The following is a 46,302-nucleotide window of genomic DNA, read 5'->3' as shown; positions in this document are numbered from 1 at the left end:
ATACCGATATGATGAAGCTTATGCAGGCTTGCTTTCATGCCGCTGATTACTTCTCTGCTGCTGGTGCATCTGTTAAAAACGCAGTAAAGCATCGTTACAAGATGTGTATAGGTATCAAAGTAACGGTAGTAGAGATCGTGATCCCCACGTCTTGCTAATGATCGAACATTATTACGATCTATTAAACCTAATAACTGATTCAGGACCGGCTGTCCGGTAAAAAAAGTACTTTTGCTCATGTTGTGTATTTAAGTGTGGTAACTCAAATATCAACACAAAGGGGTAGTCTTTCGGCTATCCCTTCCTTTTTCCCTAAAAAATCTTTACCGGACAACAGTGATAGATCATTAGCATGTCAATACAAACAAAAAGGCCGTCTCAAAAGAGGCGACCTTGTGTAATAGTAATTAATAAAAATATTATTCTTTAATAAAAGCTAAAAGATCTTTATTGATGGTTGCAGCCTCGGTAGTAGGCATACCATGCGGGAAACCTGGATAGGAGATCAATTTACCATTTTTCAGATGCTTTATAGATTTTAGTGCCGAGTTTGCAAACGGAACTATCTGGTCATCTTCCCCGTGTAAAACAAGTACAGGAATATCTACACTTTTAAGGTCTTCTGTAAAATCTGTTTCCGAAAAAGCTTTAACACAGTCGTAATGTGCTTTTATACCGCCCATCATACCCTGGCGCCACCAGTTGTCCCTGATGCCTTGTGAAATTTTAGCACCTTCACGATTATAGCCATAAAACGGAATAGTCAGGTCCTGGTAAAATTGGTTTCTTTGGGTTGCAGTGCTTTCGCGGATCTCGTCAAATACTGCAATCGGAACACCATCAGGATTGCTTTCGCTTTGAACCATAACCGGAGGAACCGCGCTAATCAGCACAGCTTTGGCGATACGTCCTTTTCCATATTTTGCAGCGTAACGAATAACCTCTCCACCACCTGTAGAGTGACCGATGTGGATTGCACCCTTCAGGTCAAGCGCCTCAACAAGCTCGGCAACGTCAGCTGCATAGGTATCCATTTCATTACCTGTTGCGGTTTGGCTTGAACGTCCATGACCGCGGCGATCATGGGCTATCACCCTATAACCTTGTTCAAGGAAAAAGAACATCTGAGCATCCCAGTCATCGGCAGATAAAGGCCAGCCGTGATGGAAAACTAATGGTTGCCCGGTTCCCCAGTCCTTGTAATAAATTTCGGTTCCGTCTTTTACTGTAATTTTACTCATTTTGTTTTTCAATTATGGTGATTAATAAAGCGCTGAAGATTCAGGGCATTTTTCGCAAATGATTATCAAAGTAATGCCTTTAGGTTTTTCTTTAGATATATATTATATCCGCAAATAAAGCTGGCCGGCATTCAAAAATAGTGAATTAAGGAAGAGCCTTTCAAAATCGTATCGAAATTTACCTTGATGCGATAAATCGGCTATTTTTTTGACGGAAAGCTTAACAACGTTTATTATCGCTAAAAATCATTTATAAAAACCACGTTATAGTATGTAGACAGTTGGATTATCTATATAGATATGCAGCGAAGCTTATAGTTACAAAAGTAATTATCCGTTGATTTCCAGCTTATATCCCTTGCCGTGTATATTCACCAGTTTAATGGCCGGATCATGCTCCAGTTTTTTTCGCAGTTTTGATATGAACATGTCAAGGCTCCGGCCAACAATTACGCCCTCGTCTTCCCAAATCTCTTTTTGAAGCCTGCTCCTTTCAATGATCTCATTTGGCGACCGGGCAAAGATGAGCAGCAGTTTATTTTCTTTTAAGGTGAGCTCGGTAATCATTCCGGCGCTGTGCAGCTGCCGCCTGGCCGGGTTAAATATAATATTACCTATTTTAAAACTATTATCCGGGGCAGAGCTGTTTACAACTGTATTTTTCCGGCTTTTACCCGACATTGAAATTACAAACCCGATAAATGCCAATAAAGGTATCCCGCCAATTAGATAGCCTTTTGAGGGCATACTCAATCCCTGGCTTTTAAATTTGAGGTTGATCACATAGCAGCTTTTAGGTTGTTTCCGCCCCGAGCAGGGCATTATGTTGTCCTTTTTATTTTTGAATATAGCATAGCCAAATATCACACTGTTCCCTCCACAATTTAAAACATTCACAATATAGTCGTTAGCCAGGTTGTCCTTTGCCAGGGCACTGCTAATTGCTTTCACAAGCGAATCGGGCTGAAAAGAAAATTCATTCTCAAACCGTAACTGGTACTCATTTTCGGCAATCTTTTGTACCGGCATCACACGCGATGTACTATCACCCGAATATAACAACACCTCATGCCCAATTTTCCGGAGCAGAATTTCCTGCCGGGCCATATCAAAGTCATCCTTACCGGTAAAACTGAAAGCAACACATAAAAGGGTCATGAGCAGCAGGGAACCAAGCCCCAGCAAGCGTTTGGTTGTCTTATTCATTGGTAGTTTGGAACCGGCCATATTCCCGGAGATTTAATTTACAAAGTTTACAATTTTATTTACAATATCGGCAATAACAAACGCACTGAAGCTGAGTAGGTTTACCAAATAAATCACTTATACTATGTTAAGAAAATACGCAATTATCCTGTGGCTGTCCATGGCCTTGATCCCAGCCTCTGCACAGCAAACCTACCATTTAGATATTAAAAAAAGTAAAGTTTTATGGGATGCCCGCAAAACTATGGGTGGCCATTACGGCTATCTGCTTTTTAAATCGGGCAGCCTGGGGTATACGGCTGCCGGCGAACCAACAAACGGCGCCTTTAGCCTGAATATGAATACCATGCACAGTACCGATCATGCCGATGCGGCCGGGAATAAAAAGGTAGATGAAGAGTTGAAAAAAGAGGGCTTTTTTGCAGTAGGCCGGTACCCGGAAGCAACTATGGTTGTTAAAGAAATTACACGCGCTGGCCAGTCAACCAACTTTAACGTGACCGGCATCCTTACCATAAAAGGGATCAGCAATCCCATTGAATTTATGGCAACTATCATTAAAAAGAACGAGATCATCAGCGCTAAGGCAAATACCACAATTGACCGTATCAAGTGGAAAATCGATATGCAGCCTAAGCGGGAAGCATGGGATTTCTTTTCGGCCGTAAAAAACACAGTTGTTACCGACGAGATAGCGGTTTCGCTGAATCTTATATTTACGGCCGATTAACGCCCTTTGCAGCCGGGTACAGTTGCAGAATCCTATTTCAGGGCCTGGTTATAATATTACCGGTTAGCACAGCATCTTCAGATAGTGAATCACATGGTAGGCGATTGTTCGTAAATATCCCAATACTGGTCTTTTGTATTTGTCTTTTTAGCTAAAACTATCTGTGAGTTAACTGCCCCCTTTTTATCAGATGGCGTAATGTATAAGTCTGTCCCTTTCAGTTTAATCATGAAAGTATCATGATCTATCGCCTCAAACTCATATTGCTGATTGGCGCTGTTCGTGTTAAGCGGTTGTTCCTCTAAAGCTACGTTTACATCAGCATCGCCCTTAGGCTGGAATGTTTTATTGGTAAGCAAATTCTGAAGCTGATAGGTATTCCCTGCAACATGTTTAAAATTCCAGGTCATGCATTTCCAGTTTTCGGGATAGTAAGCAACCAGTGGGGTACCATTTTCTGAATGTGCGTCTTTAACCCGTAACAGCATCCCGGTTTGCTCATTTTTAATAGCATAGCTCCCTTTAATTTGTTGGGCCGAAACCACGAGGCCAGGTAACAGGAAGCATAACAGCCAGGCAAATTTTTTCATAGGTATATCGATTTAAACAAATTTAGATACAAACTGCAAACAGCTGTTATCAAAATTGATTCAGTTTTTAGTCGATATGTATCAAAGCGGTAGATGTGTTGCATGCGAATTGATTGTAACAAATGTGGTGTCCCCAAATTTTAATTCCCCATAAAAAATTGGAAAAACACCCAGGCCTTTTTTTCTGAAACAACATCATGTTCCAAATTTTAAGAGTGAAACACGAAACACATTAAAACGTCATCTGTTCTGATAATAAACGCTTTAACGATTTTAGTGAAACATATCCAAATAATTGATAATCAATTATTAAAATTTTAGAGAATATAAAGTTAATGTTTCAACAGTGCTTTTTCGAAGGCTTTTATGCTACTGATTTTTTGATATTTTTTGAGCAAAAATAAACCTGGAAGGTTTTGGAAAAAAAGTACTGACAAAACAGCGCCACCATTTTTAATGACTAAAAATTGTTGCTTTCGCAGGCAAAGTGCTTGCCCGGTTTTAGGCCGATTTACGTTATCGCCCAACTTCAGCCAGTGAATGAGCTGAAGTTAGAAACTTCAGGGATATTCAATCACGGGTTATGCTATCGCAAAAACCGCGGCAGTATGCTTTTATCCCTTCATTACATTCACCCTATCCCCTTTCCAGTCGGGAAACAGTATATGATCATTATTTATCGCAAGATGCTTATCAGCTACTGAGCTGAACACACTTCTAAAGTCGGTAGTTACGGTAAGGTCGCGGCCATCTTCAAGGTTTTCAACGGCGAGCGGCTTTACATCGCCATACACTAAACCGCCGCTTACATCATTACCTAAAATAAAGTTACATGAAGCGCGACCATGATCGGTACCACCAGTCCCGTTTTGATGTACGGTACGGCCAAACTCGGTCATGGTCATTATGGTAACATCGTCCTGGTAGGTGCCCAGGTCGGTCCACAGGGCCATTATGCTGTTGCTTAGGTCGGCCACATTCCGGGCGAAGATGCCGTTTTCGGTTCCCTGGTTAAAGTGGGTATCCCAACCGTTCGATTCGGCAAAGGCAACTTCCAGCCCCACATCCATTTTAATGAGTTGGGCTATTTGTTTCAGCGAATTGCCCAATGCCGAGCTGGGGTAAACAGCGCCATTGGCAGGCGTATAATTTTTAATATCAGTTTTCTGCAGCATCTTCATAGCTTCAAAACTTTCCTTTCCGGTTTGCTTCAGTAAGCCGGATGCGGTTTGATCATACAGATCTTCAAAACTTTTGGCCGCGATATTGGCTCCGGCAGGATTGCCCCGCATTTGAATCGCAAAATCCTGCAAATTGCTGATGGCCACCGAGGGATTGTCGCCATAAAAAGAACGTGGCATGGCCGATGTCATGCTCACGGCCGTAAATGGTGTAAGCGCATCATGCCCAAGCAAACCTACAGCCCGGTTAAGCCAGCCGCTTGAGGTCCCTTTATTGAATGGAGTGCCCGATTCCATATAATCCTGCGCATCAAAATGCGAGCGGGTATTATTAGGCGAGCCTATGCCGTGAACAATGCCCAAACGTTTTTCGCGAAACATGGGTTCAAAGGCCTTCATGGCAGGGTGCAAACCAAAACGCCCGTCCAGGTCTATCAGCGGATTATTTGTACCACTTTTGGCAGCCGACATGAACAGGTTTGGCCTGGCAGCTTTCAAATAATCATCAGTAAACGGAGTAACGGCCATCAGGCCATCCATAGCTCCCCGCTGAAAGATACATACCAGCGTTTTTTTCTTTTTATAGGGCGATAAGATTTTTTCGCTCGCGGCTGCCTCGGCTAAAAAACCGGGTATACCGCCCAGTAACCCTACACCTAAAAGGGCCAGTCCGCCCGATTTTAAAAAGCCTCTTCTTGATACCATTTTTAAATCCTCCTGCAATTAACGCCTCTGATATTCGGGTGAACCAATGATAACGCCAACCACCTGCGCCAGCATAGAATTATTGCCGGAGGCACTTTGCATCGCTATAAAATTATTTTTTCGTTTACCTTTTAAACCCGCCTGCTGATCCATCATCTCATCACTAGCAGCCACTGGTACCGCGGTTGTTGCAGGAGTTTTGGCGCTGGCTTCGCCAACCTTTTCCATAAGTTTGGGATCGTTAAGCATAGGTGTAAGCCGTTTGATGGTTTCATCAAGCTTACGGCCCGGCATAATGATTTTACTATAGGTGATAAGTGCGGCCTGTGCGCTTTCGGGTTCGTGATGGTTATTGAGTGCTGCAAGATCAACCTTTACGCCGGGGATCCGGCCCGATGCCAGTGCCAAACCAAAATTCATACGGTTAAGCAGCGCGCCGGTATTGATCCAGTATTGGCCTTTATCGGGGAAGCCGGTCGGGGCCTGGTAATAGTACATCTTTTCGCCCATTTTATTGATCCAGTTAAACAACTGGTAAGGCTGGGTAATATCGGCATGCAATGAACGTACCGAGCCTATGGCCAGCTCAAAAGGTGATTTAGTTTTTTCCCTTACGGCTGCCGCGCTCCAAAATTCAGGCGCATTAACCATGGTGATCAGTACCTGTTTAATATCACCATCCTTATTCATAAAGGTACGGGCCATTTTATCAATAAGGCTTTGCGGCGGGTTATCGCTCACAAAGCGCACAGCTATTTTCTTTGATATAAACCTTGCCGTAGCTTGTTGATGTGCCAGCATATTAAGCAGTTGCACACCCTCCTCGTACCCGCCTCCGGCAGCAAAATGATGGCCTAATACCGTCTTTTCGCCGCTATCATGTTTGTTCGGGTTAAACAGAAAATCGCCCTCATGTACAAAACCACGGCTTTGCAGTTTTTCATCCCCAATACGGTTCATGAGTTTTTGGCCTGCTTGTCCGTAAGTGCCCATTGGATAAACCGACCAGCCGGTAAGTACTTTAGCCGCCTGGGTAACATCCTGCTGGGTATAGCCGCCGTCAACGCCAAGGGTATGCAGTTCCATTACCTCGCGGGCGTAATTTTCATTAAGCCCCTGTGCTTTTTTTGTTTTGTTTATTTTGGGCATATTGGCAAAACGACCTGTATCCGTACCCTGCATTTGCTGCATCAGCCGGCGGCGGATCGGCCTGTTACTTTGCTCCATATTGTCCTTATTCCCCGAGCTGCTAAAATTATCCAGGTAATATAGCATGGCCGGCGATTTGGCAGAGGCCAATAACAAATCATTAAATTTGCCAAGGGCATTAGCGCGGATCACATCGCGCTCATAAGCGGGGATATATTGCGAACAGTCGTTTTTTACTATAGATACATTGAAATGATTGAACCAGAAACTGGTCATTACTTCCTGTAATTGATTATTGCTGTAAGCCGCTCTTAATATTTTCTGGTTGATGAACTGGCGTAACAGCTCCTGCTCGGGCTTTAATCCGTTTTGCTGCATGTAGTTTTGCAACTGATCGCGATAAGCTTTGCGATCTGTTTTTACCGAATCTTTGTTAACTACCCCATCCCTTATAGCCATTCGCAAAACCTGCGCGCCTTTGGGGTATTGGGCAACAACTTCTGTATTGCTCAGTTTTAAGGCATCGTATTTATTTAAGAGTTGATTAAGGGAATCATCCGGGAGTTGGGCATCCAACTGTTGGGCGAACCACTTTTCGGGGCCGATTTTGGATACTTCTTCTACTTCGCCCGGGGTTGCCCCATAAGTAAAACGGCTCAGTAAATGAGCCGCGGCCTGTTCGGGTGTTAAACCCGCCTGCTTATATGGAAATTTTAAACTTGCATTAGGATAGCCCGGCAAAAAGGCAGTAAATACGGTAAACAAACACAACAACATAACAAAGCCACACCAGTACTTAACAGCCTTTTTCATAGTATCCGGGTTATTAAATTAAAAATTTAACTTTTGCATTAGTACGACCATAAAAGAACCCTTTGGTTTAATTTAATTGTCAAAGAAACTTATACACATATCCATTTAAACCAAAACTCATCTATATTGTCAATAAATTAATTATCTGCAAAAAATAAAAAATATGAAAAAACTATTGATGCTACTGGCCCTTGCCTGCGGACTAAACTACGCAGCCAACGCACAAAAAAAGATTGAAAAAACGCCTGCTCAAAAAGCGGCCAACAAAACCGAGCACCTGCAAAAAAACTTAAAACTTACTGCCGACCAGGCAAAAAAAGTCAATGTTATCCTGCTTGCCCAGGCAACAAGTATCGATAGCCTGAAAAAACTGAAACAGGATAAAAAAACCAGTCACCTGGCCGATCAAAAGATTAAACAACGCACTGCCACCGGCTTAAACAAGATTTTCACCCCCGAACAACAAAAAGCCTATGCAAAATTAAAAGCCGATAAAAAAGCCAGGAAAGACGCGGCTAAAGCTGATGAATAAACGAAGCCAGGGCTTTCAGGGTTAAGGTATTAACTTGACAAATTATAAATTTAAGAGCGGGATGTTTTCCGCTTTTTTTGTTTTGTGTGCCTTTCTGCTTTATCTTAAATAATCCTAATTTTAAGATCAATCGGTGATCATAACATGGCTTCAAATTTATTGGCAAAAAACAAACATACCATACTGTACGCGGTAGCACTTGCACTGCTGTTGTTTTTGCTGAAATGGCTTGAGCTTAAACTGATCATTGTTGATAATGCCTATGAAATTTACATGGGTGCCATAGCAGTATTTTTTACCGTATTAGGAATTTGGCTGGCACTTAAACTTACCAAACCCAAAACGGTTGTTGTAGAAAAACAGGTTTATGTAAATAACGGACCTAAATTTATCATTAACCAGACAGAGGTGGAAAAGCTTGGCCTCAGCAAACGCGAGCTTGATGTTTTGCAATTAATGGCCGAAGGATTAAGTAACCAGGAAATTTCAGAGCGTTTATTTGTATCGTTGAATACCATCAAAACACATTCGGCAAAGGTGTTTGAAAAAATGGAGGTTAAACGCCGCACCCAGGCCGTGGAAATGGGGAAGCGGCTCAGCATTATTCCTTAACCCGCTTCATACTTTAGTACTAATGGCAGCATATTTTCCAAAATCACCCTAAAGTATGAGCCCGAAAAGTTTCTGACAAGCCAAATTTGCTCTATCAAAATATAAACGATATGAAAAAGAATGTATTTGTTTTTGGATCAATCTCCGGCCTGATCATTGCTGCTACCGGGGGAATTTCGGGAGCCCTTTGCTATAACAACCCCAACTTTCAGGGCAACATGTGGGTGGGCTATGGCTCCATGTTGCTGGCGTTTTCGCTGATATTTGTAGCCATCAAAAATTACCGTGACAAATACAACGAAGGCATAATTAGTTTCGGCAAAGCTTTTATGATCGGTCTTTACATTGTATTGATCACCTCAACAGTTTATGTGATTGTGTGGTTAATAGAGTTCTATAACTTTTACCCCGATTTTATGACCAAATACGTCGCCCATATTTTAAGGGAAGCCAAAGCCAATGGTGCTACGGCTACCGAACTTAAGCAACAGGAAGCAAGCATGGCCGGTTATGTTAATATGTACAAAAGCCCCTTCGGCGTAATTGTGCTTACTTATATGGAGATACTGCCCGTTGGCCTGGTGATTGCGCTGATAGCAGCTTTGATCCTGAAACGCAAGGATGCCAGCCCACAATTGGCTACGAATTAAATAGATACATTGACATAAATTTATCGCATTGTTGTAAGCGAAGCATGGCAATCTCGCAGCCAATGCATATTTGCACTGTATGGTATGCGGTTGCCACGCTTCGCTCGTAGTGACATGCTGAATAAAAAGTATTTATTCCTAAATTGGCTCAATGATATTTGATTTCAGGCTGAAGGTTTTTTATACGGTTGCACAACGGTTAAGCTTTACCAAAGCTGCATCCGAGTTATTTATCACCCAGCCGGCGGTCACCAAACATATCAAAGAACTGGAGCAACAACTCAGCGTACAGTTGTTTAAACGAAACGGCAATAATATTTCCCTTACCACTGCCGGCAAGATCCTTGAAAAATACGCCGAGAAGATTTTCCAAACCTATACCGACCTGGAAACTGAACTGGCACAGCTTAACAACCTGGAAGCCGGTACACTGCACATAGGGGCCAGTACCACCGTGGCGCAAACCATTTTGCCCAAGCTGCTGGCTATGTTTAAAAAAACATATCCCAAGGTTACTTTCAATTTTATCCAGGCCAATACCGATCAGATCTCGCAGCTGGTACTGGCCGAAAAAATAGATATTGCCATTGTAGAAGGTGCTGCCCATTCGCCGCAATTATCCTATACCGATTTTATTAAAGATGAAATTGTACTGGTAACCAGTGCTAACAATAAGTTATCCAAAAAGACCGAGATCACTCCCAAACAATTACCCGCTATCCCGTTGGTTTTAAGGGAAGCCGGATCGGGCACCCTGGATGTTATCTTCAATGCCCTGGCCGCCGTGCAAATCAACCCTAAAGACCTGAACATCGAGATTCAACTGGAGAGCAGTATCGCCATAAAACAATATCTTTTATACTCAGAAACAGCAACATTTCTCTCCATCCAATCGGTAGTAAGCGAGTTAAAATACAACGAGCTCACCATTATTGATGTTAAAGGATTAGAGATTTTCCGCACTTTTCAGTTCATACAATTGCATGGCAAACACAGCAAGCTGATAGAGTTATTTAAACGTTTTTGCCTTGCCAATTATAACTTAAAGTAATCTCATATTACTTTATATCATTTGATTGCCAGTTAGTTTAGCGGCAAATTTGATTGCTGAATCAAAGGCGATCATACATGGAAAAAATTACTACCGATATCTGCATTATAGGCGCGGGACCTGTTGGTTTATTTGCTGTTTTTGAAGCCGGGCTGCTAAAAATGCGCTGCCACCTTATTGATGTGCTGCCACAGGTTGGCGGCCAGCTTTCCGAAATCTATCCGCATAAACCTATTTATGATATTCCCGGTTATCCTGATGTTACCGCACAGCAACTGGTGGATAATTTGATGCTGCAGATAGCCCCGTTTCACCCCACCTTTAGTTTGGGCGAGCGGGTAGAAAACCTGCAACGCAATGATGACGGATCTTATAATATCATAACCAACGACGGTACAACCGTTCATTGCCAGGTAGTAGTAATTGCCGGCGGCCTTGGCTGTTTTGAACCCCGCAAACCAGAAATTGACCGACTTACGGATTTTGAGGGAAAAGGTGTAGCCTATATGGTGAAGAATCCCGAACATTTCCGTGATAAAAAAGTAGTGCTTGCAGGTGGCGGCGATTCTGCCCTGGACTGGGCTGTTTTTCTGAGCAACGTAGCCGAACGGGTTACCCTGGTCCATCGGGGGGATACTTTTCGCGGAGCACCTGATAGCGCCGAAAAGGTATTTGAACTGGCCAGGGAAGGCAAGATCGACCTGGTCCTTAAGTCAAACGTAGTTGCCTTAACCGGCGATGACCGCCTGCAGGAGATTACCCTGCTTGACCGGGACCAGCAGGTAAGCCATGTTGAAGCCGATCACCTCATTCCTTTATTTGGCCTTAGCCCTAAGCTTGGCCCTATTGCCGACTGGGGTTTGAATATCGACAGATCAGCCATCGCGGTAAATACAGTTGATTATAGCACCAATATTGAGCGCATTTATGCCATTGGCGATATCAATACCTACCCGGGTAAGCTTAAGCTGATACTCTGCGGTTTTCATGAAAGTGCGTTAATGGCCCAAAGTGCTTTCAAATATGTTTACCCCGAGCAAAAACTGAGTTTTAAATACACCACCGTTTACGGTGTAAGCGCTTTTTAGCCATGATAAATTTAACCATAATTGACCGCGACGGAGGCAGCAGGGCCGTTGAAATTCCGGAAGGCATAAACCTGAGCCTGATGGAAGTACTGAAGGCATCTGAGTACGATATACTGGCCACCTGCGGTGGTATGGCGCTTTGTGCCACCTGTCACGTACAGGTGATAGAAGGGCCCGAGGAATATTTTACTGCTACGGATACCGAGCTCGATGTATTGGATACGCTACCCTACGCTCCACCTGCAAGCAGACTGGCCTGCCAGATCAGGATCTCTGAAGATATGGATGGGATGGTATTTAAGCTGGTGGGAGAAGAATAAGCCGAAAGTCTTGAGTTCTAAGAAGCTGTTTAAGAATGAAGAATATTAATTGCCGTTGGTTTTAACCAACGGATTAAGAGCCGAAAGCCCCTGGCTTTAGCCTAATTATGCAAGCGGATTTGGGCTGAAGCCCTCTTATTGTGAATGCTTTATTCCGTTGGTTAAAACCAACGGCAATGAAGTTTTATTTACCTGTAAACGATATGCGTCGATATTTAAACAGTTTCTTAGTTTTAAGCCGGATAAAAAAATTTGCGTGCTTATTCTCAAAAAACGCAAAAGCGTTTTTATTGCCTACTTTATTTTAACCCGTTTTAACAGCTACTGAATAAAACATAAAACGGCCCGGACAAGCCGGGCCGTTTACTATATCCTATCAGAAAGATCAATTAATGACCTTGCTCATGTACTTCTTCTTCCCTGAACAGTTTCGCGCTAAAATAGTCGTTGTTCATACGGGCAATGTTAGTCAATTTAATTTCCTTAGGGCACTCGGCTTCGCAGGCACCGGTGTTGGTACAACTGCCAAAACCTTCTTCGTCCATCTGGGCAACCATTGATTGTACACGGCGATAGCGCTCAGGCTGACCTTGAGGTAACAAGCCCAACTGAGTGATCTTAGCCGATACGAACAACATAGCCGAGGCATTTTTACAGGCAGCAACGCAGGCTCCGCAACCAATACAGGTAGCCGAGTTAAAAGCTTCATCAGCAATAACTTTAGGGATTGGGATAGCATTACCATCAGGTACACCACCGGTGTTCACTGAAACATAACCACCAGCTTGCTGGATCCTGTCAAATGCAGAGCGGTCAACCGCTAAATCTTTTACGATAGGGAATGCTTCAGCGCGCCATGGCTCAATGGTGATAGTTTCACCATCGTGGAAGGTACGCATGTGCAGCTGGCAGGTAGTGATACCGCGTTTTGGCCCGTGCGGGTGACCATTGATATATAATGAACACATACCGCAAATACCTTCGCGGCAGTCGTGGTCAAAGTTAATTGGCTCATCGCCTTTGTGGGTCAGGCTTTCGTTAACCACGTCGAGCATTTCAAGGAACGACATGTCGGGCGAAATATTTTCGGCTTTGTAGCTTACGAATTTACCCGCGGTTTGAGCATTTTTTTGACGCCATACTTTAAGCGTCAGGTTCATATTTCCGTTACTCATCTTTGTTTTAGATTTGAGTTATCGTTGTTTTTGTTGATTGAGTGAGTAGTTGATTGGGTGAGTGGTTTTAACTTAAATAACCTATCACTAATCAACCATTCACTATGCGTAATTACGTTGTGATAAATGAACTGCTTCAAATGTCAGCTGTTCTTTATGTAACTCTTCCGGCTGATTTTCCCCTTTAAACTCCCAGGCTGCAACAAATGCAAAGTTTTCGTCATCACGAAGCGCTTCACCATCTGGTGTTTGTGATTCAACCCTGAAGTGGCCACCGCATGATTCTTTACGCATTAAAGCGTCATCGATCATCAGCTCGCCCAGTTCAATGAAATCGGCCACGCGACCAGCTCTCTCTAACGAAGCGTTTACTTCTTCGTTTTCGCCGGTTACGATAGCGTTTTTCCAGAAATCGGCTTTCAATGCCTGGATCAAACCTTTGGCTTTTTTCAGGCCTTCTTCGGTACGGGCCATACCGCAATATTCCCACATAATGTGGCCAAGCTCGCGGTGGTATTCGTTAGTGGTTTTAGTTCCTTTTAATGACAGCAATTTGTTTACGTGGGCAATTACGTCCTGCTTGGTTTTTTCAAACGCCGGGTGGTTGGTATCAACCTTCTTAGGGCCGATCTTAGCCAGGTAATCGCCAAGTGTATAAGGGATCACAAAGTAACCATCAGATAAACCCTGCATCAGTGCAGATGCACCAAGACGGTTAGCACCGTGATCGGAGAAGTTGCACTCGCCCAAAGCATACAAACCAGGCACGGTTGTGCTCAGGTTATAGTCAACCCAAAGGCCGCCCATTGTATAGTGAACCGCAGGGTAAATACGCATTGGTTGCTTATACGGGTTTTCGTTGGTGATCTGGTAGTACATATCAAACAGGTTACCGTATTTGGCTTTAACGGTTTCTTCGCCCAGGCGTTTAATCGCGTCAGCAAAGTCAAGAAATACCGCGAAGCCAGAGCCGCCTACACCTTTGCCCTCTTCAACCATTTCCTTAGCGTTACGTGAGGCCACGTCGCGCGGAACAAGGTTACCGAAAGCCGGATATTTACGCTCAAGGAAGTAATCGCGGTCATCTTCTTTAACCTGGTCTGCTTTTAATGTGCCTTTGCGTAGCTGCTCAGCAATTTCAGCGGTTTTAGGAGCCCATACCCTACCGTCGTTACGCAGTGATTCAGACATCAACGTAAGCTTAGACTGGTGATCACCGGTTACCGGGATACAGGTTGGGTGAATTTGAGTATAACAAGGGTTACCGAAGAAAGCACCACGTTTGTGTGCCCTCCAGGCTGCCGTTACATTTGAGCCGATTGCGTTTGTTGACAGATAGAATACGTTGCTGTAACCACCGGTACATAATAATACCGCATGACCGGCATGTGTATCGATAGCGCCGGTAAGCATGTTACGGGTAACAATGCCTTTGGCATGGCCATCTATAGTTACCACGTCAAGCATTTCGTGACGGGTATACATTTTTACTTTACCGGCATGGATCTGGCGGTTAAGGGCAGAGTAAGCACCCAATAAAAGCTGCTGTCCTGTCTGGCCCCTCGCGTAAAATGTACGCGACACTTGCGAACCTCCGAATGAACGGTTATCCAGCAAGCCGCCGTATTCGCGGGCGAAAGGTACACCTTGAGCAACGCACTGATCAATAATGTTTACCGAAACTTCGGCCAAACGATGAACGTTGGCTTCGCGGGCGCGGTAGTCGCCACCTTTAATAGTATCGTAAAATAAACGGAAAACGCTGTCACCGTCATTCTGATAATTTTTAGCGGCATTGATACCACCCTGTGCAGCAATAGAGTGTGCACGGCGTGGGCTGTCCTGGAAACAAAATGCCTTAACGTTGTAACCCAGCTCGCCTAAAGTGGCAGCTGCCGAAGCGCCTGCCAAACCGGTACCTACAATGATGATATCGTATTTACGCTTGTTGGCGGGGTTAACCAGCTTCAGATCAAATTTATGCTTGCTCCATTTTTCGGCTAATGGGCCTTGAGGAATTTTAGCATCTAATGTCATCTCTTCTTTGTATTTATGTTTGTGGCTTTTGGCCAGCTAACTTAGTGAGCTCCCTGGGTTGATAAATAGTAATAATAAACCGGCATGGCGGCAAAAAGCAGCGGAATAATAACTGCAAACAGCCATGTACCAATAAAGTAAACTACCGGTGTATATTTACGGTGTACCCAGCCCAGCGTACGGAACGCGCTCTGGAAACCATGTAACAGGTGAAATGCTACAGCGCCCATGGCTATTACGTAAAATATAACGTAGATAATGTTGCTGAAACTGTAAGCAACACGCGCGTGCAGGTCTTTTACCCTTACAACTTCCACATTGTTTTCGGTTGATACCGAGTGGCTGAATTCGGCATTGGCCGGGGTGTAATCGCTAACTTTGGTTTCGCCGGTTGCCAGATCGGTACGGTACTCTTTAAAGCCCATGGTTTTGTCATTGTGGTAACGGAACCAGAAATCGCCCATGTGGATAACGATGAAAAGGAACATGATTGAACCTAAAAGGCCCATGTTTTTTGATGACCATGAGGCATCAGATTTTGCCGCTACTGCATAACGTACAGGACGGGCTTTACGGTTTTTGACAGTTAGGATCAAGCCGTATAGTGCATGCACTAAAATGGAAAGGTACAACAGGTATGCTATAACTTCAATAGGCGGAAAATGCGTAAGGAAGTTGGCATACACGTTAAAACTGAAACCGTTATCGTTGTTAAACAACAGCAGGTTGCCGCCTACGTGCACAATTAAAAAGGTACACAGAAACAAGCCTGTTAAAGCCATGATCAGCTTTTTGCCCAGCGACGAGTTTAAGGTTTGTTTGAATTCGCTCATTATGAATTGGATTTGTTAGGCAAAAGTATTTATTAAATAACAAAACATAGAAGAGGTTTTGGCTTATTGAAGATCAAAAATCTATTTAGAATCAATCTAAAGCAATGGGCTGGCTATTAAGGTATAAATACACAGCTATGACAGTTAATATGTTGTAATAAAGGTTGGTGCAGCCACGATAATTAAGCGATAGCTACTACTTTATCCTTTAATACAGCAAAGATCCTGTCGTTTTGAAGACTACGGATAGCCACCCGCCCGGTAAATTTTCCGAAGGATGGTAAAATTCCCTGTTTATTGCCAAAGGCAAAGCAAGGCAATGTAATGCTTTGACGTGCCCGGCCGCTTAAGTTTACCCCCGGATGGATATGCCCGCAAAAAACATAACCTGCTTTTTCGTCCTGGTCGTTGGCAAGCGGATGATGCATCATGAGGAAGGGGCTGATCAACAGTTCGTCGTGCAGCTCGATATTCAGGTTATGATAATGCTTATCTGCAATGATATCATGATTGCCGCGGACCAGGATGATCTGTAACGCGGGGAACTGGCTGCGCCAAAGGATAAACCAATCCCAATCGTTATTCATATCGCTGTGGAACAGATCGCCCAAAAAAATTAACTTTTCCGGCTTGTGTTCATAAATAAGATCGGAAAGTACAGCCAGGTCGCTTTGCTCCATATCCCTTGGTATTGCTATGCCGGCTTTACGGAAATGGCCCACTTTGCCCAAATGCACATCGGCAATTATCAGGGCGCTTTGCTGCTGCCAGTAAATAGCTTTTTGTGGTAATAATAAAAGATCCTGCCCCAGCAGGCTAAAAGGAGTAGCCGCACTTATCATTAAGGCAAAGTTAATAAATGCCCTCCGCCCTTCTAAAGGGAGCAGCAATAATTTTTTTTTAATCAAGGTGTAACCTGTTTAAAAAACATGTGGTCATAGCTTACAAATAAACCGCAATGGCGTATTTACAGAGAGAAAAAACAATATTAACTTAATTAAAAAAAACAAATATTATGGGCGCAGGTGAATTGGGCGTATTAGCAGGAATTATAATACCCCTCAGCTTATTCGCAATGATCTTCGGGATCGTTTACTTAAACAAACGGGAGAAATTAGCTATGATTGAACGAAACATGGATCCGAGGAGTTATAAACCGCAATCGGCTCCTTACCAAAACTTAAAATGGGGCTTACTGCTTATTGGTTCGGGTATCGGGCTATTTTTGGCCTACGTTTTAAACCGTGGCATATTCAATAGTTTTGACGATGATGTTTTCTTTTTATACGTAGCATTGATCGCTATTTTTGGAGGGGCAGGATTGTTTTTATCATACCGCATCGAAAAAAGAGAAGTACTGGATAAAGAAGAATTGCACAAAGAAAAATAAGAAAACAGCTACGGCTTCTCTTCTACCCTCTCAAATCGCGAAGCTCAGACTTACGAAGTTTAAAAACTTCGTAAGTCTTTATATTTAACGGCCTTACGATGTGCGATATAAATATCTTATCCTATTCCGTACCGCTCTTTAAATAAATTTAAATGGTGGCGCTCATGCCCGGCCAGCATAAATACAAATGCGGCAACGGTAAACAAATGGTTGCTGGCAATACCGTTACGATTTAGCTGCTCATCGCTGAATGCTTTAATCATATAAAGGCTTGCCTGGCGCAATGCACGGAACTCTTCGGCAAGGTCTTTTATATTTTGACTGTTGAAATCGGTATTGTTAACATAAATATCCTGGTCAAAACCCGGCAGTTCGATATGATTGCGCGAAAACACGAGGGCACGATAGGCAAAGGTACGTTCGGTATCTATCATATGGCCCAATGCCTGCTTAACCGTCCATTTACCGGGTGCATAGGTATACAGTCCCTGCTCATCGGTTAAATTACTGAATAGCTGGTAGCTGGTATCCATTTGCTGTTCAAGCATGCTAATTACGTCATTGTCGCCAACAAGGCCCACATATCCCGCTGCAAATGGCGAATAATCACCTGGTTTTGGTTTTGTTATCATTGCGCGTATTTTTTAATATTATCCTGAATGTTGTTCCCTTACCTACTTCCGAATCTTTTACAAAGATTTGCCCGTTGTGATAGTTTTCTACTATACGTTTAGTAAGCGAAAGGCCCAGTCCCCATCCCCGCTTGCGGGTGGTATAACCGGGTTGAAAAACAGTATCAAATTTAGAACGAGGGATGCCTTTACCGGTGTCGGTAATGTCAATAAAAATCTGGTTTTTTACCTTATTGCCGCTGATTTCAACCTTAATACTGCCCTTGCCCTCGATAGCGTTAACGGCATTTTTTAATATGTTTTCTATCACCCAATCAAACAGCGGAACATTCAGACCGGCCTTTAGGTGAGGGTTGCCGATAAGTTCAAAACTGATGTTTTTACTTACCCTTACTTTAAAATAATCAACAAAATCTTTAACTACAGCATATACACCATGCTCTTCTAATACAGATTTGGAGCCTATTTTTGAAAAGCGATCGGCCACTATTTCAAGACGCTTTACATCGTTTTCCATTTCGGCAATCAGTACATCGTCTTCAGCATTAAACTTCTCCTTCATCAGCTCAATCCAGGCAATTAGCGATGATATAGGTGTCCCCAGCTGGTGGGCTGTTTCTTTGGCTAAGCCAACCCAAACCTGGTCCTGCTCCGACTTTCGGGACGAACTGAAGGCGGTATAGGCCATCAGTAAAAATATAGCAATTACGGTAAGCTGAATATAAGGGAACAAACGTAATTGTGTAAGCAGCGGCGAATCTTTATAGTAAACAAAGTTTTCTTCGCCCAAAACCTGGAGCTTAATGGGAGGATGCTGACCCTTCATATAGGCGAGCTCTTCTTTAAAGTAAGCCGGATCGTATTTTTTCCTCTTGTTGTTTTCGGCTTCCAGCTTAATAAAAGTCTTTGTAGTGTCTAAGCCACGCTGTAAAACTATTTCGCCTTTTCCATCAGTTACAATGGCGGGTACGGTAAGGCTATCGCGCACGGCTATTACATAGTTTAAAAAGTCATTATCATCTGAGGCAAGGATCTGGCGCATACTTATGGCCCAAACCTGGGCCCGGGTACGTTCCGAACGTTCAATGTTTTTTACCAGGTAACGGGTATAAAGCAATGAGCCAATTGCAATTACCACGGCAAATGCAAGAAGTAAATATTTCCAACGTTTTTTCTGTTGATATGGGTTCATGCTGGGCACAGCTCAAATAACGTAAAATTGCTTTGTAAAATATAATTTTTTGTTGTGGAGAGATTGTCCATAGCCCATAGTCGATAGTCCATGGTATGTTTCAAGTATCACCATGGACTATCAACCATCGACTAATAACCATAGCCACGCTTAAATAATACTATGAACTATCGACTATGGACTATGGACTTTCCCTCTTATCTTTGCCCCCATCATGACCGATAAAAAAGTAAGAGTCCGTTTTGCGCCAAGCCCTACCGGTGGTTTACACCTTGGCGGTGTGCGCACCGTGTTGTTTAACTATTTATACGCTAAAAAACATGGCGGTGATTTTGTTTTGCGAATTGAGGATACCGACCAAACCCGCTACGTGGAAGGTGCCGAAGAATATATTTTAGATTGTCTTAAATGGTGCGGCCTTCACCCAGACGAAAGCCCGGTTGCCGGTGGCCCTTACGCGCCATATCGCCAAAGCGAGCGTAAACCACTTTACCGCGAATATGCCGAACGCCTGGTTATGGAAGGGCATGCTTATTATGCCTTTGATACCGCCGAAGAGCTGGACAAAAACCGGAAGGAGATCCCCAATTTTCAGTACGGCCTGGCCTATCGCCATACCCTAAGAAACTCACTTTCGTTGCCTCAGCACGAGGTTGATGCCTTGCTTGATGCAGGTACGCCGCATGTGATCCGCATTAAAATGCCGGAGGGCGAAACCGTGAGTTTCAATGATATGATTCGCGGATATGTGAGCTTTGAAACCGGCCTGGTTGATGATAAAGTGTTATTAAAAGCCGATGGCATGCCTACTTATCACCTGGCCGTTGTGGTTGATGATTACCTGATGAAGATCACGCATGCTTTTCGCGGCGAAGAATGGCTGCCTTCGGCGCCGGTACATTTGCTGCTTTGGGAATACCTGGGCTGGAAGGCCGATATGCCCCAATGGGCGCATTTACCGTTAATCCTGAAACCGGATGGTCACGGTAAACTGAGCAAACGTGATGGAGCCCGACTGGGTTTCCCGGTGTATGCCATGAACTGGTTTGATGCAAAAACAGGCGAGTTGACGCCGGGTTTCCGTGAATTAGGTTTTTTACCGGAAGCTTTCCTGAACCTGCTGGCAACTTTGGGCTGGAACGACGGTACCGAGCAGGAGATTTTTACGCTTGACGAATTGATAGAAAAATTCTCGATAGAGCGCGTTAATAAGTCGGGCGCCAAGTTTGATTTTGAGAAAGCCAAATGGTTCAACGCCGAGTGGATTAAGAAGTCTGAAGTTGATCGTCTGAAATCAGATGTTATAAAAGTATTTGCTGATAAGGGTGTTACTGTTAGCGATAATGTATACCTGACTAAGGTTATCACCTTAATCAAAGATCGCGTTGTATTACTTCCTGATTTTTACCAGCAGGCAGGGTTCTTTTTTGAGCAGCCCAGGGAGTATGACCTTAACGCGGTAAAACCTAAGTGGACAGATGCCAAAACAGCGTTTTATCACGCGTTCATTGCTTTGCTAACTAACGAAGCAGCTATTGAAGCTCATGACCTGGAAGCTAAATTCAAAGCCCTCGCCGAAGAAAAAGGTTTAAAAGTTGGGGATGTAATGCTGCCATTCCGCATTATGCTGGTTGGCGGCAAGTTTGGTCCACATGTATTTGATATTGTTGCCCTGCTTGGTAAAGAAGAAACCATCAGCAGGATTGAAAAGGCGCTTGTGGAGCTTACCCCCCCCGCCCCCTAAAGGGGGTGCTTACTTACACAGGCTCTTTCGGGAGCTCAAGAATTTATGTCATTGCGAGCGATTGCCGCGTCGACCCATACGCTTTAGTCCAGACCGCTCCTCGCAATGGCATATTATATTTATACCACCAACTTCACCAACCTCTCCCCTTCCAAAACAGGAATGGCAGTTGTCAAATCAACCTGTAAACAAAACTCGATATCTTTTTCGATGCCCAATTTTTTAAGGCGTTCGCCGTGCGATGTTTTCTTGAGATACGCATTGATATCGTTTTTCCCAACCTGGAAAAGATCGTTAGCGGCTAAGGCTGCATCGTCCAGTAAAAATCCTTTATCTTTTAACTGCTCAATTACAGCACCGGCAAACAGGGTATCCTCCAAATTGAAATTGTTTTTCCAGCCGGCACACACCAGCAGCACATTTTCGTTTTGGGTATTAAGCCAGTTGCTTAAAGCGGAAAGGTTCAGGAATGAACCGATAACAATCTTTTTAGCGCTGCGCGATAAATGCAGTGCATGTGTGCCGTTGGTAGTGGTTAACACTATTGTTTTACCGGCAACCTTTTCTTTAGTATATGAAAATGGCGAGTTGCCAAAATCAAAACCATCAACTACCGATCCGTCGCGCTCGGCGGCAAGAAGGTAATCCAGCCCTTTCTCTCTATACGCGGCACACTCCTCAACTTGTGATACCGGTATAATAGCCTCAGCACCGTTTTCAATACCATAACATATAGATGATGTTGCCCTGAAAATATCAATAACCACTACAATATAATCCTCCACATTAAAAAGTGGCAGTAATGCAGGGGTTAGGCAAACGTGTGCCCCCCGGCCCCCTAAAGGGGGAGTTAGAGTAATTGTATTTTCAGACATTTGTGTTTAATTAATTTAGAAAACTTTGAAGGTAGTTCCCCCTTTAGGGGGTTAGGGGGCTTTATAAAACGGAGGTTTTACAATCTGCGCTTTAATTTTATTATCCCTGATGCTGATATAAATCTCAGTGCCTTCTTTGGCAAACGCTGTATCCACATAACCCATACCAATAGCTTTTTGCAACGATGGGGATTGCGTGCCTGAAGTTACTTTACCTATAGTATTTCCATCCGCATCAACAATCAGGTAATCATGACGGGGAATGCCGCGGTCAATCATTTCAAAACCTACCAGTTTGCGGCTTACACCAGCTTGTTTTTGGGCTTGCAGGGCTTCGGCATTGGTAAATTCTTTATTGAATTTGGTTACCCAGCCTAACCCGGCTTCAAGCGGTGAGGTGTTATCATCAATGTCGTTACCATATAGGCAGAAACCCATTTCCAAACGTAAGGTATCACGTGCGCCTAAACCAATTGGCTTAATACCAAAAGGCTCGCCGGCTTTGAAAATTGCATCCCAGATCTGCTCCGCATATTGGTTTTCAAAATAGATCTCGAAGCCGCCTGCACCGGTATAGCCTGTAGCTGATATCAATACATTGTCAACACCTGCAAAAGTTCCTTTTTTAAAGGTGTAGTATTCCATCGATACCAAATCTACCTCGGTAAGGCTTTGTAAAGCTTCGGCAGCTTTGGGACCCTGGATAGCCAGCAATGAAGTCCGGTCGGATATGTTTTTCATATCTACACCCTTGGTATTGTATTTGGAGATCCAGTCCCAGTCTTTTTCAATATTTGAAGCGTTAACCACCAGCATATAGGTTTTTTTGTCGATCCGGTAAACCAGCAGATCGTCAACAATACCGCCGTTTTCATTCGGCAGGCATGAGTACTGCACTTTGCCATCGTATAATTTTGAGGCGTCGTTACTGGTAACCCGCTGAATCAGATCAAGCGCGTTCTCTCCTTTTAAAATGAATTCGCCCATGTGGCTTACGTCAAAAACACCAACGGCCTTGCGCACGGTTTCGTGTTCGGCGTTAATGCCTGTGTATTGAACGGGCATGTTGTAACCGGCAAATGGAACCATTTTGGCACCGGCTTTTACGTGGATATCGGTTAATGCGGTATTCTTCATCGTCAACTTAAATATTGGCCGCAAAGGTAACTATTATGAAGCGTAATCGGTACCCGTTGATTGGTTTGATTTTTTGGGGATTACACCGATTGATTTTTGATTTCATCGATTACACTGATTTTTTTCTGAACCGTGATTTATAGGATTGAAGGATTACCCTGGTAGCAGGTAACAAAAACAGCCTCCTCACGTCCCCTCAGGGTCCTCTGCGAGAGACCCTGAGGCTTACCGCGTTCAAGAGTCAGAACAACGAGCCAGCATGGCGTATACATCAGGGTCCTCTGCGAGAGACCCTGATGGGACGTTAGTTATAAAAATATCCTTTGCCCCAGCGGGCAAAACAACACACCTTGCTGATTAAACGACAAAACAGTTTTGTGGGGTAACTCAGGGTGCGAGAGATCATGAGGGGACGTTAAACAAAAAAGCCGGTTAACGTTGCGTTAACCGGCTTGAGCTATAAGTTAGCTACTTTATACTTTTTTAAGCGTTTCCATCAGTACCGGAATTTTTGGCACTTTTGGGTACGACTGGAATAATTTACCATACTTATCATAAATAGCGATATATGGAGTTGTTTGTACACTATAAAATTTTTGTACCAGGTAGGTATAACCTTCGGTGCCGATAGTAATGTTATGGTATTTGGCCAGGTCAAAATCGCGCTGAAAAGTTTGGATCCCTTTAAGCATAGGCATAAAAGTGATCATCACTATCTGTACATTTTTTAATTTGGGCAGCTCGGGTTTCAGATCATACATCAGGTGCTGGCAATGGCTGCAATCGGGCGAAAAATAGATCACCATTACCGGTTTGTTTTTTTTCAGGTTGGCAGGAGTAACGTAAACACTGTCTGTAGTGAGGATGTGATATGGCGGCAAGCCGGAATTAGCAGGTGGCGTTTGTGCCTGGCTGCACCCGGCGGCAATAATCAGACAAAGCAGTAAATACAGTTTCTTCATTATTTTAATTAGCATTTAATAAGCATAGTTACAACATTTTTAGCTTTCAAGCAATTCAATTTGCCAGGCAACATGCTCCTCAGTTACCGGGAATAACGCATTTTCGCGCACGGTATGATATACGGCATCAAATATGCCATTATAATTACCTTTGGGTGACTTTATCCATTCCACGGTCTTCTGCCCGTCGGCACCCATAAGCACCAGTTTACCGTCGCTGCCTTCGGGCTCGATGCCAAAACCTTCGTCGGTAGGCATCATGTCGGCATCAAGCTGTGCTTCCTGTACATCGGTACGCATTTTTACAAAGCTGCCTAATGTGCCATGTACCACAAAGCCATAAGTATGCTCGGCAATGAGCAACCCCGAGGTTAGGTATACGTTAAGCTGATTAGGATATTTAAGGTGGATATTGAAATAATCATCAACCTGCGAGTTTGGCCTGAATGCAGCGGTTGTTTTTTCATAGCTCAATGGCCTGCCAAAGATACTGATGGCATTATCAACCAAATGGGCGCCAAGGTCATAGGTAAGGCCGCCGCCCGGAACGCCCGCTGTTTCTTTAAATTGTTTTGCACCGATGGCCATGCGGTACCTGTCCAGCCTGAAATGAACCTCGATCAACTCCCCTAACCTGCCGCTTTCAATCACCTCCTTTACCGAAAGGAAGCCGCTGTCATAACGGCGGTTTTGGTAGATCATTACTTTCAAATCAAGTTTTTTGCCCAAATCATACAGCGCTTTTACCTCGCTTGAAGTTACGGCTGCGGGCTTCTCAATCAGTACATGTTTACCTGCATTTAGAGCTTGTACAGCATAATCAAAGTGGGTGTTGTTAGGGGTATTAACAATGATGAGCTCTATTTCCTCGTCATTCAGCAGCTGGTCGATGCTATCATAGCTGATCACATCAGGGTATTTTTTGCCGGTTTTTTTTTCATGGCGCTCAACCACGGCCTTAAAAGTAAAGCCCGGATTGGTAGTTAAAAACGGGGCATGAAAAATCCTGCCCGACATTCCATAGGCCATGAGGCCGGTTACTATTGGTTTCGACATATTAAAATAGATTTTGCTGTGTTAAAAGTATCGTTTTAGCTACACCTGTACAAGGGAATTAAACAGAAAAAGGGAGATTGTTACATCTCCCTTTTTCTGTCTTGAATTAATCAATAGCTGATTACTTCATGCCTTTTTGAATAGCTTCAATTTCGGCTAAATGGTGTTGGATAACAGGTAATGTTTTAGCTGCAAAGGCTTTAAGGTCGGCATCTTTGCAGTTTTTTGAAGCATCTTCAAACAATGATTCAACTTTTTTATGGCCTTTAACCATAGCATCAACATAGTCTTTGTCAAAATCAGCGCCTGTTTTGGCTGCCAGGTCGGCTTTCATTTTCTGGTGCTCATCATCAGGTGCCGATGGCAGGGTAATGTTTTTGGTTTTGGCTATGGCCATTAGTTCGTCGTTTGCTTTGCTGTGGTCAGTAACCATCATTTTAGCAAAATCTTTTACTTTGGCATTGGTTGCCTTTTCGCTGGCCAACTGGCCAACGGCAACTTCGGCTAAGCCGGCATTGGCCGCTTCGGTTGCAAATTTTGCATCATCGGCAGTAACTGCAATGCCTGTAGCACCGGTAGTAGTTGTGTCTTTTACTTTGTTGGCACTGTCGGCAGTGTCAGTTGTTGCAGCTGCTGTGCTATCGCCGCTGCCGCTTTTTGCTCCGCCTTTACAGGCCTGGAATGATAATGCCGCCAGGGCCATCATTGCAATTAAACTTAACTTTTTCATAGTAGTGTTTATGTATTTGTTTTTACAGTTAACATTTTTTAGTTAATTAAGTTTGATTTTCTTATTTGTAAAATAAAAAACAACAGGTAATTGGGGTGCCGTTTGTTAATATTTAGTTTTTAATAAATATTTAACATTTGTTTAAAAGCACTTTTATAAGTTGTGGTTTATAATAACGCGACTAAATTATACCTGATATGTTAATAGGATCATTGTTTTTGGGCAAAGTGCATGAGGTTAACGGGCAGTGGATAGAGACCAAATTTGTGGTTATTGGCATTCCACTGTTCCCAACCAGCTCCATGCTGGTAACCCGGTCGGCCTGGCGAAGCCGCAATGGGTTTAATATTCCACTCAACCATCAAAGCATCATTGCAGGCTACGCCCGCATGTTTTCGGTGATCATAGCCTTTATTGCTTTCATCTTCTTTTTTAGCGAAAGGGATTCAACCGCTTTGTTAATCGGGGCAATTGGCCTGGCCCTGTGGTTGTATTTTTATTTTGTATTTGGCAGCGCCGATACAGCAGAAGCGGAGGAACGAAAAAAAATGGGCGACCTCACCGGTCTGTACATCAAACCGGAGTGGCTTGGCTATGATGATGCCTACCGGATCTATGATCGCCTCGAAAAAAAATACAGGGCAGAGTTTGGCGGGGCCGACTGGCTCAACGATCTGCAGCAAAATGAAATAGCGCCGGCCAAGCTGCCATTGCTGTATGCGCTTTCGCGATTCAATTATTCTTTAGGTGCCACCGAATGCAATAAAAAATTGTTTGAAAAGGCGGATAGTTTATACTTGTGATACAGGTTTTTGCGTTTATTTGCTTAAACCTTATTGACCATGAAAAACCTGATCATCGCCTTGTTAATGATAACGGCAAGCACAGCATCTGCACAGCAAAAGTTTAACCCTGTTTTGAAGAGACAGCTTGACAGTGTATTAGCACTTGATCAGAAATATCGCGAGATCTTAACTTATCTGATGGATCCGAGCAAAAAGGATTCGGTGTTGAAAACTTTACCGGTTAAACCGGAAGAAGCAACAGGCCATTACTGGAAGCTTCAGAGCCAGGCCGATTCGACCAATTTGATTTTTATCGAGAATGTGTTTAACAAGTACGGTTACCCCGGCAAAACGCTTGTTGGCGAACCAACTAATGAAGCTGCGTGGTCGGTAGTGCAGCATTCCCCTAAAATAGGTAAGTACCTGCCCGCGATAAAAACGGCTGCCGAAAACAAAGAATTACCTTTCAGGTTGTACGCCATGATGCTCGACAGGCAGCTGATGTATGAAGGTAAAGAGCAAATCTACGGTTCGCAGGCTACGTCAAAGCCATTGCGCAACGGCCAAAAAATTGGCTATTATGTGTGGCCTATTAAAGATGCTGCAGGTGTAAATGAACGCCGTAAGCAAGCTGGTTTTGATCAAACTGTTGAACAGAATGCCAAAAGATTGGGCTTTGATTACAAGGTTGTGAAAATTGAGGATGTGAAGTGGTAGCTGTATGAGTAGGATAAAATTCGCGCCGTTGTTGGTGTTGTCACCAACAACTCTTTTTAACTATTTGTTATTGTAATCACTGAAGCTTTTCATTGCGGAAAGAATAAGATGGTTATCGATCTAAGTCATTCATTGTTAACAAGGTAAAACAATTATTGGGCGCAGAGTTGTTGGTAACAACGGCGAGGATGGTATCACCGTACCACTGTCGAGCTCTGGGTGGTGCGATTATAACACCATCCACAAGCTTAATTTATCAATCCGATAGATTCAGAATTCGAAACAAATTGCCCCCTATCAAAAAGTTTACACCCCGCATTCCCCCGCATCATATAAAAACATAACTTTGCCCCTGCAAAATTTAATACCATGAGTTTCAGAACCGAACACGATACCATGGGCGAGGTACAGGTACCTGCCGACAAATACTGGGGAGCGCAAACCGAACGCTCACGCAACAATTTTAAAATTGGTCCGGAGGCATCAATGCCAAAGGAGATTATCGACGCTTTTGCATATCTAAAAAAAGCAGCCGCTTATACCAATACCGATTTAGGTGTATTGCCTGCCGAAAAACGCGACCTGATTGCACAGGTGTGCGATGAGATCCTGGCCGGCGAACTGGCTTCGGAGTTTCCGCTGGTGATTTGGCAAACAGGCTCGGGCACGCAATCAAACATGAACGTGAACGAGGTTGTGGCTAACCGTGCACATGTATTACAAGGCAATAAACTGGGCGAAGGCAAAACCTTTATTCACCCTAATGATGACGTGAACAAATCACAATCATCAAACGATACTTACCCAACAGCTATGCACATTGCGGCATACAAGATCCTGATTGATGTAACCATTCCCGGTATCGAAAAACTGCGCGATACCTTGCAGGCTAAGGTTGAGGCTTTCAAATCCGTAGTAAAAATCGGTCGTACCCATTTGATGGATGCTACCCCGCTTACCTTAGGCCAGGAGTTTTCAGGTTATGTTTCACAGTTGAACCACGGCTTAAAAGCATTGCGTAATACGCTTGATCACCTTTCTGAACTGGCCCTTGGTGGTACGGCTGTAGGTACAGGGATCAACACGCCTAAAGGTTATGATGTAAAAGTTGCTGAGTACATTGCCCAGTTTACCGGCTTTCCGTTCATCACAGCCGAAAATAAATTTGAAGCTCTTGCCGCTCACGATGCCATTGTCGAAAGTCATGGCGCGCTGAAACAAATTGCGGTTTCATTAATGAAAATTGCTAACGATATCAGGATGCTGGCTTCTGGTCCGCGTTCGGGTATTGGCGAGATCCATATCCCCGATAACGAGCCGGGCTCATCAATTATGCCGGGTAAAGTTAATCCAACCCAAAACGAAGCGGTTACCATGGTGGCTGCACAGGTTATGGGTAATGATGTGGCTATTTCCATCGGCGGCTCAAACGGCCATTACGAGCTGAATGTATTTAAACCGGTTATGGCGGCAAACTTCCTGCAATCGGCAAGGTTAATTGGTGATGCCTGCGTGTCGTTCAATGATCATTGCGCTGTAGGCATTGAACCTAATTATGATGGCATCAAAAAACACCTCGAAAACTCATTAATGCTGGTAACTGCGCTTAACCCGCATATCGGCTATGAAAACGCGGCAAAAATTGCTAAAACAGCCCTTAAAAACGGCAGCTCACTGCGCGAAGCTGCTATTGGTTTAGGCTTACTAACCAACGAACAGTTTGACGAGTGGGTACGCCCCGAAAATATGATAGGCAGTTTGAAATAAGCCTCACCCCAAACCCCTCTCCGGATGGAGAGGGGCCTTTTTATTTTTCGCTTATGCAAAAACGCTATAGCTTTCACTTTTTATCTTTCTGCTTTAAGCCTTTCGCTTTGGGCTTTCCGCTTTCGGCTTTTAGCTTAAAAAAAGCCTTTCGCCTTTTACCTTTCGCCTTTTGCCTCATAATAACCTCCTGTACCATGAACCCGGATAAACAAACGCCCGGCGAGGGTTATTTGCAGGGCGAATGGAAACAAGACTCGGTACCTGCGCAAAAAAGCCTGGTAACATATTCGCTATACAATATTAAGTTCAGCTGCGATTCATTTCTTTTGAAGATCAGTACCGTTAGCAAGGTTAATTACGGGGCTGATACGTGTATGAGCAAAGGCCATTGGGATGAATATATACGGGGAACTTATTCGCAACGGCGGGACACACTCCACATTAAAGGGCAGTTTTGCAATGCTGATGGCTCGTATAAAAATGAGCAGGGTTGTTTCAGATTTGGCGATTATGAAGAATATTTTAAGGTTCATAAGCAAAGCGACTCCCTGATCCGGTTTGTAAGTACATCCAACGTAATACCTATTAACGCGCATTTAATAAAAAGAACAAGCTGCATTCCAAAACCATTGTAATGAAAACACAAACCTTAAAAAAACTTTTACTGCTGGTGGCGATATTTTATATCCCCCTGCAAAGCATGGCCTGGGGTACTAATGGGCACCGCATTTGCGGCCAGGTTGCGGATAGCTACCTAACCGCCAAAGCCCGTAAAGCTATTCAAGCCATTTTAGGTAATGAGTCGATTGCCATTACCAGCAACTGGGCCGATTTTATTAAATCAGACCCTGCCTACAATTACCTGTATAACTGGCATTTTATCAACCTGGAAAAAGCTTACAGCTACCCGGACCTGCAGGCTTATTTAAAGGCCGACACGATTACCGATGCCTATACCAAAATGAATTTCCTGGTGGCCGAACTTAAAAAGAAAACTACTACCAAAACCAACAAGTTGCTTTACCTGCGCATGCTGATCCATATTGTTGAGGATGTGCACCAACCGCTGCACACTGGTCACCTGAGTGATAAGGGCGGTAACGATGTAAAGGTACAATGGTTTGGTAAAGAGAGCAACCTGCATTCGGTTTGGGACAGCGAGCTGATTGACCTTCAGCAGTTAAGCTACACCGAGTACACCGCGATGATAAACCACACCACAGCCGCTCAACGCACAGAGTTACAAAAAGCGCCAATGAGCCAGTGGATATACGAAAGCAACCAGATGGCTGATAAGCTATACGCCGAAACTAAAACCGGTGATAAACTTGGTTACAAATACAACTTTAGCCATATAGCAACCCTTAACCAGCAAATGGTTAAAGCCGGCGTACGTTTGGCCGGTTTGCTGAACCAGATATTTGGATAGTTCTTGAGGTTAAAGCTGAAAGGTAAAAGGTAGATTTTCTGCCTAAACCTTTCGCCTTTATCCTTTCGCCTTTTACCTCAAAAAAATGAAAATACTAATGGTATGCCTGGGCAATATATGCCGTTCGCCGCTGGCGGAGGGGGTTATGCAGCACCTGGCAGATGAAAATGGACTTGGCTGGGATGTTGATTCGGCGGGTACCGGAAGATGGCATATAGGCGAAGCTCCCGACAGACGCTCCATTCGCGCAGCCCGTAACCATGGTATCGACATCAGCAAACAGATTTGCCGTCAGTTTAAGCTTACAGACTTTGACGAGTTTGACCATATTTTTGTGATGGACCACAATAACCTGAGCGATGTGCTTGATATGGCCCGCAACGAAAAACAGACTGCTAAAGTAAAGCTTCTGTTAGGTGATAAAGTTGTCCCCGATCCATATTACGACGATAACCAGTTTGAACCGGTTTTTGAGCTGATTGAAAACGGATGTAGGGATATTATTAAAGAGTTACACCCCCTCTAAATCTCCGCCCGATGGGGGAGACTTTTAATAAATGTCTTTAAGCCCTCCCTTCCGGGGAGGGTTGGGTGGGGTTTTTCACCCTAAAAAACGGCACATCTTCCCCATACCAAAACACAATCCCTTCACGTACAAAACCGGCTTTAATCAGCACCCTTTGTGATGCTGCGTTTTGCGGATGGGTAACGGCGCAAATCTCTTTTAGCCCTATATCATTGAATCCATAACTGATCAGTGCTTCGGCAAGTTCGGTAGCTATACCTTGTCCCCAGTGTTTGAGGTGCAGCCGGTAGCCCAGCTCAATGCGGCTCTTGTCGTAATCGCTTGGTTTAAGGGCGCAAACACCTATAAAATCGTTATCTGTGATATTAAAAATCCCCCATCTGCCCAGGCCCGAACCGTTCTGGTATTCCTTCAGCGTATCTTTAAAAACCTGTTTACTCTCTTGCGGAGTACGTTTTTTCACATATTGTGTAAGCCGGTCATCGGCATCTATTGTGGTAACAAGTTCTTCATCTTCGGCTGTAAATTCACGGATCAGCAAGCGTGGTGTTTGAGTGATAATATTCATAGGTTTTCAAAAATATATTTTTGAATTGATTGTACAGGTAAGTTGAGTGTCATATAAAAGGTGACCAGATTTATTTTGATTCTTTAAAGGAAGCCCAATTAATGCTAAAACCCTCATTTGCCGTTAAATTTTTATACCTTGCATAATTTACTTATAAGATATAGTGACTTTCCAGGATTTTAATTTTAACGAGCAATTATTTGAAGGTGTAGAGAGCATGGGTTTCGTAAACCCCACACCCATACAATCTATGGCCATCCCAGCCATTATGGAGGGGCGCGATCTGATTGCGTGCGCTCAAACCGGTACCGGTAAAACCGGCGCTTATTTGCTTCCTGTTTTAAACAGCATCAGCAAAACAAATAAACACCATACCAGTGCCCTTATACTTGCCCCAACCCGCGAGCTTGCCCAGCAAATAGATCAGCAGGTTGAAGGCCTTGCCTATTTTACCGGTATCAGCTCTATTGCTGTTTTTGGCGGCGGCGACGGCATTGTTTACGAACAACAGCGCCGCGGCATTCAAAACAATGTAAATATTATTGTAGCTACCCCCGGCCGGCTGATCGCCCACCTTACATCAGGCGTGCTGAAGCTTAATCACCTTACACATTTGGTACTTGATGAGGCCGACAGGATGCTGGATATGGGATTTTCTGATGATATCATGAAAATTATCAGCTACCTGCCAAAAGAGAGGCAAACGCTGTTGTTTTCGGCCACCATGCCAGGCCGTATCCGTTCATTGGCCAAAGCTATTTTGAAAGATCCGGAGCAGATCAATATCGCTATTTCGCAGCCGGCCGTTGGTATCGATCAGCAGGTTTACCGGGTTCATGATCAACAAAAAACGCCGTTGGTACAGCATATCCTGAAAGATTCGGCATTTACAAGTATCATCATCTTTGCATCGCGCAAGGAAATTGTTAAAGCGCTATACAAAGAACTTAAGGCGATCAAGATCAACGCAATGTCTTTCCACTCCGACCTGGAGCAGAAAGAGCGTGAAGAGATCCTGCTTAAGTTCAAAAACAAGCAATTACCGGTTATCATCGGTACCGACGCCCTTTCGCGCGGCATTGATGTGGAGGGCATCGACCTGGTGATCAACTACGATGTTCCAGGCGATCCGGAAGATTATATTCACCGTATTGGTCGTACGGCCCGCGCCGCTACCACCGGTACCGCCATAACCTTCGTTAACCACCGCGATGAGCGCAAGCTTAAAAATATTGAGAAACTGATTGAAAAGCCGATAAAGCTGATGGCACTGCCGGATGAACTGGCCACAATACAACCCCTGAAGCCCGAACAGCCTCAAGGAGATGCCAAAAGGAAACCTAACCGTCGCTGGGGTAAAAAGAAGCCGAAACAGCAGAATACGGGTAATTAAAAAGTTTTCACGAATACCATTTTGGGTGTTGATTTAATTTAATCGAATTACACGAATTAATCGTTGGCAGTTAAAGCTCAACAATTTAAAAATTTGTGTAATTCGTCTCAATCCGAATAAATTCGCACCTCATTACTAAAACGTTTTATCTATTTTAATATCTTAGACCAAAAATCTATTTCCCAATGATCATTCCTAAAAAACTGGTTTTACTGGCAACGTTTGGTGCGGCAATTATCATATCTGAAAATAAGGCATTAGCACAGGAGAAGAAAACATCAGGTAATCCTATTGTTCAAGGCTGGTATGCCGACCCGGAAGCCAAAATCTTCAATAAACAATACTGGGTATATCCAACCTATTCGGCTAAATATAACGACCAGGTATTTATGGATGCCTTTTCATCGCCCGATCTGGTTAACTGGACTAAGCATCCCCGCATTATCGATACTGCCGCTGTAAAGTGGGCTAAACGTGCTATGTGGGCTCCGGCAGTAACTGAAAAAGACGGTAAATACTATATCTTTTTTGGCGCTAACGATATTCAGAACAATAACGAAGTTGGCGGTATAGGTGTTGCCGTTGGCGATAAACCTGAAGGCCCATTCAAAGACCTTTTGGGCAAACCACTCATTGGCCAGATCATCAATAAAGCGCAGCCTATAGATCAATTTGTGTTTAAAGATGACGACGGCCAGTACTACATGATTTACGGTGGCTGGGGCCAATGTAATATCGTAAAGCTAAAAAACGACTTTACAGGTATCGAACCGTTTAAAGATGGTGAAACCTACAAACTGATCACCCCTAAAGATTATGTTGAAGGCCCGGTGATGTTTAAACGCAAAGGCAAATATTATTTTATGTGGAGCGAAGGCGGCTGGACTGGTCCGGATTACCGCGTGGCGTATGCAATCGGCGATTCGCCGTTTGGTCCGTTTAACCGGATCGGAACAATATTGAAACAAGACCCGAGCATAGCCACAGGAGCAGGGCACCACTCCGTGATCCAGGTGCCGGGGAAGGATGAATGGTATATTGTTTACCACCGCCGCCCCTTAACCGAAACTGATGGCAACCACCGCGTTACCTGTATCGATAAAATGTACTTTGACAAGGATGGCAAGATCCTGCCGGTGAAAATCACCAATGAAGGTGTAACGGCAAGGAAGATTAAGTAGACCGTTCAAATTTAATATGTCATTGCGAGCGATAGCGTGGCAATCTCATAGCCAATGCTATTCGCCATGCCGGTTTGCTGTCTATGCGACGAGATTGCCACGTCGCCCCTGGAACACAAACCCGGGCCGCTCCTCGCAATGACATAGTTGTTTTTTTGTAGCCATTGGTTTCAGCGTTGATATTGTCCTTGCTAATTTGCACATCTGAAATCTTTTCATTTGCACATCAATCTTTTCACCCTAAAAGGGTGAGCATGATAATCCCTGATATTTAGTATCTTAAACCGTTTTTTTGACTGACATTATTCCTTTATCATTATGACGCGATCATTTTTTCGGGCATTAGTAATTTTACTTGCCCTGGGCGGCGGCAACCGCTGTTTCGGACAAACCGCCGAAAACCTGCCCACCGATTATTTAAGCAAAGAGTTTCATGCCGGAAGACGCCAGGCCCTGCGCAACCTGATGCCCGCCAATTCGGTGATGGTGATCTTCTCGTACCCTGAACAGGTATTTTCGAACGATGTTAACTACGTTTATCATCCTAATCCCGATCTGTATTATTTTTCAGGATATAAAGAACCCAATTCAGTGTTGTTGGTATTTAAAGAAATGCAGGCTGTGGGCGACAGCAGCTATAACGAGGTGCTGTTTGTACGTCACCGGGATGCCGCTCGTGAGCAATGGACAGGCAGGCGTTTAGGCCTTGAGGGCGCTAAATCGCAGCTTGGTTTTAAGCGGGTTTACAACAGCGAGGATTTCGCGAAATTCCCGGTTGATTTTAAAAAGTTTGCCAATGTGTATTATGATGCACTGCCCGAAGATGTTACCGGCGATGGATCGACCGGCGAGCTAAAAAAACTGATCGCAGCTTTTAAAATTAAGGCTGGCATAACGGAAACCAACAGGCAGGTTATGAGTGATCTTAATTTGATAGCAAGGATGGTTACTCCTCAAAATTTAGCCCGTTTCATGACTTATTTTAAAGATAAGTTTGCTGATGAGGATCACAAGAATAATCCGCTTATACAACAATTGGCGGCCAAGCCCGATTCTGCAACGCTTGCCGATGTTAAGGCAAAGATTGGCACAACTTACGGCGGTAACACCGGATATGCTGAATTTACTTCAAAACTCCGCGGCGTAAAAACACCGGAGGAAATAGCCGTATTGAAAAAAGCGGTTGAGATCTCAAGCCTTGCCCATCTGGCAGTAATGAAATCGGTAAAACCCAATATGAGCGAGCGCGAGGTTGAAGGCATCATGACCTACGTGCATAAAAGATACGGAGCAGAAGACGAGGGCTATCCACCAATTGTAGGTGCAGGCGCTAATGGTTGTATCCTGCATTATGAAGAAAACTCGGCCACAAAAATTGATAACCAGTTATTACTCATGGATGTTGGTGCCGAATATCATGGCTATTCTGCCGACGTTACCCGCACTGTACCGGCTAACGGCAAATTTACCGAAGAGCAAAAAGCCATTTACCAATTAGTTTACGATGCGCAGGAAGAGATTTTTAAATTGTGTAAAGCGGGAGTTCCCTATGCAAGTCTTGAGCAAAAATCGGTAGAAGTATTATCGGCCGGATTAATTAAGCTTGGTATTATCAAGGATGCTTCAGAAGTACGTAAATATTACCCGCATGGCTGCTCGCACCATTTAGGGCTTGATGTGCATGACAAAGGCGGTCGCGGTAATTTGGAAGAGAACTGGGTGATCACCGTTGAGCCGGGGATCTATATCCCTGCCGGCAGCCCCTGCGATAAAAAATGGTGGAATATTGGCGTACGTATTGAAGATGACGTACAAATTGGTAAAGACAAGGGCACAATCCTGTCGATAGATGCGCCGCGCAAATGGCAGGATGTTGAAAAAGCTGCTACTGAGAAAAGTATTTTTGAGGCTACCAAATTTCCGGAGCTGAAATAAAAATAACGCCAATAGAAAAAGCCCGCCGCGGCCCGGCTTCAGCCGAGTGGCAACTATTAAGCGGCCTCTGGCCGCCGAAGCGAACATACCTTGCGCTCGTTTGTAATGCGATATCCGCGATGCAATCGCCGAACCATATTAAGCGCTCGTTGCAAACGAGCGCAAGAAAATAACAGAACTTCGGCGGCCAGAGGCCGCTTAATAGTAAACACTCGGCTGGAGCCGGGCGTTGGCGATAGTATAAGCGTACTTAAACACGAAAGCCCTCCGAAATTCAATCCGGAGGGCTTTCTATTTATGAATTATTCTTACTTCTTAATCCTGCTCTTCAACTCAGCCAATGGCATGGTAACCATACGGCCTATTGGCTTTTTACCACGATAAGTGATCACCCTTAGCGTGGTTGCATCTTTAGGGGCATCTATCGGCGCTGTATATTTTGGATAAAACCTGTCGGGGAACGAGTTGTCGAAGCTGTAATAAGTGTCCAGCCCGTTTACCTCATTTGTTAGTGTGATTTTTAACGTGCTGTCAGGATTCAACACTGCATCAAATGATGGATCGTAAGCGCTTGGGGCTATCTTGGTTTCGGCTTCATCAAAGCGCGGGAAATGTTTCTCAACCCGGCTAAAAAATCCGTCCCAGTTTTTAGTTCCTTTTGGCGACCATACATCCTCGGCAATAGCCATGCCGCGTGGCCAGGTCATATATTCGGCTTGGCGGATGTTGTATACCTGCTCGGTCCATAAGTTGGCCTGACCGCCTTTAATGAGGCGTGCATCAACACTATCAGGTACAGGCTCCCAAGAGTAAGTTTTGTTTAAGCGAAGTGTGGCATAGATCTTGGTTTCGTTTACACGGTCGCTTTGCATGTAATCAAGGTAAGCGAACGTTGTTGGGCTCATGACCACCTCATGGCCTGCTTTAGCAGCGGTGATACCTCCCTGAATACCCCGCCAGCTCATCACAGCTGCATTAGGGCCCAGACCGCCCTCAATGATCTCGTCCCAACCCATGAATTTTTTGCCTTTCGATTCTACAATCTTTTCAAGTCGCTTTTCGAAATAAGCCTGTACTTCGCTCATTGTTTTCAGGTTTTCTTTGGCCATTAATGCTTTGATGGCATCACTTTGCTCCCAGAAGTTTTTGGCGCACTCATCACCCCCTAAATGGATATAGCCAAAGGGGAACAACTGTGCAATTTCGGTAATAACTTTATCCATAAACGTATAAACGTTTTCGTTGGCAGGGCAAAGGGTATTGTCGACAATAGCGCGGTTATGCGGGCCGCTCCAATCCATGAAAGGCTCGCCGGAGTTCACCACATATTTATCGGCACCCGGAGTGCATGAAAGCTCAGGGTAGGCAACTATCGCAGCGAGGCTATGGCCCGGTACGTCAATTTCGGGCAGGATGTTCACAAACCTGTCTTTGGCGTATTGTACCAACTCTTTGATATCTTCCTGGGTATAAAAACCGCCGTAGGTACGTGGCTCATCAGGTGTAGGTGGAGTAAACGTACCAAACTGGCCTACTTTTTTTACGTTGTGCGATCCTACTTCGGTTAATCTTGGCAGGCTTTTGATCTCCACGCGCCAACCTTCATCATCGGTAAGGTGTAAATGCAGCAGGTTAAATTTATACTTAACCATGGCATCGATGTATTGCTTAACCTCGGCTTTGGTAAAAAAGTGGCGTGATACATCAAACATCAACCCTCTCCATCCAAACCTTGGATAGTCGGTAATTTCAACCGCGGGTGCAGTCCATTTTACGCCCTTGGCTACTTCCAGTCCTTCAATTTCTTTAGGCAACAGCTGGAAAAACGTCTGTACGCCATAAAATAGTCCCGCGGCATCATTAGCGTGGATCACTACTTTTTTAGAGGTTACGGATAATTTATACCCCTCGGTTTTGAGAACTGTATCGGCTGTTTTATTTAGAATCAGCCTGATGGGCGCTGTCGGCGCTACACTTTTTACGGTGATGAATACACCCGTAGCAGTAGACAGTTTTCTTTTAAGATAGGCAGTTACATTTGCCACATCGGCAGATGAACCGGCTTCTACAATTACTGTTTTGGGCAGCACAAACTGGCCGGTAGTTTGGGTAACTTTTACCGGTTGCGGAATAAGCGCGAGTGCCGGTTTGGTTGTTTGGGCCGCAGAAAGCAGGTGTGCCATACAGCCGCAAAGCAATAAGGATAATTTCTTCATAAAGAATTGTTATTTAATTGGATGTACGCAAATTAAACTTTTTAAATAATATTAAGAAGTATATTTTCTGAACCATGATTTTTAGGATTTGAGGATGACCAGTATATTGTCTGAACTCAAATTTTAAAAGAATTTTTAGATTCTTTTTTGAATTTGCAGAGCGTTCTGTAATTATTTAATTCCTTAAAATTCCTGTTCAGACAAAATCGGTGAAATCAAAAATCAATCGATGAAACCCCAAAAAAAATCCGAAATCGAACATTCGAAATCCAAAATTCCAATCACACCCTGATATAGATATTCCGCTTGTCGAGGATGTAGGCAACCAGCCAGCAAATCATCATAAAACTGATAGCGAATAGCAATGATCCAATCGGGCCGGGCGCTATAGCCTGGTAAAAAGCGGTGTTGATCCAATCGACAGCGTTTGTGCCGTTTATCATGATCATACTTACCGGGATCAGCAGTATTTCGGATAGCACATATATAGGCAGCGGATTTTTCCCCATGGTGGTGAAAAAACGGGCCCAATTGCCTTTATTCCAATTATTAATTTCCAAAGCATATATCAAGGCTGAGAGGATCACTAAATCCAACCCGGTGGTTACCAGCACAAAGGAGCTTGTCCACAGTTTTTTATTGATCGGGAAAACCATGTTCCAGCATAAGGCCAGGAAGATGAACAGGCAGCCGGTTAACAGCAATTTGGTGGTGGTATCATATCCCTTACCTTTTTGCTGGATAAATTTACCTGCATAGTATCCAACTACAACGTTAACAATTGCCGGTAACGTGCTTAATACGCCTTCCGGATCGAACGGAATACCCTCGCCGTGATATAAATGATCAGGCCCGAACAAAAATTTATCAAGGTAGATGCCTGCATTGCCGGTCATGCTCAAAGGGTCGGCTGGGTTGCCATACACCAGCAGGATGATCCAGTAGATCACCAGAAATAACCCCGATAAAATGAAAACCGTTTGTTTGGACAGGAAATGGATCATGAGCGAGGCAAAGCAATAACACAGGGCAATGCGTTGCAAAACACCCATAATGCGGGTATGGGTAATTGTTTTTAGATGAAAATGCCCGCCGCTTGTTGAAAAGAAAGGGAACCAGTACATGAGGTAACCTATTAAAAATATGAGCAGGGTACGCCTGAAAACTTTGCTTAGCACAGCCGAGTTGCCCATTTCCTGGTAGCGTTTCATTGAAAAGCTCATGGCGTTGCCTACTGCAAATAAAAAAGAAGGAAACACAAGATCGGTGGGGGTGAAGCCATGCCATGCGGCATGTTCAAGTGGCGAAAAAGGGGCTGCTCCGCTGCCCGGCGTATTTACAATGATCATGAAGCATAAAGTCATGCCACGAAATACATCCAGCGATAAAAACCGCGATGATGATTTGTCCATAAATGGGTTTAAAAATGTTTATAATCAGCTTTTCAGAAGCAGGGATGTTAAGGCAAGATAATAAACTTACCGGGAAGTATGCTTTCCCGATAAGTTGTCAGGTTATTTATAATTTTGCATTTTCCTGTTACCAACTGAACACCAGTTTATTAGCTTTTAGCTTTGCGCATTTTGCTTTCAGCTTTAATTAATGATAGCCCGGATTTTGTTTCAATTGCGGTGTGCCGCCCTTAGCGCTTAAGTCAATCTCTACCAGCGGTATCGGGAAATATTCGCTTTTACCTTTAATAAATTTACCGCCTTTTACATCACTGGTCAACGTACTTTGATATGCTATGTAAGCATTAAGCTCGGTATCGGCAATGCCCCAGCGTACAAGGTCAAAAAAGCGATGACCTTCCATGGCAAGCTCAATTTTACGCTCAAAATAAATGGCTTTAAGCGCAAAATCTTTGCTGGCAAAGGCACCGCCGGGATAAGGGCTCACTTTATAGTTAGCTGCTGCCTGAGTGGTGAAACCTGCTGTAGGGTCATCATTGTCTTTGTATTTGTGTACAAAACCTTCAGGATTAGCTGCGCGGTTACGCACCATGTTTACATAGCTTTCGGCTTTATCAAGGCTACCAACCTGTGCTTCAACCTCAGCGGCCATTAACAGTACATCGGCGTAACGAATAATGTTATAATTGATGCCTGAGCCTGGCGCCCATGAGGTGTTATCGCCGTTTACATCCTGCTCGGCCTGGCCGTAAACGTTTTTGATAGGCGAATAAGGGCCGCCGTACTGCTGATCTCGGATCCAGTCGGCTCCCGGATGTAAGCCCCAGTCAAGATAAGGGATCCCGCGGCGACCGGCAGTCCAGTCAAGGCGCGGGTCAATAGTACCTGCGTCAGGAGTATAATCGTCGGCCGATGCCAGGCCCATATCTGTTTTTATAGCGTGGCTGTTATAATCGTCAAGATATGGTAAGCCGGTAGTTGAATTGGTGCGGAAATGATTTACAAGGTCAATTGATGGCTGGTAAAAACCACAGCAGCTAAACGGGCTGCTATTGCCATACGGAAAGTTAAGCATATCGCCGTTATTTGCCTGCGACGGGCCGTTAGGATCGGTATTGGCAGCAGCCTGAACGGCAAAAACAGATTCGGCGCTGTTGTTGGTAGCCGTTCTGAAATTGTCGTTGAATTTAGCGTTAAGTGCATACTTTTTACCGTCGGAAGTTACACCCTGCGCAATAACCGCATCAAATACAACCTTTGCTTCAGCATATTTATGCTCGTACAGGTATGTTTTACCTAAGTATGCACCGGCAGCCCATTTATTGGCGCGGCCAACTTCGGTTTGGATATTAGGCAGATTGTCGTAAGCGTATTTGAAATCCGCTTCAATCTTTGGCCAGATATCTGTATTGTTGGGTTGATTAATGTCGGTTGTTGTTTCATCAAGATAGGGCACATTATTAAACATCTTTTTCAGGTCGAAGTAATAATGCGCTCTTAAGAAACGGGCCTGTGCAAGTATATTGGTTTTGTTTGAGGCTGATATCGAAGTAACCTTATTGGTTATTTTGATGGTGTTGTTTGTGCGTGATACCCCCTCGTAATCGGCCCGCCATTTGCTGTCAAAAAAACCATTGCTGGCATCGGCGTTGTATTTCATCATTGGTTCTATCGGTTGCTGATCGCCGGCTATACTGCCTTTTGATGCATCTCCGCCTACTACACCGCCATATACCCAGTTATCCGGCGAGGCTTCCCACGCACCGCCGCCGCCTACCGAGGCGTCGCCGCCCTGCTGGCCATCCAACACTGCATAAGCACCTACAAGCAGTTCATTAGCTCCTGATTCTGTTTCGAGAAATTGAGGCTCGAGGGCGCCGTTAATAGGTTTATCGAGATATGATTTTTTACACGCGCCAAGCGATAGTATACTTAAAAGCGCTATGGAAATAAGTTTTTTAGCTTTCATTGTAATCCGTTTAAATATTGCTGTTATAATGAAAAATTAACTCCGAATATAAAGGTGCGTGGGCTCGCGTAACTACCCTCGTCAATACCAAAATCTTTGGTGTTGCCGCTCAGTTCAGGATCAACACCGCTGTAGCCTGTTAAAGTAAACAGGTTGGTTGCCGATACATAGATCCTTAACTTTTGGATCCCCGCCTTTTTAAGCCCTGCAATGTTAAAGGTGTAGCCAACCTGCGCGTTACGCATGCGCACGTAAGTGCCGTTTTCAACAAAGTATGAGTTTGGTGTAGCGCCGCTGCTGGTTGATGCGTCAAGTTCCTGGATAGGTGCCTTTGCATTTTGATGAGTTGGCGTCCATGAATCATTAAGTGCGGTATAGCTTTTTGCTGTACCAAATGAAGCATAGAAATCCCGCCAGTATTTAACGCTGTTCCATAGTTTATTGCCGAATGAGCCGTAAAGGAATACGCTGGCATCAAAGTTTTTATAGTTTACACCCAGGTTTAAGCCGGCAGTAACTTTCGGGTTTGGATTACCGATAAAAGTACGGTCGGCATCGGTAATGACACCATCACCGTTTACGTCTTTATACCTGAAACGGCCAACCTTTACATCTGATTGGTAGTAAGCATTCGGATCGCCGGTGCGGGTTTGTACACCTTTGTCGGCTGCGTCAATTTCGGCCTGCGAATTCCAGAAGCCTACGATCTGGTAGCCATAAAACTCGCCTAAAGAATGACCTACCTGGCTGCGGGTAATTGGGTTATCAAACCTGCTTGTTGCAGAACCAGGAAAGTAGTCCCTGTCATCAGATACTTTTAATACTTTATTATTATAAGTGGTTAAAGTACCTGTCGCATTAAAGCTCAGATCGCTGCTGGCCCTGAAATTGCCGGTAACAGAAAGGTCAAGACCATCGGTTTTCATTTTACCAACGTTTTGTGCCGGGAAAGCACCGTTGCCCGCTGTACCTAACTGGGTAGCATTAAATAACAAATCCTTAATGTCTTTGCGGTAGTAATCGGCAGTTACGGCTATTTTGCCGCCAAATAAGGTTGCATCAAAGCCAAAGTTGGAGTTAATATCTTTTTCCCAAAGCGCGTGAGGGTTGGCTGTTTGATCCTGGTAAAAGCCCGGAGTTAGGTTAAGAGAGCCATCGATAGGATAATACGACTGGCCAATATCATTACTGAACGTAACGTAAGCGTCTTTACTGCCCATATTGATCTGGTTACCCATAATACCCCAGCCGCCTCTTAGCTTCAGGTCGGTAAGCCAGGTAATATTTTTCATAAAGTTTTCCTGCGAGATACGCCAGCCCGCGCTGAATGCCGGGAAGTAGCCATAACGTTGGTCAACCGGGAATTTTGATGAGCCGTCGCGACGGATAGTGGCGTTAAACAGGTAGCGGTCGTTATAAGTATAATCTAAACGGGCAAACTCCGAAAATAATGAGTTGTTAGATTTGCCGCTGTAAGTGTTTTTATTGGTGGTACCGGTAGACAGGTTTACATAATCAGGATCAAAAGTGTAAAAACCCTGAATGCTGCCGCCAACATAACGGTCGTGATCTTCAACGGCCTCGGTACCTACCACTATGTTAACATTGTGTTTGCCAAATACTTTTTGATAGCTAAGGGTATTGGTCCAGTTATAAGTGTAGCTATTGTCTGATCCTTCGCTGTAAGTATTGGTTGAAGAGTTTTCAACGTTTTCATATGTAGGGAACGAAAACGAATGGTTGTTGCTGTTGATGATATCGCCGCCAAAACTGGTACGTAAGGTAAGGCCGGGAATAATGTCGGCTTCGGCAAATACGTTACCAAGCAAACGATAACTTGTTGACTGGTTGTTTTTTGTACGCTGCTGTATAGCAACCGGGTTATTGGCATCGCCAAGGCCCGTACCGTAACTTCCCGCATAGTTACCTTTAATGTCGTAAACAGGAATAAGGGGCTGTTCGCGCAGGGCATGTGCAATAACGCCATCCGGGTCATTAGTGCTGACCTGCGAATGTGATGTTCCGTCATTTACCTGCGGCTGCCTGGTTATAGAATAAGCTAGGTTTTCGCCCACTCTGATGTGTTTAGTTACATTATAGGTGGTATTTGAGCGCAGCGTGTACCGTTTAAGATAAGTATCAATCAGTGTACCTTGCTGGTTAAAATAATTTAACGAGAATAAATAGCTGGCGTTATCAGTACTGCCGCTCAACGATATATTGTGGCTATTCATCGGGGCCGATTTAAACAACTCATGATACCAGTCGGTACCGGCTTTGTTGGCCCTTGTTATCCTGTAAAAATTACCCAGGTCTGCAGCTGATGTATAAAAAGGGTTTACATAGTATTTTGATGGATCGACAGATGGGTCACCTTCTTTAGCACCTGCCGGGGTAATATAATCAGGCAGTGTAAAAGCCGAGCCTGTACCGGTTGGGTTGTACAAGGCATCTTTAATGCTGTTATCGCCCGAATTTTTCTTAGCGGTAAGTTTCAGATCGGCCATTTGCTGCGGCGTAATGGTATTCCAGACATTGCCGCCTTTGGGCCTTTGCGTGCCGTAGTAGGCATCATATTGAATATTTACTTTGCCCTTGCCCCGTTTGGTAGTGATGATGATAACGCCGTTTGCCGCCCTTGCACCATATATTGATGCCGAACTTGCGTCTTTTAACACCTGGAAGGTCTCAACATCATTAGGGTTCAGCGTACTTACATCATATGTTTCCACACCGTCAACTACGTACAAGGGAGTATTATTTCCGAAAGTATTAAAACCCCTGATGTGTACCTGCGGCTCTTCGCCGGGTTGTCCTGACCCGGTAACGGTAACGCCCGATGCCTGGCCTTGCAATTGCGAGTTTACTGATGACGATGCCTGTTTATTAAGGTCTTTAACGTTAACTACCGCAACAGCGCCGGTAAGGTCTTTCTTTTTCTGCGTGGTATAACCAACCACAACCACCTCGTTCAGCGCTTTTGACTCTTCAAGCAAAGTTACGTTGATGGTGGTTTGTCCATTTACCGGAATAACCTGCGTGGTAAAGCCTAAAAAGCCAAATTCAAGTGAGCCGTTACCGTCGGGCAGGGTTAGGGTATATTTACCGTTAATGTCGGTAACTGTGCCTAAATTACTGCCTTTGAGCTTTACACTAACGCCCGGTAAGGGCTGACCGCTCACATCTTTAACTACACCTGTTACAGTTACCGTGACAACAGGTTTTGCATCGGCAGGTTTTATAATGATGATATCATCAACCACCTGGAAAGTAAGCGGCTGTTTTTGAAGCACCTGTTTCATTACCGACTCAATAGGCGCGTCCTGCACATCCACGTTTATTTTCCTGTCAACATCAACCTGGTCAAGCCGGTAAAAAACAGTGTATTTACTGCTTTTTTCAATCTGCTTAAACATTTGCTTAACAGAAATATTGTTCACATTAAAGTTGTAAACGTTTTGTGAATAAGCGGCAGCGTGTATTTGCATAATGCCCGTCAATAGCAGAACGGTTACCAGCTTCATAATTTTGATCGTTTTTTGCCACGGGCCGACGGCCAGAGCGGACTTTCTGTAAAAATTAATCATAAATTTGTTTGTTAATCAGTTAATACGATGCTTCCCCAAGCGTAGGGTATTAGCTTTGATTGCTTTAGGCCCGGGCGTGTTGGTAGCACATCCGGGTTTTTTTATGTAAAAGAGAATGTTAGTTTTTGATCATAGTTTCCTTTTTGTTTTTTTAGTCGTTAATCATTATTGTTGTTTCGCGTAATGTTTACTGTATTGCCATTTATCGAATAATTGATAGCGGTATTAGCTTTTATAATTGCCAGCACTTTTTCAATGCTCTGAATGTTTTTGAAACTACCCGAATAACGAATGCCGCTCAGTTCGGCATCGGTCATGTTAATAGTGACGTTATATCTTCGTTCAAGCACTTTAGCTATCTCGCTAAGGGTAGCGCCATCAAATACCAGCAGGTTTTCCTTCCAGCCGTCATAACGATCAAGCTTTGCCGAATCAATCTCTGATACCTGGATCTCGTTCAGGCTTTTGGGCTCGGGGGTTGCGTAGCTGTAATTCTCTTTTTTGGGGTGATAATAGATCCGGAGCACCTGCCGTGGCTTTACATAAATGCGGCTCATTTCATGCGCGTTGTTATCTACATTTCCCTCTACAGATACCTCGCCTTTTACTACTGTGGTTTCAAAAAACGGGTCGGAGGCATAGGCCTTAAGATTAAACTTTGTACCGATGTCCCTTATGGTATAGTTTTTTGTATTTACAATAAAAGGGACCTCTTTTTTACCCGGAGCGATATCAAAAAACGCTTCGCCTTCCAGGTAAACGGTACGGGTTGTTTTACCAAAATCGGCCGTATAATTAAGCTTGCTGCCTGCATTAAGCCAAACCTGCGTGCCATCGCTCAAAACAATTTTTTTAATGGCGCCGGGGTTAGCGGCTATTTGCCTTACGCTTTCTGCATTTTTTGAATACCTGTTATATAAGGTAGCCGTAACCGCTGCCAGTAAAGCAATAGCCGCTGCCACTTTGCCCCAGGTGATCAGTCTTGCATAGCGCGACGGCTCCGCTGGTTCTATACCGGTCGAAAGTTTATTATAGGCATTGTCTTTATTTACAACCGCTGGCTGCAGGTAAAGCATGTTATGCCAGGTTTCATACAGTTGTACAAAATACTGCTCGTTTTCGGGGTGCGCACTTATCCATTGTTTAACCTGCTCAAGCTCCTGTGGGGTAGCTTCGCCGGTTATGT

General features: G+C 44.1%; 41 protein-coding genes (1 of these 41 running past the window's edge). 18 read left to right on the top strand and 23 right to left on the bottom strand.

Annotated features, from left to right (window positions below; all coding sequences use genetic code 11):
• From BLS28_RS31565 to BLS28_RS13155, 3 genes are all read right to left on the bottom strand, one after another.
• Positions 1-239: DUF4372 domain-containing protein (locus tag BLS28_RS31565; RefSeq protein WP_143020749.1), on the bottom strand; the 239-nt coding region annotated here is incomplete at its 3' end.
• A 180-nt stretch (positions 240-419) separates the two neighbouring features.
• On the bottom strand, positions 420-1,241 hold the full coding sequence (locus tag BLS28_RS13160; RefSeq protein ID WP_091167627.1) for an alpha/beta fold hydrolase: 822 nt from the start codon (positions 1,239-1,241) through the stop codon (positions 420-422).
• Between the two features lie 330 nt (positions 1,242-1,571).
• Positions 1,572-2,447: a winged helix-turn-helix domain-containing protein gene (locus tag BLS28_RS13155; protein ID WP_256337411.1), complete on the bottom strand. Its 876-nt coding sequence runs from the start codon at positions 2,445-2,447 to the stop codon at positions 1,572-1,574.
• A 124-nt stretch (positions 2,448-2,571) separates the two neighbouring features.
• On the opposite strand from BLS28_RS13155, the gene BLS28_RS13150 reads away from it, so the two are divergent.
• On the top strand, positions 2,572-3,177 hold the full coding sequence (locus tag BLS28_RS13150; RefSeq protein ID WP_091167621.1) for a YceI family protein: 606 nt from the start codon (positions 2,572-2,574) through the stop codon (positions 3,175-3,177).
• An 89-nt stretch (positions 3,178-3,266) separates the two neighbouring features.
• On the opposite strand, the gene BLS28_RS13145 is transcribed toward BLS28_RS13150, so the two are convergent.
• The 3 genes from BLS28_RS13145 to BLS28_RS13130 all read right to left on the bottom strand — a co-directional run bounded on the left by BLS28_RS13145 (position 3,267) and on the right by BLS28_RS13130 (position 7,615).
• The gene (locus BLS28_RS13145; RefSeq protein WP_091167619.1) at positions 3,267-3,767 is read right to left on the bottom strand and encodes an RICIN domain-containing protein; all 501 of its coding nucleotides are present in this window, start codon (positions 3,765-3,767) and stop codon (positions 3,267-3,269) included.
• 614 nt (positions 3,768-4,381) lie between these two features.
• Positions 4,382-5,653 carry a DUF1501 domain-containing protein gene (locus BLS28_RS13135; protein ID WP_091167615.1) on the bottom strand — a complete coding sequence of 424 codons (1,272 nt, stop codon included), beginning with the start codon at positions 5,651-5,653 and terminating at the stop codon, positions 4,382-4,384.
• An 18-nt stretch (positions 5,654-5,671) separates the two neighbouring features.
• The gene (locus BLS28_RS13130) at positions 5,672-7,615 is read right to left on the bottom strand and encodes a DUF1800 domain-containing protein (protein ID WP_091167612.1); all 1,944 of its coding nucleotides are present in this window, start codon (positions 7,613-7,615) and stop codon (positions 5,672-5,674) included.
• Positions 7,616-7,778: 163 nt separating this feature from the next.
• Here BLS28_RS13130 and BLS28_RS13125 point away from each other — a divergent pair, with 163 nt between their 5' ends.
• From BLS28_RS13125 to BLS28_RS13100, 6 genes are all read left to right on the top strand, one after another.
• A complete protein-coding gene (locus BLS28_RS13125) occupies positions 7,779-8,147 on the top strand; it encodes a hypothetical protein (RefSeq protein ID WP_091167609.1) in 369 nt (122 codons plus the stop codon).
• Between the two features lie 144 nt (positions 8,148-8,291).
• Positions 8,292-8,759 carry a response regulator transcription factor gene (locus BLS28_RS13120; RefSeq protein ID WP_091167606.1) on the top strand — a complete coding sequence of 156 codons (468 nt, stop codon included), beginning with the start codon at positions 8,292-8,294 and terminating at the stop codon, positions 8,757-8,759.
• Between the two features lie 110 nt (positions 8,760-8,869).
• Complete coding sequence (locus tag BLS28_RS13115; protein ID WP_091167603.1) at positions 8,870-9,409, top strand: DUF4199 domain-containing protein; 540 nt, start codon at positions 8,870-8,872, stop codon at positions 9,407-9,409.
• Positions 9,410-9,560: 151 nt separating this feature from the next.
• Positions 9,561-10,460 carry a LysR substrate-binding domain-containing protein gene (locus BLS28_RS13110; protein WP_218117180.1) on the top strand — a complete coding sequence of 300 codons (900 nt, stop codon included), beginning with the start codon at positions 9,561-9,563 and terminating at the stop codon, positions 10,458-10,460.
• Positions 10,461-10,537: 77 nt separating this feature from the next.
• Positions 10,538-11,548: an NAD(P)/FAD-dependent oxidoreductase gene (locus BLS28_RS13105; protein ID WP_091167601.1), complete on the top strand. Its 1,011-nt coding sequence runs from the start codon at positions 10,538-10,540 to the stop codon at positions 11,546-11,548.
• A gap of 2 nt (positions 11,549-11,550) precedes the next feature.
• Positions 11,551-11,868, top strand: coding sequence for a 2Fe-2S iron-sulfur cluster-binding protein (locus tag BLS28_RS13100; RefSeq protein ID WP_091167599.1), 318 nt, complete (start codon positions 11,551-11,553; stop codon positions 11,866-11,868).
• Between the two features lie 389 nt (positions 11,869-12,257).
• Here BLS28_RS13100 and BLS28_RS13095 read toward each other — a convergent pair whose 3' ends face one another.
• From BLS28_RS13095 to pdeM, 4 genes are all read right to left on the bottom strand, one after another.
• Positions 12,258-13,043, bottom strand: coding sequence for a succinate dehydrogenase/fumarate reductase iron-sulfur subunit (locus BLS28_RS13095; RefSeq protein ID WP_091167597.1), 786 nt, complete (start codon positions 13,041-13,043; stop codon positions 12,258-12,260).
• 102 nt (positions 13,044-13,145) lie between these two features.
• Positions 13,146-15,080, bottom strand: coding sequence for a fumarate reductase/succinate dehydrogenase flavoprotein subunit (locus BLS28_RS13090; protein ID WP_091167595.1), 1,935 nt, complete (start codon positions 15,078-15,080; stop codon positions 13,146-13,148).
• A gap of 41 nt (positions 15,081-15,121) precedes the next feature.
• A complete protein-coding gene (locus BLS28_RS13085; protein ID WP_091167592.1) occupies positions 15,122-15,913 on the bottom strand; it encodes a succinate dehydrogenase cytochrome b subunit in 792 nt (263 codons plus the stop codon).
• 182 nt (positions 15,914-16,095) lie between these two features.
• On the bottom strand, positions 16,096-16,821 hold the full coding sequence (gene pdeM, locus BLS28_RS13080) for a ligase-associated DNA damage response endonuclease PdeM (protein ID WP_256337410.1): 726 nt from the start codon (positions 16,819-16,821) through the stop codon (positions 16,096-16,098).
• A gap of 107 nt (positions 16,822-16,928) precedes the next feature.
• Here pdeM and BLS28_RS13075 point away from each other — a divergent pair, with 107 nt between their 5' ends.
• A complete protein-coding gene (locus tag BLS28_RS13075) occupies positions 16,929-17,303 on the top strand; it encodes a DUF6249 domain-containing protein (RefSeq protein WP_091167589.1) in 375 nt (124 codons plus the stop codon).
• A gap of 116 nt (positions 17,304-17,419) precedes the next feature.
• Here the strand turns inward: BLS28_RS13075 and BLS28_RS13070 are convergent, their stop codons facing one another.
• Both BLS28_RS13070 and BLS28_RS13065 read right to left on the bottom strand, forming a co-directional pair.
• On the bottom strand, positions 17,420-17,935 hold the full coding sequence (locus BLS28_RS13070; protein WP_091167586.1) for a DinB family protein: 516 nt from the start codon (positions 17,933-17,935) through the stop codon (positions 17,420-17,422).
• Positions 17,910-19,127 (bottom strand): sensor histidine kinase, encoded by a 1,218-nt coding sequence (locus BLS28_RS13065; RefSeq protein WP_091167584.1) that lies wholly within the window; start codon positions 19,125-19,127, stop codon positions 17,910-17,912. The genes BLS28_RS13070 and BLS28_RS13065 overlap by 26 nt, the downstream gene beginning before the upstream one ends.
• Before the next feature lie 214 nt (positions 19,128-19,341).
• Between BLS28_RS13065 and gltX the strand changes: the two genes are divergently transcribed.
• Complete coding sequence (gene gltX, locus BLS28_RS13060; RefSeq protein WP_091167581.1) at positions 19,342-20,871, top strand: glutamate--tRNA ligase; 1,530 nt, start codon at positions 19,342-19,344, stop codon at positions 20,869-20,871.
• Between the two features lie 119 nt (positions 20,872-20,990).
• Here gltX and BLS28_RS13055 read toward each other — a convergent pair whose 3' ends face one another.
• The 5 genes from BLS28_RS13055 to BLS28_RS13035 all read right to left on the bottom strand — a co-directional run bounded on the left by BLS28_RS13055 (position 20,991) and on the right by BLS28_RS13035 (position 25,631).
• Entirely contained in the window at positions 20,991-21,746 is a 756-nt protein-coding gene (locus tag BLS28_RS13055) for a 2-phosphosulfolactate phosphatase (protein ID WP_091167578.1), read from the bottom strand.
• 51 nt (positions 21,747-21,797) lie between these two features.
• Complete coding sequence (gcvT, locus tag BLS28_RS13050; protein ID WP_091167575.1) at positions 21,798-22,883, bottom strand: glycine cleavage system aminomethyltransferase GcvT; 1,086 nt, start codon at positions 22,881-22,883, stop codon at positions 21,798-21,800.
• A 473-nt stretch (positions 22,884-23,356) separates the two neighbouring features.
• Complete coding sequence (locus BLS28_RS13045; RefSeq protein WP_091167572.1) at positions 23,357-23,845, bottom strand: TlpA family protein disulfide reductase; 489 nt, start codon at positions 23,843-23,845, stop codon at positions 23,357-23,359.
• A gap of 39 nt (positions 23,846-23,884) precedes the next feature.
• Complete coding sequence (locus BLS28_RS13040; protein WP_091167570.1) at positions 23,885-24,901, bottom strand: Gfo/Idh/MocA family oxidoreductase; 1,017 nt, start codon at positions 24,899-24,901, stop codon at positions 23,885-23,887.
• Positions 24,902-25,022: 121 nt separating this feature from the next.
• Positions 25,023-25,631: a DUF4142 domain-containing protein gene (locus BLS28_RS13035; protein ID WP_090530637.1), complete on the bottom strand. Its 609-nt coding sequence runs from the start codon at positions 25,629-25,631 to the stop codon at positions 25,023-25,025.
• A 197-nt stretch (positions 25,632-25,828) separates the two neighbouring features.
• On the opposite strand from BLS28_RS13035, the gene BLS28_RS13030 reads away from it, so the two are divergent.
• From BLS28_RS13030 to BLS28_RS13005, 6 genes are all read left to right on the top strand, one after another.
• The gene (locus tag BLS28_RS13030) at positions 25,829-26,434 is read left to right on the top strand and encodes a hypothetical protein (RefSeq protein WP_091167568.1); all 606 of its coding nucleotides are present in this window, start codon (positions 25,829-25,831) and stop codon (positions 26,432-26,434) included.
• A gap of 39 nt (positions 26,435-26,473) precedes the next feature.
• Complete coding sequence (locus BLS28_RS13025) at positions 26,474-27,133, top strand: DUF6624 domain-containing protein (protein WP_091167565.1); 660 nt, start codon at positions 26,474-26,476, stop codon at positions 27,131-27,133.
• Between the two features lie 369 nt (positions 27,134-27,502).
• Entirely contained in the window at positions 27,503-28,900 is a 1,398-nt protein-coding gene (gene fumC, locus BLS28_RS13020) for a class II fumarate hydratase (RefSeq protein WP_091167562.1), read from the top strand.
• A 194-nt stretch (positions 28,901-29,094) separates the two neighbouring features.
• On the top strand, positions 29,095-29,535 hold the full coding sequence (locus BLS28_RS13015; RefSeq protein ID WP_091167560.1) for a hypothetical protein: 441 nt from the start codon (positions 29,095-29,097) through the stop codon (positions 29,533-29,535).
• Positions 29,535-30,329 (top strand): S1/P1 nuclease, encoded by a 795-nt coding sequence (locus BLS28_RS13010; protein ID WP_091167557.1) that lies wholly within the window; start codon positions 29,535-29,537, stop codon positions 30,327-30,329. Before BLS28_RS13015 ends, BLS28_RS13010 begins: the two co-directional genes overlap by 1 nt.
• Positions 30,330-30,414: 85 nt before the next feature.
• Positions 30,415-30,855, top strand: a complete 441-nt coding sequence (locus tag BLS28_RS13005) for a low molecular weight protein-tyrosine-phosphatase (RefSeq protein ID WP_091167554.1) — start codon at positions 30,415-30,417, stop codon at positions 30,853-30,855.
• Positions 30,856-30,892: 37 nt separating this feature from the next.
• Here the strand turns inward: BLS28_RS13005 and BLS28_RS13000 are convergent, their stop codons facing one another.
• Entirely contained in the window at positions 30,893-31,423 is a 531-nt protein-coding gene (locus BLS28_RS13000; RefSeq protein ID WP_091167552.1) for a GNAT family N-acetyltransferase, read from the bottom strand.
• A 163-nt stretch (positions 31,424-31,586) separates the two neighbouring features.
• On the opposite strand from BLS28_RS13000, the gene BLS28_RS12995 reads away from it, so the two are divergent.
• The 3 genes from BLS28_RS12995 (at position 31,587) to BLS28_RS31155 (ending at position 35,932) form a co-directional block, all read left to right on the top strand.
• Positions 31,587-32,816: a DEAD/DEAH box helicase gene (locus BLS28_RS12995; RefSeq protein ID WP_176844447.1), complete on the top strand. Its 1,230-nt coding sequence runs from the start codon at positions 31,587-31,589 to the stop codon at positions 32,814-32,816.
• Positions 32,817-33,001: 185 nt separating this feature from the next.
• On the top strand, positions 33,002-33,997 hold the full coding sequence (locus BLS28_RS12990; protein WP_091167549.1) for a glycoside hydrolase family 43 protein: 996 nt from the start codon (positions 33,002-33,004) through the stop codon (positions 33,995-33,997).
• Positions 33,998-34,315: 318 nt separating this feature from the next.
• Complete coding sequence (locus tag BLS28_RS31155) at positions 34,316-35,932, top strand: aminopeptidase P family protein (RefSeq protein WP_218134408.1); 1,617 nt, start codon at positions 34,316-34,318, stop codon at positions 35,930-35,932.
• A 308-nt stretch (positions 35,933-36,240) separates the two neighbouring features.
• Here BLS28_RS31155 and BLS28_RS12975 read toward each other — a convergent pair whose 3' ends face one another.
• The 5 genes from BLS28_RS12975 to BLS28_RS12950 all read right to left on the bottom strand — a co-directional run.
• Entirely contained in the window at positions 36,241-38,148 is a 1,908-nt protein-coding gene (locus BLS28_RS12975) for a beta-N-acetylhexosaminidase (protein WP_091167547.1), read from the bottom strand.
• 281 nt (positions 38,149-38,429) lie between these two features.
• Entirely contained in the window at positions 38,430-39,560 is a 1,131-nt protein-coding gene (locus BLS28_RS12970; RefSeq protein ID WP_091167544.1) for an acyltransferase family protein, read from the bottom strand.
• A 187-nt stretch (positions 39,561-39,747) separates the two neighbouring features.
• A complete protein-coding gene (locus BLS28_RS12960; RefSeq protein WP_091167540.1) occupies positions 39,748-41,529 on the bottom strand; it encodes a RagB/SusD family nutrient uptake outer membrane protein in 1,782 nt (593 codons plus the stop codon).
• Between the two features lie 23 nt (positions 41,530-41,552).
• Positions 41,553-45,053 carry a TonB-dependent receptor gene (locus BLS28_RS12955; RefSeq protein WP_218134407.1) on the bottom strand — a complete coding sequence of 1,167 codons (3,501 nt, stop codon included), beginning with the start codon at positions 45,051-45,053 and terminating at the stop codon, positions 41,553-41,555.
• A 221-nt stretch (positions 45,054-45,274) separates the two neighbouring features.
• Positions 45,275-46,302: the 3' portion of a FecR family protein gene (locus BLS28_RS12950; RefSeq protein ID WP_091167538.1), read on the bottom strand. It continues 37 nt past the right edge of the window; 1,028 of the gene's 1,065 nt are visible here — the last part of the coding sequence; its start codon lies beyond the right edge, outside the window; it ends in the stop codon at positions 45,275-45,277.

This window comes from Mucilaginibacter gossypii (assembly GCF_900100945.1).
In the GTDB taxonomy this organism is placed as follows: Bacteria; Bacteroidota; Bacteroidia; order Sphingobacteriales; family Sphingobacteriaceae; genus Mucilaginibacter; species Mucilaginibacter gossypii.
The sequence above is the reverse complement of the archived record's forward strand: the minus strand, read 5'-3'. Positions and strand labels throughout refer to the sequence as shown.

What these genes read in the sequence shown, in the direction of transcription:
- BLS28_RS13035 (WP_090530637.1), bottom strand. Translation starts at nt 25,631, where the DNA reads ATGAAAAAGTTAAGTTTAATTGCAATGATGGCCCTGGCGGCATTATCA.
- BLS28_RS13070 (WP_091167586.1), bottom strand. Translation starts at nt 17,935, where the DNA reads ATGATAACAAAACCAAAACCAGGTGATTATTCGCCATTTGCAGCGGGA.
- BLS28_RS13030 (WP_091167568.1), top strand. Translation starts at nt 25,829, where the DNA reads ATGTTAATAGGATCATTGTTTTTGGGCAAAGTGCATGAGGTTAACGGG.
- BLS28_RS12975 (WP_091167547.1), bottom strand. Translation starts at nt 38,148, where the DNA reads ATGAAGAAATTATCCTTATTGCTTTGCGGCTGTATGGCACACCTGCTT.
- gcvT (WP_091167575.1), bottom strand. Translation starts at nt 22,883, where the DNA reads ATGAAGAATACCGCATTAACCGATATCCACGTAAAAGCCGGTGCCAAA.
- BLS28_RS13105 (WP_091167601.1), top strand. Translation starts at nt 10,538, where the DNA reads ATGGAAAAAATTACTACCGATATCTGCATTATAGGCGCGGGACCTGTT.
- BLS28_RS13010 (WP_091167557.1), top strand. Translation starts at nt 29,535, where the DNA reads ATGAAAACACAAACCTTAAAAAAACTTTTACTGCTGGTGGCGATATTT.
- BLS28_RS13045 (WP_091167572.1), bottom strand. Translation starts at nt 23,845, where the DNA reads ATGAAGAAACTGTATTTACTGCTTTGTCTGATTATTGCCGCCGGGTGC.
- BLS28_RS13040 (WP_091167570.1), bottom strand. Translation starts at nt 24,901, where the DNA reads ATGTCGAAACCAATAGTAACCGGCCTCATGGCCTATGGAATGTCGGGC.
- BLS28_RS13120 (WP_091167606.1), top strand. Translation starts at nt 8,292, where the DNA reads ATGGCTTCAAATTTATTGGCAAAAAACAAACATACCATACTGTACGCG.
- BLS28_RS13130 (WP_091167612.1), bottom strand. Translation starts at nt 7,615, where the DNA reads ATGAAAAAGGCTGTTAAGTACTGGTGTGGCTTTGTTATGTTGTTGTGT.
- BLS28_RS13115 (WP_091167603.1), top strand. Translation starts at nt 8,870, where the DNA reads ATGAAAAAGAATGTATTTGTTTTTGGATCAATCTCCGGCCTGATCATT.
- BLS28_RS12960 (WP_091167540.1), bottom strand. Translation starts at nt 41,529, where the DNA reads ATGAAAGCTAAAAAACTTATTTCCATAGCGCTTTTAAGTATACTATCG.
- BLS28_RS13065 (WP_091167584.1), bottom strand. Translation starts at nt 19,127, where the DNA reads ATGAACCCATATCAACAGAAAAAACGTTGGAAATATTTACTTCTTGCA.
- BLS28_RS13145 (WP_091167619.1), bottom strand. Translation starts at nt 3,767, where the DNA reads ATGAAAAAATTTGCCTGGCTGTTATGCTTCCTGTTACCTGGCCTCGTG.
- BLS28_RS13015 (WP_091167560.1), top strand. Translation starts at nt 29,095, where the DNA reads ATGAACCCGGATAAACAAACGCCCGGCGAGGGTTATTTGCAGGGCGAA.
- BLS28_RS13025 (WP_091167565.1), top strand. Translation starts at nt 26,474, where the DNA reads ATGAAAAACCTGATCATCGCCTTGTTAATGATAACGGCAAGCACAGCA.
- BLS28_RS12970 (WP_091167544.1), bottom strand. Translation starts at nt 39,560, where the DNA reads ATGGACAAATCATCATCGCGGTTTTTATCGCTGGATGTATTTCGTGGC.
- BLS28_RS13150 (WP_091167621.1), top strand. Translation starts at nt 2,572, where the DNA reads ATGTTAAGAAAATACGCAATTATCCTGTGGCTGTCCATGGCCTTGATC.
- BLS28_RS12955 (WP_218134407.1), bottom strand. Translation starts at nt 45,053, where the DNA reads ATGAAGCTGGTAACCGTTCTGCTATTGACGGGCATTATGCAAATACAC.
- BLS28_RS13110 (WP_218117180.1), top strand. Translation starts at nt 9,561, where the DNA reads ATGATATTTGATTTCAGGCTGAAGGTTTTTTATACGGTTGCACAACGG.
- BLS28_RS13085 (WP_091167592.1), bottom strand. Translation starts at nt 15,913, where the DNA reads ATGAGCGAATTCAAACAAACCTTAAACTCGTCGCTGGGCAAAAAGCTG.
- BLS28_RS13160 (WP_091167627.1), bottom strand. Translation starts at nt 1,241, where the DNA reads ATGAGTAAAATTACAGTAAAAGACGGAACCGAAATTTATTACAAGGAC.
- BLS28_RS13125 (WP_091167609.1), top strand. Translation starts at nt 7,779, where the DNA reads ATGAAAAAACTATTGATGCTACTGGCCCTTGCCTGCGGACTAAACTAC.
- BLS28_RS13100 (WP_091167599.1), top strand. Translation starts at nt 11,551, where the DNA reads ATGATAAATTTAACCATAATTGACCGCGACGGAGGCAGCAGGGCCGTT.
- BLS28_RS12990 (WP_091167549.1), top strand. Translation starts at nt 33,002, where the DNA reads ATGATCATTCCTAAAAAACTGGTTTTACTGGCAACGTTTGGTGCGGCA.
- fumC (WP_091167562.1), top strand. Translation starts at nt 27,503, where the DNA reads ATGAGTTTCAGAACCGAACACGATACCATGGGCGAGGTACAGGTACCT.
- BLS28_RS13055 (WP_091167578.1), bottom strand. Translation starts at nt 21,746, where the DNA reads ATGTCTGAAAATACAATTACTCTAACTCCCCCTTTAGGGGGCCGGGGG.
- BLS28_RS13005 (WP_091167554.1), top strand. Translation starts at nt 30,415, where the DNA reads ATGAAAATACTAATGGTATGCCTGGGCAATATATGCCGTTCGCCGCTG.
- BLS28_RS13095 (WP_091167597.1), bottom strand. Translation starts at nt 13,043, where the DNA reads ATGAGTAACGGAAATATGAACCTGACGCTTAAAGTATGGCGTCAAAAA.
- gltX (WP_091167581.1), top strand. Translation starts at nt 19,342, where the DNA reads ATGACCGATAAAAAAGTAAGAGTCCGTTTTGCGCCAAGCCCTACCGGT.
- BLS28_RS13155 (WP_256337411.1), bottom strand. Translation starts at nt 2,447, where the DNA reads ATGAATAAGACAACCAAACGCTTGCTGGGGCTTGGTTCCCTGCTGCTC.
- BLS28_RS13090 (WP_091167595.1), bottom strand. Translation starts at nt 15,080, where the DNA reads ATGACATTAGATGCTAAAATTCCTCAAGGCCCATTAGCCGAAAAATGG.
- BLS28_RS13000 (WP_091167552.1), bottom strand. Translation starts at nt 31,423, where the DNA reads ATGAATATTATCACTCAAACACCACGCTTGCTGATCCGTGAATTTACA.
- BLS28_RS31155 (WP_218134408.1), top strand. Translation starts at nt 34,316, where the DNA reads ATGACGCGATCATTTTTTCGGGCATTAGTAATTTTACTTGCCCTGGGC.
- BLS28_RS13075 (WP_091167589.1), top strand. Translation starts at nt 16,929, where the DNA reads ATGGGCGCAGGTGAATTGGGCGTATTAGCAGGAATTATAATACCCCTC.
- BLS28_RS13135 (WP_091167615.1), bottom strand. Translation starts at nt 5,653, where the DNA reads ATGGTATCAAGAAGAGGCTTTTTAAAATCGGGCGGACTGGCCCTTTTA.